Below are 57,671 nucleotides of genomic sequence, written 5' to 3' on the forward strand. Positions count from 1 at the left end.
CGATTCCAGTGCACCCTTCAAATCAAAGAAATCAACAGGCTGTGCAGAAACGTTCCATTGCTTCACTGTTAGGCTACCGCTAAGCAACAATCCCAGCACTGGCAGTTCACGCGGCTGACGAGTCAACTGCTCTTCATCTGTGAAGAAGACATTGCCGATCTCAAACAACGCTAGATCGCTTTGACGACGGTTGGTATTGTAGCTAGCAATATCCAAAAGTTGCGGCAGCAGGCTAGTACGCAGTACGCTGCGTTCTTCACTCATTGGCATAGCCAACTTAACCGCTTGTGAGCCTTCTGATAACTCAGGGAACATTTTGCTTTGTTCCGGCTGGATGAAAGAGTACCCCATCACTTCCTGGTAACCGCCATGCGACATCAGGCGACGCAGTTCACGACGAAGCGATTGCTTATGCGTTAATGCTCCTGGCGTTGTAATTCCTTCAATCAAAGTCGTTGGAATATTGTCATACCCGTACAGTCGAGCAATTTCTTCAATAAGGTCAACATCGTAGCTGATATCGCCGCGTCTAGTTGGCACCTGAACTTCAATCAGCCCTTGTGCGGTATCCCCGCATTTGAATTGTAGACGACCAAACAATGTCTTCACTTCCAGCAAGGACAGATCTGTTCCGAGATACCTGTTAAGCTTCTCCAAGGACAAAGTCAGGACCTTCTCTGGAACTGCGACGGTTCCTGCTTGCACAATTCCTTCATGTACAGATCCACCAGCATAACGAGCAATAAGTACTGCTGCGCGGTTCAATGCAGGGATAACTGCGTTAGGATCCACTTCTTTCTCGAAACGAAGGGATGCTTCCGAGCGAAGTCCCAGTTGACGTGAGGTTTTACGAACGGTTCCTCCATCAAACTTAGCGGATTCCAGAACGAGATTTACCGTCTCAGCAGTAACTTCCGTATCCAGGCCTCCCATCACTCCAGCCAGACCTACTGCTTTAGCTCCATCAGCGATAACGAGCATTTGCGGCTCTAGCTTCCGCTCTTGACCGTCAAGTGTAGTCAGGACTTCGCCTTCATGGGCAAGACGAACGCCGAGTTCTCCACCTTCAATTTTATCTGCATCAAAAGCATGCAGCGGCTGTCCATATTCGAGCATCACGTAGTTAGTGATATCCACGATGTTGTTAATTGGACGAATGCCAGCCGCCATCAGACGATTCTGAATCCACAGCGGTGATGCTGCAGGTTTAACGCCTGAAATATAACGAACTGCATAATGACTGCAGTGTTCTTCATTCTCAATCTTTACGGAAATGGATTGAGCAGCTGCGCCGCTTATCTCAATCAATTCGCTCGCTGGATCAGGCAATTTGATCTGGCGTCCAAGAATCGCGCTGACTTCATAAGCTGCACCAATCATGCTTAGACAATCTGAACGGTTCGGGGTCAGATCGAATTCCAGAATTTCATCATTTAGACCTAGCACCTTCGAAATATCTTGACCGATCTCCGTGCCTTCAGGAAGCACAAGAATTCCTTCTTGTTGCTCTTTAGGAAGCAATTTATCATTGAGTCCTAATTCTTTAGCCGAGCAAATCATCCCTTGTGATAATACCCCGCGTAGCTTCGCTTTTTTGATGTCCAGTCCTGGCAGCTTAGCGCCAACAAGAGCTACAGGAACAATCTGCCCCGCATCCACATTTTTTGCGCCACAGACGATTTGCAAATCCTCACCTTGGCCTGCATCCACGATACATACATTAAGCTTATCAGCATCAGGATGTTTTTCTTTCGATTTCACATAGCCAGTTACGATGCCGGAAATCCCTTTATTGCGGCGCTCTACTCCGTCAATCTCAATGCCGGCAGCGGTAATCTTCTCCGCTAGCTTCTCGGCGGTTACTCCTTCAATCGATGTATAATCAGCCAACCATCCGGTTGATACTTTCATGTCCGCTCACTTCCTTTATGTTTCAGATGTATTTATCTACTTGCCGTTCGATCAGCTTCCTGAGGGAGTAGTACAAATTAGGATTACTCGATCAAAGCTTCATACCCGTCCTATTTGGAGCAGTCACTACGAAAAATATTGGACTTCCGATCGCTGTTATCCTCAGATTTCCTGATTCAAACCGCTTCTCGCGGTAGAAATCCGAGGATAAAGGCGAACGCTGACGCTTCTACAGTTCCAAAAATTTTCTCCGTTCCTTCTATAAATAGTCTTTTATTAAGCAAGATCAGCAACCCAATTGCTACTTACTCCCTAACCCGTAAGCCAGCTCGCCCACCAAAAATCTAAACGCCCTTGAACTGCTTTACAAAACTCATATCGTTGTTATAGAAATGACGGATGTCATCGATGCCGTATTTAAGCATTGCAATCCGCTCAACACCCATTCCAAAAGCAAAACCGCTATATTCAGCTGGATCATAACCACCCATTTTCAGAACATTTGGATGCACCATGCCCGCGCCAAGGATTTCTAACCATCCGCTTTGCTTACACAGTCTGCAGCCATCGCCGCCACACTTGAAGCAGCTTACGTCAACTTCAACGCTTGGCTCCGTGAATGGGAAGAAGCTCGGACGAAGACGAATACCTGTATTCGCTCCAAACATCTCCTGCACGAATTGATTCAGCGTACCCTTCAGATCACTCATCCGAATGTTGCGTCCGATAACTAAGCCTTCGATTTGATGGAACTGGAAGGAATGCGTTGCATCGTCATCATCACGACGGAACACTTTACCCGGGCAGATGATTTTAACTGGAACTTCACCGTTCATAGCCTGCATAGTACGAATTTGTACCGGAGACGTTTGAGTACGCATGAGCAGATCATCCGTCAAATAGAAGGAATCCTGCATATCACGAGCCGGGTGATTTTTAGGCAGATTTAATGCTTCAAAGTTATAATAATCGGTCTCCACTTCCGGACCTTCAGCCACACGGTAACCCATACCAATGAAAATATCCTCGATTTCCTGAACCACTCTGCTAAGCGGGTGAATGCCCCCTTGCTGCATGCGGCGACCAGGTAGCGTTACGTCTACTTTTTCAGCCTGCAGACGTTGCTGGGTCTCCTGCTGTTGAAAAGCCTCTTGCTTCGCTCCAATAATCTCCTCAATAGCACTGCGAACCTGATTCGCTACTTGCCCGATAACCGGACGCTCCTCAGCACTAAGTCCTCCCATACCACGTAGAACTTCTGTAAGCTCGCCTTTTTTACCGAGATACTTCACTCTTAGGTCATTTAGAACCTGTGGATCCACAACCTCCTGCAACTTAGCCAGCGCCTCAACCTTCAATGCTTCCAACTTCTCTTTCATGGCCGTGTACAGCCCCCTTCAATCATGGTCTAGTTCAACAAAAAAAGGCCTTTCCTCCCGGTAAGGGACGAAAAGACCGTGGTACCACCCTTGTTAGACAAGCAATCTATTCCCTTAAGAGCTTCATTCCCTCTTTTGGCTAGACAGATACCTATCTCACTTTATACAGAAATAACGGTCTGCGACCGGTTTCCCCTACTCATCCTTACAAGGCAATCTTAAGGAATTCAAGGAACTGCTCCGGAGTGAACTTCGACAGCTCTGTTTCCTAGAAACGCTCTCAATCAACGGCGTCTCCTCCCTGTAAGTCAGGCACTGTGTACTCTTCTCCATCACTGCATTTCACAATTCAATCTAATTGTCAGGTATCTCTTTTATACAAGAGATATGTCTATTTATTATATGCAAAATCTGTCGTTTTGACAAGCTCAAGCATAATTAGGGCAATTTTTATCTGGCTTTAAGCTGGCTTTAAGGTTCAGAGCCGTTTTGGGGACTTTTTTTCAGCTAACGTTCAGCGGAGCTTGATAATTTCCATTATTAAGAAGGCATGGTTGTACATAATCTCAAACCACCTTCATAGAACAAGGACTTTCATACTGGGAGGGAATTACATGCATGCACGAAGAACAAAAGTTGCTGTGATCATGCTTAGCGCAGCCGTTCTGAGTCAAGCTACATCGTACGGAGCGTACGCAGCATCAACGAATACTACATCCACCAAAACAGCAACTACCACCACGGTGTCCACTCTGGATAAACTCGGCTCGATAGCTTTGAAGAGTAGCTTTAGCGTGAAGCTGAGCGATGTTGGCTTTTTGACTCAGGATGGCGGCAATATTCTTACATACACACTCAGCTACTACAATGGAAGCGGCAGCAGTATCAATCTTGTGGACTATCTCTCTAAGGTAACTACTGCCGGAGGAACAGTTATCCAAGGAAGCCCAGTTACGAGCAGTGCAACCATCAAATCCATCCCCTCCAAAAGCAGTCAGTCTGTAACCTATTACGTAAATGTCGGTAAATCCACTTCTCTTAAAGGCATTAAAATTTCATTATTCGGTTGGGATTTCAGCAGTAGCAACGATTATCAAAAGAAATTGGGGACCTTCACCCTTCCAGCAGCTTTTTCACAAGCGGTTGCTAGAGGCCAGAGTAAAAAGATCACCCTAAATAATCTCCCTGTAACAACCAAAGCGGAAAGTCTGCAAATTTACAAATATAACGGTAAGGTATATGCCAAAGTAGGCGTGAGCTTAACCAATCAAGGTACCAAAGTGCTCAGTGATACTGGACTTAAGGGATACCTAGCTTCCGCTGGCGGATCTGAATTTGAACTAACGCTTGATGATGCGAGCAGCAACTATAAAGTGCAGCCACAGGAAAAAAAGACGATCTACTACATGACAGAAATCCCCTCTTATATGAAGACAGACAATATGACCCTGCAATTTGCTGGAGAAGATACCTCATTAAAAATAGCACTACCCATCGCTACCTATAACCTTCCCGCCGCCGCCACTGCGGATCTTGTCGTAGCCAGCAATATCGTCAAGAAGCTTACGATCAATAGCAATACAGTTGAGACGCAGTTGAAAAGCGCTAACGTCCATGCAGACAACGGCATCGCAAAGTGGACGCTGCAGTTCCGAGTAAAGAATAGCGGCAACAAAGCGATAACTTTGCCTGCTTACGAATTTGCCGTTAAAGCCGCTGAAGGATATAGCTTTCCAGTGGACACGAAGGATTTTGCTAACCTTACACTAAAGCCGCTTGAGGAAAAAATAATCGAGCTCAGCGCAGACGTTCCACTAACGATTGCCCAAGGAACACTGCAACTACAAATGACTGAACCCGCTGTCGAAGGAAAGATCATTTTTCCTACCGCTTATTATCAGATTCCTTACACACTGCAAACGAACAATTGGCAGGACACAGAATATGCGGTGGAGAACAGTCACGGAACATTTGCTGTCAAGCTTGAGAACATCCAGCGGCTACCCTGGGCAGACAAGGATCAGCTTGTAGCTAAAATCAACATCCGCAACACCAAATCGACCTCTGTGCAGCTTCCTACTTTTACAAGTGTCATTAAAGCTGGCGAGAGTGATATTAGCAGCACTTCCCAAGTCGTCACAGAAAGCACGCAAACCATACTCGGTCCAAATGAATCGGCAGATGTTTATGTCGTGGCCAATATCCCTTATACGTATCAGTTCAATCAATTAAAAATAACGCTGCAAGAAACCTCCGGCGAAAGCAAAATTAATTTTCTATCGTTAAGTACAAACCAGTTGGACAGCCGTGTTCAAGAAGTTGCAGCGCTAAGTTCCTACCATATTGAGCTTGAAAGTAAAAAAGCAGAAGTGTTAGAACGCCGAACAACGGTCTACCAAGGTACGAGCTCCAATATCATGTACACAGAACTGGAAATGAACAGCGAGGAAACGCGCAAATCGGAGCAGACTCAACTCGTAGCTTATTACAAAACGCCAGACAATCAATATTACGAGGCCGAGGTCAACCAGTCCACAACCTCCACTAGCCCAAACGGAAAAAATCTGATTACCGTCTGGACTAAGCTTCCACTTGGTGTAGATCCTTCTCAGCTTGTGCTTAATGTCGGTGAAGGGGTATCCGAAGGAAAGCTTACTGCTCCTGGTGGGAAATCAACGGGGTATATCAATACGGTGTCACTGGGACTAAATAATGTTGCTGTGGAGTCGAAGGGTAATCTTTTGGATGTGGAATTATTCCCATATACCCTATCCGTTACAAACACAGTCGCCACCGTCACCGCTGGTAAAGATACGCTCAGTACGGTCCTAACCTACAATATGTCGAGCAGCGCTTTATATGAATCTGGCACATATGAGCACAAGCTAGTGCTAGAGGTGATTGACCCCTTCGGACAAACGATGGAGAAGACATTAACGCCTGGTATAGATCTACCATTAGGTAACTACAAGTCGTTCACCACAACATTCACAAGCAATCTTTACAAAACACTAGGTGGCGGCGCGATCCGATTGAATGTATACGACGAATTCCAAGGTCATCGAAATCTACTAGGAACTGGGACCTATGTTGTCACTTATCAGGCAGCGTCAACGACTTCAAACAGCAGTTCCGCTTCAAACACCGATTCAGGTGCTAACAATCCATCCGACAATCAGTAAAAGCGCTTGGGTGCCATATTAAGAAATTTGATGATCTATGGAGGAAAGAAATGAAGAAGAAAAAATGGTTGCTCTGGACGATCGGAGTAGTAGCTGTAGCAACAGCAGGATTGTTGGTGTATACGTTTCTACCTGATAAGAACAGTCAGGCTGCGGAAGTGCCCGTTACTACAGCCACGGTTACGAAGGGTGATATCGTAGTAAATGTATCCGGAGCAGGCTCCGTCACAGCCACAGAAACGGGGAAAGTGAAAACGAAGGACGCTGGAACTGTAGCTGCAGTGCTTGTCAAAGAGGGCGATCTCGTGAAGAAGGGGCAGACTTTAATTACCTTCGAAGGCGCTGACCTGAGTGACAATCTCAAGCAGGAACAAACCTCTCTTACCTCGCTCGAAGTGGAGCTTCAGGATAAGCAGGAACAGTATAAGAAGCTGGCTGTGGCAGGTGCCTCTGAAGACGAACTGGCCAGCGCCAAGCGTTCGATTGAAAAAGCTAAAACGGATATTACGAACCAGCAGGAAAAAATCGCTTCTGTACAAGAAGATATGGTTCCACCTGATCCTTTAACGGCTCCTATTGACGGAACTGTAATAACAGTTAACATAGCCAGCGGTGAAAAAGCGATGGATGGCTCCGAGCTCATCGATATCACCAATTATGCCAATTTAAGTGTAATTGTGCAGGTGGATGAGCTTGATATTCCTACAGTGAAGATAGGAATGCCTGCTACCATTTCATTGGATGCCCTGCCCGACACTGAATTTAAGGGAACGGTCACTAAGATCGCCAAGGAAGGTACGGTCTCTAACGGAGTATCTCTCTTCGATGTTACCGTTGGCTTAACCACCTCGGAAGGTGCCCTTGTTGGGATGTCAGCAGAAGTTTCAGTGACAACAGCTGAGAAAAAAGATGTGTTAACTGTACCTATTGAAGCTGTTCAAGAAAGAAACGGCAAATACACAGTAGCGCTTCCTTTAGCAGCTGGTTCAGCCGAAACCTCCAACAACGCATCTGGCGAAGGCCAGGCACCAATGCCTAGCGGGGCGCCTGATACTGACGGTGGTGCTATGCCTAGTGGTGCGCCTGATGCTCGCGGTGGTGCTATGGCTAGCGGGGCGCCTGATGCTCGCGGTGGTGCTATGTCTAGTGGGGCGGCTGGCACAAGAAACCGCGGAAATAGTAATCAGCGAATGGTCACAGTCGAAGTGGGCATTCATGATGAGAGCAGCATTGAAATTGTCAGCGGGCTTAGTGAAGGAGACAAGGTGATTATTCCTACAGTAATCTCTACAAAAACGGGCACAACCAGTACAGAGACGCAAATGCAAGGCGGCATGGGCGGTATGGGTGGCGCCGGTTTCGGTGGTGGTGGCTTTAGTGGCGGTGGCAGCTTCAGTGGTGGTGCCGGTGGAATGGGCAGAGCACCAAGTGGCGGCGGAGGTGGCAGTAGATGAGTGCTTCAGCGCCGCTGATCCAAGTTCAGAATATGACCCATGGCTACACTATGGCCGGAGAAACGATGACGGTCCTAAAAAGCCTTTCCTTTACAATTGATTTGGGAGAGTTCGTAGCGATTATAGGTCCCTCCGGTTCTGGTAAATCAACACTTATGAACATGCTTGGATGCCTGGATGTATCTGATGAGGGAAGCTATCTTCTGGACGGACAAGAGGTTCGCAAGTTATCCGACAACAAGCTGGCTAATATCCGAAATGAGAAGATCGGCTTTATCTTTCAAAATTTCAATCTTCTCCCCAAATTGACTGCTGTCGAGAATGTTGAGCTTCCGCTAATTTACCGTGGACTCTCACATCGAGAACGCAAAGAAACGGCGCAGCAAGCACTCCTTAAAGTAGGTTTGGAGGAGAGAATGCATCACCGTCCTTCTGAGCTTTCAGGTGGGCAGCAGCAGCGTGTAGCTATTGCGCGGGCCATGGCAGGGTCTCCCCCGATTCTACTTGCAGATGAACCTACTGGGGCGCTTGATACGCGAACTGGACAAGAGGTCATGCAGATGATACGAGAATTAAATGAGCAGGGTCATACAATCATCCTAATCACACATGACCTCGAAATTGCAAAGCAAGCGAAGCGGATTATTCGCATTCAGGATGGCAACCTCGTGGAAGATCGGAGGAATGCGAGGTGAAATTATTTCAAAGTATGCGCATGGCTCTAAAAAGCATCTACAGCAGTAAAGTAAGGGCTTTTTTAACGATGCTGGGTATCATTATTGGAGTATCATCAGTTATCATCCTCGTTTCTGTAGGTCAGGGAACTACTTCTCAGATTACGGAGCAGCTCAATGGACTCGGAACGAATCAGCTGACGGTAAACATCACTGGCCGTGGAGCCACCACCTCCCTCACCTATGAAGAAGCCTTGGCTTTAGGGGACATAGAGGGTATAGAAAATGTAGCTCCTGTGATAAGTGGCAACGTTACAGCTAAGCACAATACAGAGAATGTTAGCGTTACTGTTGAAGGCATTACACCTTCTTATGAGGACGTAAAGGATTTCCATGTACAATCAGGGCGCTTCCTGCTTGATATTGATACGGAGTACCGGCAGAAGGTAGCGCTGATAGGCACAGGTACGGCTGAGGATTTGTTCGGAACAGACGATCCTGTAGGCCAAAAGGTACAGCTAAATGGGATCAGCTATAAAATCGTCGGTCTATTGGAAGCAAAAGGCTCTAGTCTAAGTGGCTCCAATGATGATATCTTATTGATCCCTATAGCTACTGCAGAACGTCAGTTAAGAAGCAAAGGCGTCCGTTCCATCACGATTGCGACGACCTCAGCAGATACTGTAGCTACTGTAAAAGAAAAGCTAGAGAGTACGCTGGATGCTAAATTTAATTATGCAGATAATGCTTTTAGCGTATTTGATTCTCAAGAAATGCTGGAAACTGTAAATTCCACGACAGATACTCTTTCAATGGCACTTGCGGGCATAGCTGGTATTTCACTGTTTGTTGGTGGGATCGGCATTATGAACATCATGATCGTATCTGTCAATGAAAGAACAAGAGAAATTGGTATCCGCAAAGCAATCGGAGCCAAAAAATTCGATATTCTTACTCAATTCATGATCGAATCCATTGTGCTTAGCGGATTAGGCGGGGTGATTGGCGTTGGCATTGGAGTCGCAGGCAGTTGGTTGCTAGGAAAGTATACTTCACTTACAGTATCCATTGCTTGGGATATGGTAATGATATCTTTTGTTTTCTCCTTGCTCATCGGCGTGATTTTCGGAATGATGCCTGCGAACAAAGCCGCACGTCTTCGTCCCATTCATGCACTACGTAACGAATAGTTATTTCAACGACAGCTGTCCAAGGTCATTATTATGACTGGGGCAGCTTTTTTAACTTTGTGGGGCAATTTTAGGAGCTAGGAAGTGTATCATTTGCGAAGTAGTTGGGTAATAGGATTTATGGATTTGAATATAGATAAGGCAATAGGCCCATACAATAATCATTAGATTTTTTGCAGAATGATATTAATTTGAGGAAGCGATTGCTCTATAAGTAGGACGTCCTATATAATTGTTGTACGAGAAACTGCGATCTACTCACAATTTATTTTTCCCATGCCTTATTTCCCACTATGTTAGAACACCTCTTTTCTACACTTAATCACTCTCACCATCTTTGCCTAAAAATAAAACATACCTGCCACAGATAGAAGTTCCGCAGGTTATACGTTAGCAGCAATAAGATTTTTAACCATCTTATGCGGGGAGAAGATGACCGTGGCTGGATTTTTCGAGATCAAAGTAACACGCAAACTAATCTTTATATTTACTGCGATCTCCATTCTACTGGTTGGGATAAGTGTAGCCTCTTTACTCTATCTAAATCACACCATTAACAGAATGTCAGATTCTTTATATCATGATGTATTTGAGAACTCTGAGCTCATACTGAGCGCTGATCGTGATCTGCATCAAGCCGCCATCGCTCTCCACACCACTATGAGCTCGAACCTCACTGAGGCTGAACTTGATCAGTACATTCAGGAATATAAAAACAATAATCTACAAGCACAAGAACGGGTAAATCTAGCGAGCTCAGACATCAAATCTATTAACAAACCTTACAGTGATATGAAGCAAGCATCTACTATACTCACTGAATTAGAGAACGAACTCCAAGCCTTCGAAGCATCCCTAATCATTTGGAAGAGCACAGGGAATGCAATGATAGCTGAACGGATGCAGATCGGATGGGACCCTGCTTCATACTATGCTGTAAACCTGAACTCGCAGTTATATGAAGTTAGAAATCATCTGGATCACTCAGAAGAGTTGATAGACAACTACGCCTTGCAAGTAACGGATGGGTTCCAAGATAAAAAGAGCGCTCTCTTTGCGCTATACTCACTGGTCTTCTTTATACTGCTTCTGGTTATTATTTATCTCGGACGCAAAATCATTTGGCTCAAGAATGAAATGCTGGAGGAACAAACACTCTATCAGCTAATCGGTGAAACTATGTCTGACTTTATTATATTAACTGATCCTAACGGGTTGATTCTGTATTCCTCCCCTTCCCATTCAAGTATTCTCGGCTATGTCCCTAAAAAAGGTGATCCATTATCCAACTACATTCGTGAACCGGAGATTGCCTGGGCTAAACTCAAGAGTGTCGTACAGGGATCCCCTCGTATCTCAGAGCTACGAATGCGTGCAGCTGAAGGTCAATGGATATGGCTGGAAACGAAGGTGTCACCTGTTCGAGGGAGTAACAATTTCCCAGCGCAATTTATGCTGGTGTCTCGTGAAATTACACAACGGAAGCAATACGAAGAACGATTACATAAGCTGGCCTTCTATGATCATTTAACGGCGATTCCCAACCGGGCGCATTTCAAAATGTATATGGAGAATCTCATCAACCAACCCGAGGAGCGGAGAAAGAATATTGCACTCGCACTGTTGGATTGTGACAGATTCAAGCAGCTAAACGATACTTTAGGACATTTAGCTGGAGACGAATTTCTGCAACTGCTCTCTAGAGAGCTTCTGCAAACGGTCAAAGGTGTCGGTCAGGCGTTCCGAATTGGCGGGGATGAATTCGCAGTGGTCCTGCACCGATTCACAACTCCAGAAATGTTAGATGAAACGCTACAACGGTTGCTTAAGCTGTTCAACAAATCTTGGTCTATTGACAATGGATCTAGCTTCCACACCTCCGCGAGTATTGGTGTAGCTCTGTTTCCTGAACATGGAAGCAGTATTAATGAACTTCTGCGTGCCGCCGATCTAGCGATGTACCTTTCCAAAGACCATGGAGGGAACGAAGCTAATCTCTATTACGAGCTTTTGGATGTAGGTTTATCCAACCAGACCGTCGGAAAACCATAAGAACAATAAAAAGGCTGCTCCGGGATAAAATCAACCTGAAGCAGCTCTTTTTATGCTTTTAACTGGTTAACTGTAGGTGATCATCTGAGATCCCGTCATTCTCCTGTTCACGATCTAGAACCAGGACCTTAATAAGGTCTCCATCCTTGGAACAATCAATAAAACGATCGCCATTCCCATCTTTCTCTTCCCAGTCATTAAGTCGTAATATATACCCGATAGAAACAGTATCCGGCAGAACCTCAATTCGTGCAACTGCACGCCCGTCCTCCATATACCGAAAATCGCATTGTCCATCCTGAATTCCAGTATCCCAAACCCAAAGATTCCAGCCCTTATAATTTCCATCTGGTCGTTCATAGTGTACTTCGATGATTTTGGACCGCGGTGCTGGCTCACCGCATTCATCATAGAGCACCATCATCGACAAGCCTTCTACCTCTACCTCGTTATCTGCGATCTTTCGGAATGACTCTGTCCCCGCTCTGGTATGATCCACTACAACGTTCCAACCGTTAGTAGCTTCAGGAAGCGATAATCTTATTCGATCTTTATTAGCATTAAAGATGACCGTTATATTGTTCCAAAGGTCGCCACCTGCATGATTTCTAAGCAGATATGACACTATACCACCATCACAACGTAGAAATTCCAGCGAACGCTCAATTTCCTGACGACCATGTAGACGAAATGCCGGATGTGTTCGCCGCAGGTCGATCAGGCCTTTATAATATTGAAATACAGGCTTAAATATGCTCTTCAAATTCCAACGGATCGCGTTGATTGTATCACCGCTTCGATAGCTATTATGATCTCCAAATTTACTGCGCAGGAGCTCATCACCAGCGTGCAGGAATGGAATCCCTTGCGATGTCAGGATGATTCCGCTAGCAAGTAGGGATCGACGCACGGTTTCATTTCCGAGAATATTATCCAGATCTACATTCACGTAAGGATTAGCCCGTGAAACGGCATCCTGAAATCCCCCTTGAACGGTAAGCACTTTATCCCACAAATTCAAATTGTCATGGGCGGTTACATAGTTCACAGATTCCACAGGGGAGTCAGTAAATTCGTGTATGGCTCCTTTGATTCCGGCTGCAATAGCCCCTTCTTTGCCGTATTCTCCTGTAATGTAGCCCCTTCCTGAGCCATCACTATCTCCTTTGATCGCAATGCGAAAGTTATCATTAAATACAGCATATCCTTTCCCCCGCTGCACACCTTTTAGCGTCTTAGTTGCGAGTGGAGAGTCTCCTCCTGTCCAAGGTTCACCATATAAGAGCAAATTAGGATTCACCTCAAGTCGAAGCTCTTCCGTAATTTCTCGCATGGTAACACTATCCATCAGTCCCATAAGATCAAACCTGAAGCCATCAATATGATACTCCGAAGCCCAGTAGGACAACGAGTCCTTAATATATTTGCGTACCATAGGACGCTCAGTAGCTAGCTCATTACCGACTCCAGAGCCATTAGATAAACGCCCTAAATAGTCACGACGATAGAAATAATCAGGCACGAGCGGCTCGAAAGGCCCGTTCTCTACAGTATACGTATGATTGTATACCACATCCATAATCACGGAAATCCCACGGCTGTGCAAGGCTTGAACCATCTCTTTGAATTCGCGAATTCGCAGCTCTGGAACGTTAGGATCTGTGCTATAAGAGCCTTCTGGTACGTTATAATGCTGGGGATCATAGCCCCAATTGTAGTCGGTATGTTCAATTGACGAACCACGCTTAATTACACTTAGCTCATCTACTGTCTGGAAATCGAACACAGGCATCAAATGTACATGAGTGATACCTAGATCAACCAGATGATCAATACCTATTGTATTTCCTTCCGAATCCCTTAATCCATATTCGGTAAACGCTTTGAATTTACCCTTATAGTACATGCCAGAGCTCTCATGGGAAGAGAAGTCTCGTACATGCAGCTCGTAGATAACAGCGTCTGCAGGATGCTGCAATGGGGGAGCAACATCCTTATCCCAATGCTCAGGATGGGTACCCTGCAAATCAACAATTGCTGTTCTTAAACCATTTGCTGAGACTGCTGTAGCATAGGGATCTACTGCTTCAGCCACATTTCCATCAGCAAATACAGCTCGGTACATATAATACTTCCCTTTCAAATCACCTGATAGCTTAGTCTGCCAGACTCCGCCATTTTGTCGCTGCATATATATAATACGTCCACTATCAGTAGAGCTCGGATCTAATCCTATATTAAGTTGATTTCCACCTGTTTCGTACAGTACTAAAGACACAGCATAGGCCGTAGGTGCCCAGACTTTAAATACACTGTACTCCACAGAGTACGTCAAGCCTAGGTCATTACCTTCATAGACCTCCAACATTAATTCTGTATCTATATAATTTTTACTCATGAGTTAACACCATCCTATCGCTCCCTGCCTAACTTATAGGGATGCTTATAAGTCCAAATATTACCAATTCACTTCGTATTAATACTTGCACTGCTCTGCAAGTCGATATAGGAGTATAAACTTTCTATGGATTCATATTATTATATGTAAGACATATTCACAGGTTTGGGTTCCTTACCGACTTTATACACATCACTATTACTATCGGCATAGTCATCTGCGCAATAAAGCAAATATAAAGTGAATTTAACTATTCTAAATTGAGTTTAACGCTCATGCATGATGCAAACACAAAAAAACCGACCTCCAAACATCGGAAGTCGGTAATAGTAGTTGGAACTCCATATAACGCTTAAACGGAGTAATACATATGGAAATAATTAATTATTGATGCTGTGAACAAGTGCAGCTACTTCTTCTGCAGTGCCAAGTTGCAGTGCTTTTGCAGCCAGTTCCTTCATGTCGGCAGCCGACAATTTAGAAATTTGACTACGTGCTGGCAGAATTGACGTTGCACTCATACTGAATTCATCAAGACCAAGACCTAGCAAGAGTGGAATCGCTGTTGCGTCCCCTGCCATTTCACCGCACATCCCTGTCCATTTACCCTCTGCATGCGCTGCATCAATTACATTCTTGACCAAACGCAGGATAGCCGGATTATAAGGCTGATACAAATAAGAAACTCGTTCATTCATACGGTCAGCAGCCATTGTATATTGAATAAGATCATTCGTACCAATACTGAAGAAATCAACTTCCTTCGCAAACTGGTCAGCCAGTACCGCAGTGGATGGAATCTCAACCATTATACCGAGCTGGATGTTGTCAGATACTTCCTTGCCTTCTTCACGCAGCTTTGCTTTCTCTTCAAGCAGAAGATCGCGGGCTGCACGGAATTCACCAAGTGTTGCAATCATAGGAAACATAATGCGAAGATCCCCATGAACACTTGCTCTTAGTAAAGCACGCAGTTGAGTACGGAAAATATCCTGACGATCCAGACAAAGACGAATCGCACGGAAGCCTAGGAAAGGATTCATTTCCTTTGGAAGCTCCAGATATGAAAGTTCTTTATCTCCACCGATATCAAGCGTACGTACTACTACCGGTTTGCCCTTCATATTCTCAAGCACAGTACGATAGGCGTTATACTGAATTTCCTCAGATGGCAGCTTATCGCGGCCCATGTATAGAAACTCAGTCCGGTACAAGCCTACACCTTCACCACCATTCTCAATCACACCGTTGACATCATTAGGTGTACCGATATTGGCAACCAGCTCTACATGCTTACCATCTGCAGAAACTGTTGGTTCGTCCCGAAGCTTCTTCCATTCTGCGATTTGCAAGTTATAAGCGTCTTGCTTATGAATGTACTCTGCCACTTCTGCTTCACTAGGATTAATAAGAACGTCTCCGTTCAGACCATCGATAATCACTAGATCCCCAGAATTCACTTCTGACATCACATTCTTGGTTCCAACAACTGCCGGAATTTCCAAAGAGCGTGCCATAATTGCTGAGTGGGATGTACGTCCACCAATGTTCGTCGTGAAGCCTTTTACGAACTTGCGATTAAGCTGTGCTGTGTCAGATGGAGTCAAATCCTCAGCAATAACAATAACCTCTTCACTGATTTCTGCGGGACTAACATAATGAATACCCAGCAAGTGGTTCAGCATGCGTTTGGTTACGTCACGCATATCCGCAGCACGTTCCTGTAAGTAAGCACTCTTCATGTTTTCGAACATTTCAATGAATTGTGTAGCTACTTCGTTTAGTGCATAGTCCGCGTTAACCGATTCCTGACGAATTTTATCAATTACGGGGTTAATCAGCTCTGGATCCTCGAGAATCAGCAAGTGGGATTCAAAGATCTCTGCCTTTTTCTCTCCCAGCTCTGCCAAAGTGCGCTCTTTAATACTTTGCAATTCAGCACGTGATTTCGCGAGTGCATCATTCAACTTGGCGACTTCCGCTTCAGGATCACTGATACTAGTCTTCGTAATTGTATAATCCGGATGTTTCAGGATGAAGGCACGGGCTACTGCAATCCCTGCTGAAGCCGCGATTCCTGAAATTTTACTCATGGATTTCCCCTAGCCCTTCTTTAATCATTACTTCAGTTAGTGCGTTCAGAGCTTCAGCTTCTTCGCTACCTTCAGTAATCAGAGACAAAGTATCTCCAGCTTCAAGACCCAATGATAATACACCAAGAATGGATTTCAATGTTACTTTCTTACCTTTAGCTTCTGCATATGCTTCTGTACCTTTGAATTTCGTAGCTGTATTTACCAAGGCTGTTGCCGGACGTGCGTGAATTCCATCTTCATCGATAATTCTGAAAGTTGTTTGCATAATAATATCCAACTCGCTTTCTTTTAATAGAATATTTTTAATTTATAGTGAAGGCTTCGCTTCCTTTAATGAATAAAGGAAGCGTTAGCCCTTACTTTTACTGAATTGTAATAATATCCTTATCCCCAATGGATACCTTGCCTGGCTTCTTCAAGGTTACGGAAGAGCCTTCTGGCAAATTAGAGAAAATAACAGGAGACATTACAGATGGTGCATGTGCTTTTACATATTCCAAGTCCACTTCCATAATCGGCTGTCCAGCAGATACAAGGTCACCCTCTTCAACTAGAACCGTAAAACCTTGACCTTTAAGCTTAACCGTATTGACCCCGATATGAACGAGCACTTCCTTGCCTCCATCGGACATAATACCGATGGCATGCTTGCTCGGGAATACGTTAAATACTTTACCGTAGACCGGTGAAGCAATCTTCCCATCATCGGATAGGAAAGCAAAACCGTCACCCGTCATTTTTTGGGAGAATACCGCATCAGGAACCTCAGTGATATCCACTAGCTCACCATTTACCGGAGAAACGATATCTTCTTTAATAATTGCTTCACCAGCTTCACCAGCCTGTTTCTCTTCTTCAGGTTGTGGAGAAACTACTGGAGCCGTTGAAGCTGCAGGTGTCTTCCCGCTTATTACATCTTGAATCTGACTCTTGATTGTATCTGAACGTGTGCCGAAGATCGCTTGAACGTTATTACCTACTTCGAGCACGCCTGATGCACCTAGCTTCTTAAGACGATTCTTATCCACACCTGATTTATCTTTAACCTCAACACGAAGGCGTGTAATACAAGCATCCAGATGAGTGATGTTCTCTTTACCACCCAATGCGGATAAGATGTTTCGAGGTAGATCATCACCAGCTTTAGAAACTGATTCAGTGTTCGTATCATCTGCTTCGTCCGTATCGTCTTCACGACCCGGTGTCATCAGATTGAACTTCCGAATAACAAAACGGAATCCGAAATAGTAAATTAAAGCAAGGGCAAGACCTACTGGTATTACGAGCCACCAAGCCGTACGGTTCGGAATGATACCGAAGAGCACGTAATCGATAAAGCCTCCCGAGAAAGTCATACCAATCTTAACATTAAGGATATGCATGGTCATAAAGGACAAACCAGCAAACACAGCATGTACAGCGAACAGCAATGGAGCCACGAACAGGAATGAGAATTCAAGTGGTTCAGTGATCCCTGTTAGGAACGAGGTCAACGCTGCGGAAAGCATCAAACCACCGACAATCTTTTTATTGTGAGGTTTAGCTTCATGATAGATGGCCAAAGCAGCTGCTGGAAGACCGAACATCATGAAAGGATACTTACCTGTTGTAAATGTTCCTGCTGTGAATTCTACGCCATCACGAAGTTGCTGCATGAAGATCCGTTGGTCACCACGTACCAATTCTCCTGCTTTATCTACGTAGGTACCAAATTCATACCAGAACGGAGAATAGAAAATGTGATGCAGACCAAAAGGAATCAACGAGCGTTCGATCGTTCCGAAGATAAACGCAGCGAGCGTTTTATTCGTATCAATCATACTCTGTGATACATAGTTCAGACCGTGCTGAATTGGCGGCCAAACCAAGGTCAATACCAGACCGAGAATCAAAGCCGTCACCGCCGTCATGATCGGAACAAAACGTTTACCTGCAAAGAAACCTAGATAGGATGGAAGCTCAATTTTGAAGAATCGCTTGTACATGGCCGAAGCCAATATACCGACAAGTATACCTCCAAATACCCCTGTTTGCAGTGTTGGAATCCCTAATACACTAGCATAGGAGAAATCACCTTGGCTCAGGACATAATCATTGACGCCAATTACAGTACCCATCGTAACATTCATCACGAGGAAACCGATAATAGCGGCTAGACCTGCAACTCCTTCACCCCCGGCTAAACCGATCGCAACACCCACGGCAAATAGTAAGGATAGATTATCAAATACAATTTGCCCTGAGTTCATCAATACGTTAGCAATTGCCTGAACCGCATCGTTCTGCAGTGCTGGAACATATTGTAGAAAATCGGGGTTTACCAGCATGTTTCCTATTCCAAGGAGCAGACCGGCTGCTGGCAGTATGGCTACTGGGAGCATTAGTGCTTTACCAACTCTTTGTAAAACACCGAACAGCTTTTTGAACATCATGGTCACTTCCTTTCATTAATCAGATTTTTATCAGCTTTTTAGTTAAAACAGATGCCAAAAAAGGCATGAGCAATACAGTATGAAGGTTGTTTTCTAACACTAAGGTTAGATTACCCCAAGATGGGGTCTAACAACCAAAATTCTGTAAATCACTCATGCCTGATCGAATCAGTTACACGTTGGTATTCTGTTTTAATTAGGACACGGATATTGTAGCACCGTTTTTTAGAAGTGACAAGCTTTTTTTAAGATTTACCTACCATTCTCCATATCCAATTCATCCTCTTTCTTTTGGGCAAGACGTTGAAGGTGAACTGTCAAATAGCTTACTTCTGCTGGGTACACAGGAATTCGCACTCGGTTTTCGATAACCTTAGTTAATTGCCATGCCAATGAATACATTTCGGGATACTCTCGCTTCATTAGACCATCCAGTGTAGAAGTCTCCCTTACGGATTCACCACGACGCAGCCTTTCAAGAACGAAACGCAGATGGGTCACCAAACGGGAATAATCAAGTGAATCACGCGGGATTCGATATTCTAGATTATTCTCTACGATTCCGACCAAATCCCCAATCAAAAGGGAATGCTGTCTGACCTCGGAAAGCTGTCTATGACTAAGCGCGCTAACAATATGCAGAGCTACAAATCCTACTTCATCCACGGGCAATTCCACACCCATGCCTTCATTGATCCGCTCAATCGCATACTCTGCCATCTTGTACTCTTCGGGATAAATCTCTTTAGTCTCGTATAGAAATGGGTTATGAATAGGGATATCTTGTTCATAACGCCGTATAGCAAATGAGATATGATCAGTAAGGGCAATGTGAACATGCTCATTAAGTGGCTGACGACTGCTATGCATAATATATAACAGAATTTCATGTACGATCTCAATCAACTTCTCGTCCACTTGGGGAAGAAGTTGTTTATATTGTTCTTGCTCTTCTTGGCTGCGAAGAATAAACATTTTCTCCACGGAGGATAGATTAATCTGATCATGCAATTTTCGATTAAACCCTATCCCTTTACCAATAACTACAACCTCGGAATATTGGGGATGGTCCGCAATGATAACGTTGTTATTTAACACCTTTGCTACAGTTATGCTACTCATATTTGCCACCTCTTTTATCTCTAAACACCTGACTTCCAAGCAGCAAACGCAACATGAAACGGTACGATTAAAAAACTCTTCGCTACCATCATATCATCAACATTCCGATATTAGAAGAACACTCTGCGTTCTATTTTACCCGAAAGGTTCTGCTTGAGAACTTGTACACCAATGTCACGGCGATAACCATATAAGCAATAGTCCCTGCAAGAACAACTAACGTAAAAATTGACGATGCGCTTGGGAATCCGATACAAGCCACACTAAGCCCCAATACAATGCTGTTTACGATAAAAAAGAATGGATTCTTCACATTAAGCTCCGTGCTGTAAGGTTGAAAAATATAATACATAAACAAGTGATGCACTGAAAAGAACAAGGAAAGACAAAGGATCGTTACCCAAAAGATCACCGCATCCAGCAAACCCCAATCTTCACCCGAGAGTAGAAACAGAAGAGTACATGCGATACATATGGCAACAGCAGGAATAAGATTTAGCCCACTCAATTTAATAAGGCGTATTTTAAAATTGTCTAGAATTGCAGCTCGTTCACGATAGAAGCCATAGCGCAATAAGCTTAAATCACAATTGTAAAACATCGCTTTGCACACTCGCTCACCTATAGAGGTGTAATTCATTATAAATACAAAAAAGGGTAGTCCACTAAGCAGATATGTTGTAAACTTGGACGAATTCTCCGGTGATATGAACATAATTAGGACTGCCACAATAAAGAGCACGCCAATGATGGTTAACCGTCTCTTGATGGGTTGAATCAACAAGCGTTTATGTCTGGAGAAAAAAATAGCATTCAGGTAGGCGTAACCAGTCTTTCCTTGAAATGCTTTCCCCTTAAGTTCTTCCGACGAAAAGTCCTTCTCTTTGGTCTGGACTTCTGCCACCCTCGCCTCTTTCATCATCCGGTTCATGTCCAGCAGTGGATCATCGATCTTGGTAACAACATCTACAGCGCTGCGATAGTTAGGATATTTTCCAATATACACAGCTGCAATTCCGCCAAGTACTACAATCACAAGGCTTACTGGGACACTAAATCCTGTCGAATCATTTACAAAAGCATACCCCAGATAAAGAGGCACATAGGCAAGTAGGCCACCTAGTCCAATCACCGACCATACCCAGCTCATCTTTTTAACTAACACAATTCCTTTTTTGTCAAAAAACCAAAGATTCAGCGCCTCGGTGACTATTCTCCAGGCCGTTAACAGTAGTGTAAGCCATACGCCATGCCACAGGGGTGCTTCGAAAATTCCCGCAAAGACGGTTAATGCCGGTACATAGTAAATAAAGAAGGTTAGGCCCTTTAGCAAAAGCGTTGCATGCATATACTGCTTAGCCGGAATCCTCATCAGCTTCACGCATATATATTTATCCCGTTTGGGCTCCAAAATAAATACATTAGAAACCGCAGCCACTATAAAGCTCAGAATTATAAAGATATGTAAGAACAATGCATACTGTTCAGCGAGCGGCAATTCTTTATTTGTAAGAACGATCGGCAAATATATCACAATTCCCAAATAGGCGAACTTATTTAAAAATCCCCACAATACCTTCAGTACGAGTACAATCCCAGCGAAGATTTGTTTTAGTGCAACATTGGAGTAGATATCACCTTTTAAAAGTTTGCCAAGCACAGGTAGCTTTTTGAAATAGTAAATCAGCCGATTGGCTCCGGACGAACCTCGAATCCTCTGGATGCTGCGAAGTGTCCTAATCATTGTTGCCATCCTGAAGTAAAGCTATAATCTGCTCCTCAAATTCTGGACTTTGCAGGGTCTCACGTGGAATTTCTTGAAGGGTTCCATGATTAAGAATAACCAGCTCGTCACATAAATCAGCGGCTAATTGCAAAATATGCGTAGAAAAAATAATGATGTGATCCTGCTTCATCTCACGCAGCAACTTCTTGATCTCAAGAGCCACAACAACATCAAAAGAAGTTAAAGGCTCATCTAGTAAAATCAATGGCGGGCGAGTAATGATAAAGCAAAGCATTTGAATTTTATTCTTCATCCCGTGAGAATAGCCCTTAATCAATCGGTGCCGATCTTCTTCCTCAAACTTAATAATGGAAAAATAATCTTCAATGCTTTTATTCGGATCGATCTTCTCATGATTAATGTCCATATAAAACTTTACGAACTCATAACCTGTCAGAAATTCAGGCAAGATGGGTAGAGAAAATACATATCCTATGTCCTCGTCACGAAGCGGAAGGATACTATCCTTCTCACCAATAAAGGCAGCGCCGCTATCCATTTGGGTCTCACCACTCAGACAATTAAAAAGTGTGGTTTTACCTGCTCCATTCCGTCCGAGCAGACCGTAAATCTTCCCTTTTTCAAAGGTATAGTCTGCACCTTTAATTACTTGTTTACCATCAAAGCTCTTGTGGATATGATCTAAAATCAGCTGCAATATCGCGCACCTCTCCTATTCTATAGCTCATATATAAAACTTAGGGTATGCCCAGCAGCATCACCGGACATACCTTAAGTTAAATGATTCTATAGTTATTGCTTTAACTATTCCTCAGGTTGCTCAGACACAGTATTTGAAGCTTTGCTCACTCCCCCTGTGGCTGCTGGTGATTGTAGGGAAACTGCGGGAGCGACTGGAACCGCCTTGCTTCCAGATGACCCTGTGGATCTGCTGGTCAGCCCTTTGATCAAGGCCTCTACATCAATACCAGAGACGCTCTTCAGCATCTCAGGAGCGGTGGACATCAGCTGAGTCACATAATTACTGACCCGAGCTGCACCTTCACCATTACCAGTATCTACAACGGTAAGCTTATCAATGGATGCCAGCGGCTTCGCGATTTGGCCAGCCAAATCAGGCAGCATTTTGACAATAATATCGAGCACCGCTGCTTCGCCGAATTTCTGGAACGCTTCCGCCAGTTTCTCTTTGGCCTCTGCTTCCGCTAGACCGCGCAACCGGATAACTTCGGCATCCGCTGTACCTTTTGCCAGCTCCGCATCCGCCATCGCCTGACCTTCAAGGCGCTTCTGCTCCGCAGTAGCTTTTGCCTGCGTCTCGATGCTATACTGCAATGCGTCCGCCTCGCGCATTCTCTTCGCCTTATCCGCTTCCGCCGCTTGCTCTACCGCGTAACGATCCGCTTCCGCTTTTTTCTTCACTTCTGCATCATACTGCTTCTCACGAACCTGAATTTCTTTGGCTTGCAGATCGATTTCACGTTCCTTACGCACCAGCTCAACCTTCATCTGCTCTTCAACAACGGTCTGCTTCGCACGTGCTTCTTGAATATGGTAAGCCTGATCGGCTTCCGCTTTCGCCGTGTCCTGGTCCCGTTTAAAGGCAGCTACCTTAAGCTGATTTTCCTTGGAGGCTTCGGCGATATTCGTATCCCGCAGCAGCTCTGCTTTTTGCCCTTGCTCCTCAGCGTTCGCCTTTTGAATTCTCGCATCCCGCACAGCTTCTGCTTCAGCGATTTCTGCGTCCCGCTTCACTGCAGCAATCCGCGGCTTGCCTAACGCTTCCAGGTATCCATGTTTGTCACGTACATCCTTGATGGTAAAGGAAACAATCTGCAGACCCATTTTCTTAAGATCACGTGCCGCCACACCTTGAACCTCTTGTGCAAAACGGTCACGGTTACGGTATACTTCCTCAACGGTCATGGAACCTAGTATTGCACGTAAGTGCCCCTCAAGCACCTCTTGAGCTTCACTCTTCAGCGCCTCAATCGGCTTCCCCATGAACTGCTCAGCGGCTGTTGCCACGTCTTCAGTGGAACTGCCCACCTTAATAATCGCAACCCCGTCAGCAATTACCGGTACACCTTGCTCGGTGTATACTTCTGGAGTTGTCACATCGAGTTTATGAGAAAGGAGTGACATAAATTCAGCCTTCTGAAATACTGGGAGGATAAACGCACCGCCACCACGCACAATTTTTATTTTACGTCCAGATCCATCGTCGGAAATATGATTGCTCCCTAAAAACGAACCGGTTACGATCATCCCTTCATCTGGTCCTACCGTTTTGTAACGTGCCCAGAAAGCAATCCCTAGCACAAACAGAACAGCGACAACAACAGCTGGAATTAACAAATAATCAGGAATTCCGAACATTAAAGATCCACTCCTCTTCTCTTCTCAAATTCTGAAACCCAGGCAACGCCTTCTCTAACATCCACTACAACAACTTTAACACCTGCTGGGAGAGGCTCATCCTCAAAGCTTGCTGCTGTATGCAAGCTATTGGCTGCGCCAAATTTGACCATAATCTCACCATATCCCTTAGCAGGAACAGGAACTGTAACTTCCCCGATTTTGCCGGGCAGTTCGCTCATAGAGAAACCATTCGACATTTCGCTCTTATGCATGGGCTTAACCACCCCAAGATACATAAGCACACCCAAAAAGGCAGCAGCTAACAAAGATAAAGCAGCGATGGGCCCAGCTTCCAAATCACTGTAACGGGTAAGAAGAATGCCCGCTCCGCCGAACACGGTTATTCCTCCTGCTAGAACGGTGGGATTCACAAAATCAACGGATACGAAATCAAAGACCCCATGCAGGGCGTTCCCGATCACATCTCCCACTAGGACGCTGACTATGGCAAAAATGACGCCAAGCGCCAAACAGCCTAAATACAGCGTTTGCATTTTTATTTCCTCCTGTCTTCCTTCAGGACTGTCATAATACTTTAAACGAACAAAGTAGGTCATTGGTTTCACAAACTTTGGATATTTAGCCAGAAAAGTTCCATTCAGAGGATAAGCTTGCTCACATAAGCACTTTTTTATTACATACGAGGGGTTGTCTTAAAAGCCGACCCATAGTTGCTGAAGCACTGATTGTTGTTGGGACGTTACTTGATTTAAACTCAAACCTTTGTTGAATTACGATCGTTAAAGGTGAGGATTGAGGAGCCAGTGAGATTTCCTTACAAACCTTGGTTTGAAGAACATTCTCGCGTACGAAGATGATGCTTACGACTCGGCCTATCGGACTCAGCGGACCTTATTCGCTGCTTTATCCGGCATTTGGAATGCTATCGGACCACATAGCCTCTATTGGCATGAAAAACAGCTAATATGAGGCAATTTCGAAGCAATAGTGTCTCTGGTGTCCGAAAACTTGCTCAAAAGGCTGAAAATCCGCTAATAACGTCAACTGGGTCCGTAAGACGTATATAGGAAGAGGAATCAGTAGTGAGGGGATCTTACAACTCTTAGTTTGATTAGGTAACATTCTCACGCACGAAGATGATGCTTACGACTCGGCCTATCGGACTCAGCGGGTCTTATTCGCTGCTTTATCCCACATTTGGAGTTCTATCGGACCGCATAGCCTCTATTGGCATGAAAAACAGCAAATATGAGGCACTTTTGATGGAATAGTGTCTCTGGTGTCCGAAAACTTGCTCAAAAGGCTAAAAATTTGCAAATAACGTCAACTGGGTCCGTAAGACTCAGGGGGGCTGAAGGGTTAAGGGCGGTGCCTGAGAATTTGAGGGTGTGGCTGTGGCTGTGGCTGTGGATCTGGATCTGGCTGTGGCTGGGTGTGGGTGTAGTTGAGGAGTAGGTGTGGATGTGGTTGAGGAGTGGTTGAGTTTGAGGAGTGGTTGAGTAAGACGAGCCACACTAGACCCATAAACGCAAAGAAGCGATTCACCCATAACGGGAGAATCGCTTCCCTGAACGTTCTATTTCGACGTCTAGAATAAAGACGGATTGTTTCTTTCGTAGATGATTCTACTTAAAGAGCCATTTTATAAATCTCAACTACATCCTCACGCTCAAGCTTGCGGAAATTACCAAATGGTCCGAAACGAACGGCCTTATCAGCCATACTTCCGATCTCGCTGTCATCAATATCATAATCACCGAGTGTCTTCGGTGCACCAATAGAATCCCAGAACCTACGCAGAGCTTCAATACCTTCCAACCCTATTTCTTCATCAGTCTTGCCCGCTGGATCAATATCAAACACATTTACAGCAAGCTTGCGGAAACGTGCAGGATTCGTATCAAGATTATATTTCATCCATTGTGGGAACAGAATCGCCAGGCCTCCACCGTGTGGAATGTCGTATACGGCCGATACTGCGTGCTCGATATTATGAGTCGCCCAATCTCCAGCAAACCCCATACTAACCATACCGTTAAGTGCCATTGTGCCGCAGTACATGATCGTCTCACGTAGCTCGTAATTATTCAAATCTTCAATAAGCTTCGGTGCTGTTTCGATTACAGTACGCAGCAAAGTCTCGCAGAAGCCGTCTTGTACCGCTGTGTTACCGTCGGTATGGAAATAATGCTCCAGAACATGTGACATGATGTCCACCATTCCGTAGACCGTCTGATCCCGTGGCAGAGTAAAGGTGTTCTCTGGATCAAGAATCGAGAATGCCGGGAATGCATGTACACTGCCCCAGCCCATTTTCTCCTTAGTCACTTCGTTCGTGATTACTGAGCCACTATTCATTTCTGATCCGGTAGCTGCCATCGTCAGCACTGTTCCGAGTGGGAGAGCGCCCTGAGGGGCTGCCTTACGCTCTACAAAGTCCCACATGTCGCCTTCATACTTCGCCCCAACAGCGACTGCTTTAGCGCAATCTAACACGCTACCGCCGCCTACCGCGAGAATGAGATCAATATTATGTTCGTGACATAGCTCTACGCCCTTATGTACGGTGGAAAGACGTGGATTAGGCTCTACTCCAGAGAGTTCAGTCACCGCTGCACCTATAGAACTCAGCTCAGCCATTACTTTATCGTACAGACCGCTACGCTTGATACTACCGCCACCATACATCAACAGTACGTTCTTACCGTACTTAGGAACCTCAGTCTTCAAAGCTTCCAGAGTATCCTTTCCAAATATCAGCTTGGTCGGATTATAAAATTCAAATTTACGCATATGTGTAAACCTCCAATGGTTATTTCAGAAATGTCTTGCTCCCTCGTATTATAAACCTCTGAATAGCTGCATTCAAATGGAGTAGCTTCTAGCCCTTCAAATATCCCCACAAAGTGGTACTTTGCTTCGATGCATACTCAGGTACTTTGCGGGGACCCCAAATTATACTTTCTGATACCTAAAAAAAGGGACGCCTCAAGCCCATAGGCTTGAGGACATCCCTAATCCAACCTTACAACGCGCCGAAGCTCTTCACGAAACGACGGAAAGCAGCTTGCCCTTCCGGATTCCGTTTGTAGACACCCGCGTGTTCAAGAATATGTGTAAACTTGATGCCGACTTCGTTCTGTACAATCTTGACGGCCTCATCATGCTGTAATGCCATTCCGAAACGCTCCACAAGCTCCTGAACCCAAGCTGCATGCTGCGCAAGTGGATGACTAGGATCATTCTTCACTGCTTCTAACCGTGCTTGATCTCCTGCAAGGATACTCGCAATCGCATCGAGTTCTTCCTTCAGGCGACCCGGCAAGATCGCGAGTCCCATAACCTCAATCAAGCCGATGTTTTCTTTCTTGATATGGTGCATCTCCCGATGGGGATGAAAAATCCCTTCAGGATATTGCTCGCTAGTCCGGTTATTACGCAGTACAAGATCCATCTCGAAGCTGCCATCTTCCGCACGGCGAACGATAGGAGTAACGGTATTATGACGCTGTACTTCACCATCAACCTCGCTGAAAGCTAGCACTTCAGCATCGGAATCACTGTAAGCCTTCCAAGCTTCGTAAAGCGCATTACCACACTCTAACAGTACCGTAGGATCTTCCCCATTCAATCGCAATACGGACATAGGCCATTTTACGATATTAATGCTTACACCCGGATAAGATGCATGCGTGAAGGTATCTTCCTTAGGCGCTTTCTGAATAGGGAAGGTGTGACGTCCACCTTGGAAATGGTCATGCGTCAGAATTGATCCGCCAACAATCGGCAGGTCTGCGTTTGAGCCAATAAAATAGTGCGGGAAAGATTCCACAAAGCTAAGCAGCCGCTTCAAGGTATCCTTGGTAAGCTTCATTGGCACATGATCATGATGGAATACAATACAGTGCTCATTGTAGTAAACATATGGCGAGTATTGAAAGAGCCATTTCTCATTATTCAGCTGTAGTGGAATGACACGCAGGTTCTGACGCGGCGGATGATTAACCCGTCCCGCATACCCAACATTCTCACGGCATAGCAGACATTTTGGATAGACCGGCGGCGGAAGCAACCGAGCCATTGCGATTTCCTTCGGACTTTTCTCAGGCTTGGACAAATTGATTGTCATCTCGATGTCACCGTAAGGCGAATCTTGCAGCCAGTATACATTCTTGGAAATCCGGTCCATCCGGATATAGTTGGAATCTATGCTTAATTTATAAAAGCGGTCAGTAGCAGCGGATATGCCTTTTTCAGCAGTTAAACGATTGAACTCAGCATTCACGTCTGATGGACGGGCCATTAGGAGTCCCATAATCTTAGCATCTAGCAAGTCACGGTAAGTGTCGCTATTTTCCGGAATCAATCCGATTTCAAAACCATAGTCAATCAGTGCATCCAACGGAACCTGTGGACCTTCCAGTGGACTTTGATCGATCTCGCCAACGTACGGCTCACTAAATCCGAATTGTTCTAGCAGCACATTACGGCTATAATCTTCATCTGTTGGAGCTATGAGCTGCTGGCGCAGTGCGAACAGAACAAGCTGCTCAATCGCATGCAAGGCTTTGTGCCCAGCAGGAGTACCATTATTCTCGTTGTGCATTTTAATTCTCCTTAAGTAGGGTCTCAAGCTCAAGTAAGCGAGTACCCCTTATTCTCCGTACCCCTGCGGATTGGCCGAATGCCAGTTCCAGGCGCTTTGAATGATATTTTCCAAGTCAGCATGCTGAGGGTTCCATCCTAAGATAGAACGCGCTTTGTCGGAGGAAGCTACCAATACAGCCGGATCTCCAGCACGGCGTTCCTGAATGACAACTGGAATTTCAAGTCCAGTAACCTTCTTCGAGGTTTCGATAACCTGTTTCACCGAGAAGCCAAGTCCATTTCCTAAGTTGAAAATATTGCTGCTGCTTCCGCTACGCAGGTAAGTTACTGCACGAACATGGGCATCAGCCAGATCGCTAACATGGATGTAGTCGCGTACACATGTACCATCTTCAGTAGGATAGTCGTCTCCGAAAACTGCGATGCTCTCCCGTTGCTTCAAAGCGGTTTGCAATACCAGCGGAATCAAGTGACTTTCTGGACGATGGTCTTCACCAATTTTGCCACTAGCATGGGCACCTGCAGCATTAAAGTAACGTAGTGCCACGTATTTGATACCCAGTACTTTGTCAAACCAAGCCATCATGCGTTCCATGGTCAGCTTAGTTTCGCCGTATACGTTTGCTGGCTCGGTACGGTCTGTTTCTTCAATCGGCACCTTTTCCGGTTCGCCGTAGGTTGCAGCTGTCGACGAGAATACGATTTTATTCACGCCAGCTTTTTGCATAGCTTCCAAAAGGCATTGTGTGCCGTATACGTTGTTGTCATAATACTTTACTGGGTCCTTCATGCTCTCACCAACCAAAGAGCTCGCCGCGAAATGAATGACTGCCTCAATCTCGTTCTCAGCAAACAGCTTACCAAGCAGCTCCTTATCACGCAGATCTCCTTCATATAGCTTGCCGCCCAGTAGCGCCTCACGATGCCCTGTTATCAGGTTGTCGATGACTACTACTTCTTCGCCGCGATCCAGCAGCTCTGCCACAGTATGAGAACCAATATACCCTGCTCCACCTGTTACTAAAATCGCCATCTGATTACACTCCCTTCAATTCTTGGACACCATTACCGATGCCGCAAACATAGAACTCGCCAACCAAACCAGATCTTGTGGTATATGCTTCGCCAACTTCACGAATAAAACGTTCTACATCATCTTCATGTACCAAGGATACAGTACAGCCACCAAAACCTGCGCCAGTCATACGGGAACCGAGTGTACCCGGGATACGCTGTGCTTCTTCAACCATAATATCCAGCTCTTCACAGCTAACTTCATACAAATCGCGCAAGGAAGCATGTGAGTCATTCATGAATTGTCCAAACTGCTTCAGATCATTGTTCTTTAATACCTCAACGGAATCTAGTACGCGTTGATTCTCTTCCACAACATGGCGGGCACGGCGTCTAACAACTTCGTCTGTGATTTTATCTTGGTGAGCTTCGAACTGTTCACGATTGAGCTGTGCCAGATAAGTTAGTGAAGGAACTTCTTTTTGCAAAATAGCCAAGGCCTCATCACACTGCTGACGACGCTCATTGTACTTGGAATCTACAAGTCCTCTGCGTTTGTTCGTGTTGCCGATGACCAACTTGTAAGCACCCGTGATAAAAGGTACCAGATTATATTCAAGCGTATCACACATTAGCAGGATCGCATGGTCACGTTTGCCATTAGCAACTGCGAACTGATCCATAATTCCGGAGTTCACACCTACATATTGATTCTCAGCACGTTGGGACAAGAGTGCAATCTCAACGGTATCTGTGTCCCCGCCTTCAAGTGTGAGGAAAGCATAAGCAGTAACGACTTCGAGAGAGGCCGATGAAGACAAGCCTGCGCCATTCGGAATATCGCCATGGAATAGCAGGTCGTAACCTTTGGACACTGGTGTATTTTTCTTATCCAGTTCAACCATTACTCCAACCGGATAGTCAATCCATTCTCCAGTTTTAGACTTGCCAATTTCACTATAATCAATAGAAGCTTCATAAGGAAAATTTGTGGATGCAAAATTCACTTTGCTGTCACTACGTGGACGTACAATCAAAGTTGTACCGAATTCCAAAGCTGCTGGCAACACGTATCCACCGTTATAATCCAAGTGCTCTCCAATGAGATTGACACGCCCTGGTGCATAAAACACCTTAGCTTCTTGCTCGCTTACCCCGTACTTTTCGATGAATTTCTTATTAAGTTCTTGTATGCTCATTAATGCCACTCCATCCTTTCGCTGCTTCAGCCAGTGGGAATTAGTAAAAGCGTTCTTTATGTATTCATTATAATAGAATCAGTTATCCTCTGATAATGCAATCATGTGTGTAATGTATGGATAAATGTGACTTCCCATAATATAATAATTACACAAATATTTAATATACCCTAAACTATAAGCCATTAAATGACAATAACACAAGAAAGGCTGTCCCAAATGGAGCATACTTATTCCGTAGGATCCAATCCCGTGTATTACGATAATCAAAATCTTCATGTACTGTTTGCAGGTCAGAGTCAGACGATTCCTAACCATCAGGCTGGTCCTAAGATCTACGATTATTATTTACTTCACTTTATAGAGTCCGGCTCAGGTGTTTTCCGTACAGAACATCATAAATATGTGTTGGGCAAAGGTGACTGTTTCCTTATTCATCCAGGACAATTGGTCAGTTATATCTCGGATAAGGATCAACCCTGGTGCTATCGCTGGGCGGCTTTTACTGGGAGTGAGGCTGACGCTCTTGTGTTGCAGACAGGCTTCACACCAGAAAAACCTGTTGTGACTACAACGGATGAGAGCGGCATCCCAGGCGCCCTATCCAGTATCATGCAAGCCTTCAAAGCAAACAAAGAAAGTGCCCACCTGACTTCTCTAGGGTATCTTTACCTCATTGTAGGCGAAGCCGCTGACTTGCTTTCTTCCTTCTCCCGTCTTCCCGGAGCAGAATCACAGGTTAAACGTACTGTGAAGCAAATGATCCATTACATGGCCTCTCAATACGCCCATCCGGTCTCCATTGAACAAATGTGTGATACCCTTGGCTATAACCGGGCCTATCTATCCCGTGTATTTAAGCAAGAGACTGGGTTATCTCCGGTAACGTACTTGCTGAAGCTGCGTATTGAGAAATCTAGACAACTGCTGCGTGAACGACCGGAGCTGTCTGTCGAGCAAGTAGCTGCATCCGTTGGACTAACTGACGCCTTGTATTTCTCGCGCCAATTCAAACGTTTTTGTGCTCAGTCACCCACCGCTTATCGGCTCACAACGACAAGACATGTAAAGAAACAAGATCAATAAGAGAAAGCAGCGCAAAAGGGATTCATATATTAGACAAGTCCAATATATGAATCCCTTTGTTAAGCAACCCTTCAGTTAGCTTAGGTTATCTTGCATATAGACTCAGATATTCGGGGTAAGCACGAAGATGTATCTCTTTCGCCCTTTTCTGAGCCATTTCTTTCAGTTCTGGCACATGCTCGGCATCAACATAGTCAGCGAGGACATCAATCACATCATCAAGGAGTTTCGCTCTAAAATAAATCTCCATCCGTTCCAATATTGCATGGCCTGCTAAATCAATAACCAGGTCTCTACAATAATCCCAATCCTTTGATTTATAGATCGGCCATACAAGTACGGAATAATCCATTGCAGCGTCTCCAAATACCGTTAAGTCATCCCAATCAATGATCCAACAATCATTACTATCATCGACTAAGACATTCTGCCAATTTATATCATTGTGTACGATGTCGGTCGCCTTTTTCTGAAAAGAAGGGTGCTGACTAACCATTATTCGCAATGCTTCCACTTCCGTATCGAACCAATCTAAAGTTTCCTCCGTTACGAAGTCCAGCAAATGCTTTTCCGCTCTAATGATTTGTAAATCTTCTTCAAATCGAGTGATATATTCGTCAGTAAATGCGGCGGCATAGTTGTAGTCCTTATCCTCACTTGCAACTGCCATCCTAATCTCTGTATCCGCATGTAATTGATGAAGTGACTTCAGAACCTTCTCAATCACTGGCATTGGATCGGAAATGGAGCTTAATGGTTTACCTTCGATAAAATCAAATACTAAACCATAAGAATAACCAGGTGTTATTTCTTGAGCAATCTCCCTAATCAACCGTGGAGCCTTGTAATTATTAGTCAAATGCTCGCTGATCTTTACCCACTGTTTAAGTCCTGTTGCTTTTTGTTCTTGCGAGAGTTTTAAATGGCGAATGGTTTGACCGTCCGTTATGCGATAAGACTGGTTTACAAACCCTCCAGGGTTCCAAATATACTTAGCCTCAATCTTCGATCTATTTAACCCTAAAGATTGCGAGTTGGCTTCGGTCCACTCTTTCACCTTGTTCTCATCTTGATGCAACTCCATTGATACATCTCCTCCCTTCATGGTTGCTATAAAAAACCGCGGTAGCTCAGGACAATTTTTTCTTGCCCAAGGCTTCCGCGGTTATGGATAGCTTGTTTGAGTAGACGTTGATTTCCCGGAAAAACTCGCTACTAATAAATCACGTCGTAATCAATCACGTTCCGTTCTCCGTTTTAAGAATGATCTCCACCCGATCCAATTCTTCCTGCGAGAACTCCAAGTGTTTAAGTGCTGCTATATTTTCTTCAATCTGATTAACTTTGCTAGCCCCTATAAGCGCTGAAGTAACCTTGCCGTCACGGAGTGTCCATGCTAGTGCAAGCTGCGCCAAGCTTTGACCCCTTGAAACAGCAAGCTGATTTAGCGCGCGGATCTTACGCTGTACATCCGGTGTAATCCGGCTCTCATTTAATGAGGCAGAGGATTTGGCCGCTCTTGATCCCTCAGGAATCCCATTTAAGTATTTATTGGTTAACAGCCCTTGGGCCAGAGGTGTAAACGCGATACTGCCAACTCCGCTCTGTTCCAGAACATCCTGTAAACCGCCCTCAATCCAGCGATCGAGCATAGAATAACTCGGCTGATGAATGAGGAGTGGCGTCCCTAGACTTTTCAAGATTTTAACAGCTTCGAGCGTTTGCTCTGCATTATAATTAGATAATCCAACATACAGTGCTTTACCGGAACGCACAGCATGGTCCAGCGCCTGCATGGTTTCTTCAAGTGGTGTTTCCGGGTCCGGCCGATGAGAATAATAAATATCTACATAATCTAAGCCAAGCCGCTTCAGACTCTGGTCCAAACTGGCCAGCATATATTTACGCGAACCCCATTCGCCATAAGGGCCGGGCCACATGTTATACCCTGCTTTTGTCGAAATCACCATTTCATCTCGATATGGAGCCATATCACTAGCAAGCACTTTACCAAAGAGGTCTTCTGCTGAACCTGCTGGTGGTCCATAGTTGTTGGCTAGATCAAAATGGGTAATTCCAAGATCAAACGCACGAGTGATCATTTCTTTGCCATTCTCATAAGTATCCACTCCACCAAAATTCTGCCATAATCCTAATGAGATTGCCGGAAGTTTAAGACCAGAGTTCCCGCAACGGTTATAACGCATTTCTTCATACCGCTTATTGCTTGCTACATATACCATTGCTTATCCCTGCCTCTCATTACGCGCTACTTCAGCATCTACCATATCTTTAAACTACTGAGCGCAATAATAATCTGGCAACCGACAAACCATTATCCCTTCTAAACAAGTAGATCCTTAACACTTCCGAGTACTTTCCCAATACGATCTGTAATCAGAAGATCCGCTCGATCATCAAAGGGTGTCGGGTCGCCATTTAGCAGCACAGTATGTCTGCCTCGGAAATAAGTGACCAGACTAGCCGCAGGCTGGACCGTTAGAGAAGTGCCGCCAATCATGAGCATATCTGCAGCTGCTATCGCTTCGACAGCGCTTATTAGCACGGAATGATCTAATTCTTCTTCATATAAGACAACGTCCGGCTTGATTATACCGCCACATTCGGGGCAGCGAGGAACGCTCTCAATGATCTGTAGCAGCTGCTCCAGTCCGTAATAACGTGAGCAGTCCATACAATGGTTGCGATGAATCGAACCATGCAGTTCAAGTACATTTTTGCTGCCGGCCAGCTGGTGCAGGCCATCAATATTTTGCGTAATAACCGCCTTAAGCTTGCCCTGCTGTTCTAATTCCGCAAGTAGCTGATGCGCACCATTCGGACGAGCCTCCGGATGAATCATTTTACTACGATAAAAATCAAAAAAAATGTCCGGCGAGGACATAAAAAAAGTGTGGCTCAGCATCACTTCAGGTGGATAAGGCGAATTGTGCTGCGTCTGGTATAAGCCCGCTGCTGAGCGGAAATCTTTAATTCCGCTTTCTGTGCTTACTCCTGCGCCACCGAAGAAAACTATGTTATCACTGTCTTTGATCCAAGAAGCTAGTGTCTGCAATTGATCCATGCTAAATAGCACATCCTTCCTTTTATAGGCTGATCAGTAGGTGATACGTAGCTCATTATAGCTAGAAATAATTACATCTGCGTCAATCAAGTGCTTATTATCTCCCAAGTTTGAGATTCCAACGGCGAGACGTAGGCCCGCACCTTTACCCAATTGCATATCTGCATTACTGTCACCAATAATAATCGTCACTTCAGGCGAAAGTCCCAGCTCCCGGCAGGCTAATTCAGCCATTTCAGGTGCGGGTTTTCCGTTTAATACTCTGTCTCTTGTAACTACCGAATCGAAATAATGTGCAACACCAAGCCAATCCAGATGTTCCTGAGTGGTCTTTTCACCATCTGAAGTAACAACGCCTAGCTTGAGCGATGCAGCAGCGCACTGTTCCAGAAAGGGATGAAGCCCTTCTAGAGGTTGGGCCATGCGGCGTTTGCGCAATTCATACATCGCATCCTTAGCTATACTTTTTACACGGGTCAATGCTTCATTCCAAGGCACACCCGCAGTGTACAGCTGCCATGCGAGTACACCATAACTTTCTTCCTCTGTAGCCATAGTGAGCGGACCAGCAGGATCATAGCCAATCAATTTACCCGCAGCATCATGCTGTGTACCAAGCACTTTACTCCGATCCACAATAAAATCGGTTCCCATAATCGCAAGCTGATCTTCCATTCCACGCAGTACAAGCTCGGCCCAATTCCCCCATGTGGCTAATAAATCCAATAACGTGCCATCTTTGTCGAACAATATGCCTGAACAAGGAATACACTCGTCGTTAATATGTAATAATGGCATAAATCTCCCTCCCTTTGTTGGAAAGACCAAAGGCTACCTAAGATTCCCTAGCCAATCCAACATGGCTTGCACTGTATCATTTTGCTGCTCTTCTTCGGAAATGGTTGCTTTCCCATCTCCTTTTTGTGGTCCATAGCTTCCAAACTGAGCGTGATTTCCACCGACGATTGAACTATAAACCGTATTATCTGGCAGATAGGAGCGACCTTTACTGTAGCTATCTCTGTCAACCACCTGATCTTCAGTGCCCAGCACTGATAATACAGATAAAGTAGTGTTTCTTAGACTGCCTTGTTCATCGGGATAGGAGGCTAGAAAAAACACACCTTCCAGCTGGTCCGAATGCTCCGCCGCATACCTCGATGCCATGACACCCCCTAGGGAATGCCCACCTATTACAAAAGAAAGCTTAGGATGCACACGAATAATCTCATCAGCGGCATCACCCTTTGTTACCGCTAAGTTAAGCGGCATTTTGGCTATATAGAAAGGATGCCCCGCAGCAGCAACACTTTTCGCCAATGGGGAATAAGCCTCTGCTTCCACCAGCCCCCCCGGATAAAAAATAACCGCTGCACCTTTTGTAATCGAAGGCTCGAAGGCGATCCAATTGGCATTCTGTTCGACTGTAACCCCACCACCTGAAATTAGCGCTGTTTCGGCTTTTTCAGCCGGAGCATAAGGGGTTAAATATTTCCATAACAGCAAGCCGGCTACAACAAGAATGATTAGTACAATTAAACCGATACGTCGTTTTGTTATTTTTTTCTTCAACATGCTCCACTCCCGGATGTTACTGCATATAAGAAAATTATAGTAGAAACCCTCTGTTCTAACAACCGTCAACACATCGCCACAATTAACAGTGATGATAACGCTTACATTAGTGAGTTAATTCACAATTAAATTGAAGAAAATCTCGTATTTTAAAATTAAAGCATTAAGCGTCCTTGGAGGGAAGTCATGGCAGGGGAAATCTCGCTAGACACGCGTGGGAAGACTTTTTTTCTGAATTTACGGTTTTTGCTTATTGTCACTGTATTCATTGGAAATGCTATAGAACCTCTGATTGGATCGATGAACAGCTTGCATAGCTTATATATGTGGATCTTCAGCTTTCATATGCCGCTCTTCGTGCTCGTCACCGGTTTTTTTGCCAATAAACACCTCACAGGTACGCCAGGCCGCCGCATAGTCATGCAAATTGGATTGCAGTACATTATTTTTCAAAGCCTATACTCTGTGCTAGACGCGACCATATTTCAGGTACAGAGTATCCATCATTCCTTTTTCGCCCCCTATCTGCTCTTATGGTTTCTGGCAAGTCATGCTTTCTGGCGTTTGCTTATGACCGGGATCCGTAAATGGACGCCTACCGCACAATTCATTTTTGCTGTCGCCTCTGGGATTGCCGTTGGGTACCTACAGCTCGATGGCGTATGGTTCAGCATTAGCCGTACTTTTGTATACCTGCCTTTCTTCGTATTAGGTTATCATTTTTCGTTTCAGTCCTTTTCCCGCTTCTTTCAAAAATGGATTAAAATCACCGCTGCCGCAGTCTCCATGCTTCTATTTATCCTGTTTGGAGCTTGGGGATCTGAGTTGCCGATAGGCTGGCTTTACGGAAGCATGACCTACATGCAGCTTGGGCTTCAAGAATGGTACGCAGGAATATATCGTCTTGCCGTTTACGGTCTGCAAATTACTGCTGCATTAGCGTTTATGGGGTGGATTCCTTACTCGCTCAGCCGGATGACTGACTGGGGTTCCCGTACGTTGTATGTTTTTCTACTTCATGGATTTATCGTTCGTTCTGCCGCTGTTTCTGGCCTGTACTCCTATATTAACCATCCCTTAGGTGCCTTCTTATTGGTACTTTCTGCAATCTTACTAACCATTCTCTTAGCCCAACCAAGTGTAAAAAGACTAATGCATCCTATTGTTGAACCCTCAGTCGGTTGGATGATTACCCTGCAGCGTGTTGCCTTACGACGCTCATTATAAGTGGCCTATCCCCTAGCGGATAGGTTTTTTTATACTCTATTAAGGTCGACCACCTCAAGAGAAACTTCACACTGTTCGGTAGAAAAAACGAGCTCTTTGTGATAGACTCACTAATAACAATGACTTCTCCGTTCTTTATAGGCGGAAACCGTTTATACCAAAACAGCGGCATTTTTTATAGAAACGGCTTCGCCCTTCTTCTCTAGGAAGCTCGTCCCCGTTCATTCTATAAACCGTATATACGCAGGTCTTTGGAGTTCATTGCGTTAATGCGACACTATATTTATTGCAATTTATTTAGGGGGGAAATATCATTATGGCAGCCAAGAAAATGCGTTCAGACATGATTAAAAAAGGCTTTGACCGTGCTCCACACCGTAGTCTCCTGCGTGCAGCCGGAGTAAAAGAAGAAGATTTCGGAAAGCCGTTTATTGCGGTCTGCAATTCCTATATTGATATTGTTCCAGGTCATGTGCATCTTCAAGAGTTCGGTAAGATCGTTAAGGAAGCGATTCGTGAAGCTGGCGGCGTTCCTTTTGAATTCAATACGATTGGCGTAGATGACGGTATCGCTATGGGACATATCGGCATGCGTTATTCACTACCAAGCCGTGAGATCATCGCTGACGCCTTGGAAACTGTAGTTTCCGCGCATTGGTTCGATGGCATGGTCTGCATCCCTAACTGCGATAAAATCACACCGGGTATGATGATGGGCGCACTGCGTGTCAACATCCCAACCATGTTCGTAAGCGGTGGCCCAATGAAAGCCGGAGTAGACAGTAAAGGTAACAAGCTCTCCCTTACCTCGGTATTTGAGGGTGTAGGTGCTCACCAAGTCGGCAAAATCAACGATGCTGAGTTGCTTGAATTAGAACAATTCGGTTGTCCTACCTGCGGATCTTGTTCGGGAATGTTCACCGCGAACTCCATGAACTGTCTGGCAGAGGCACTTGGACTGGCATTGCCAGGTAATGGTACCATCCTAGCTGTAGCTGATGAGCGCAGAGAATTTGTACGCAGATCCGCTACTCAACTGATGGAATTGATTAAGCTAGACCTTAAACCAAGAGATATCGTAACTAAAGAATCCCTCGATAACGCTTTTGCGCTGGATATGGCAATGGGTGGCTCCACCAACACGGTGCTACACACCCTTGCGTTGGCTCAAGAAGCTGGTATCGATTATCCGCTTGAACGCATTAACGAAGTTGCTAACCGTGTTCCTTACTTGGCGAAACTGGCTCCGGCATCCGATATTTTCATTGAAGATGTGGACCGCGCAGGCGGCGTTAGTGCCGTATTGAATGAACTGCTGAAGAAACCGGGCGCTCTGTACGGAGAATGTATGACGGTTACCGGCAAAACATTAGCCGAGAACGTAACCGGACATGAAATCCAAGATACTTCCGTAATTCATACGATCGATAACCCTTACTCCGAAAGAGGCGGTCTCGCCGTACTTTACGGCAACCTGGCTCCAGAGGGTTCCATCATTAAAGTAGGTGCAGTTGATGCTTCTGTAGGTGGATATCACAAAGGTCCTGCGATCTGCTTTGATTCCCAAGAGTCTGCACTCGAAGGTATCGCAAACGGTAAGGTTAAAGAAGGCCATGTAGTCGTTATCCGTTATGAAGGTCCAAAGGGTGGACCGGGAATGCCGGAAATGCTAGCCCCTACTTCGCAAATCGTGGGAATGGGTCTGGGTGCTAAGGTTGGTCTGATTACAGACGGACGTTTCTCGGGGGCTTCCCGTGGAATCAGCATCGGTCACATTTCTCCAGAGGCTGCTGAAGGCGGCCCAATCGCTTTTGTTGAAGATGGCGATATCATTGAACTAGATCTCAACAACCGTAAGATTGAACTGCTGGTTGACGAAGAAGTATTGGCGGTTCGCCGTACAGGCTGGAAAGAGTTTGAGCCTAAAGTTAAGACTGGTTACCTGGCTCGCTATTCCAAAATGGTTACCAACGCAAGTAACGGTGCAGTACTGAAGATTTAATTAGCAAACCGAGTAAATAATTTTTCCTAGCATACAAGAGCAGTCCACCTTAGATAATCTTTGGTCGGACTGCTCTTTTTTATTGGAAACCAAAAAGATGCCCCACACACCATCTCTGGCTTGTGGGACATCTACATTACCGATCTAATATAAGATAAATAAATAATGTCATGAATCAATTGGTTACTGTTGCTCCTGGTAATTCCACTTCTGTAAGTGAATCATTAAGTGACAACGCTTCCTCTTGTTGCGGTTTACGTTTCCTTACTGACCTTTCATCATGAGGCAGTTGCTGGTTCATCTTCTTGAGCAATTCTGAGACAGGCATCAGGATTAGCTTCGGTACAAGGACCTCACTTCGCTCCTTGAGCCTAGCACCACCATCTGGATGAATCACACTTAACAGGATCTTTAAGTAAAACTTAGTGGAGCGTGCGAATATACCATCCGGCAAATCATGTACACTAAAGCCGAATTTCTCTGGCCCACGGTTAATCATGCTAACTCCATAAAGCGCTTTGGCTTGCGCGAGGTTTATATCTTTGGCAATGACTTCTGCCAGCATTGGCAACCCTTTCTCCATTCTGCGAATCATTCGAATCGCAAGTTGAGCAGAAGAACGAGAATGAATGCCTAATTCGAATAATTGTCTGTTATCAATATGCAGCTCAATGACTTTATCGCCTTTACTCAGCAGGGTTCCATCACCGAGTTCAACAGGCTCTCCCTGATATTTACGCATTCGATAATGCATAAATGGATCGGCTGGGTTAATCGTCTTGAGCTGGAAAATCACTTGAAATACCTGCTCCCAAGCCAACCAGAGTCCTACTATTACTCGTTTACCAAAGGATAAGCGCCGAATAGGTGACTTCTCCGCCATCTTGATCATGTCATCAACTCGAATGGTGCGTAATCCCCTTCTATGCGCCTCCTGCAACGTAAGTTCAAGGGCTACCAGCATATTCTCGGGTGCATCCGGATCGGCTCCCAGCGTTGTGCCACTATCATGCAGCAGCATCACTTCACCGGGATTTAATCGAGCCAGCATTTTCTCAGTGAGCCGCTGCGCTCCAAGCTTCTCGCGCCAATCTCCAAACATTACCGACCAAAGAACAATTTCAACTTGGCGACGTTTTGAAATATCAAACAAGTTAACAATACCCCATGGTGGACGGTAATACGTACTCCGCTCGCCTATAATATTGTAGATAATATCATTTGTACGCTGAATCTGGCGACGGACGGTTGCGGGCCGCATGAGCCAGTTCGTCTTATGAACATAATTATGAATTCCAATCAGATGTCCTTCTTCATGTATCCGCTGAATAAGCTCCGGATAACGTTCGGCGTTAGATCCTACAACAAAAAAGGTTGCTTTTGCATCATACTTCTTCAATAAATCCAGGAGTAATGGTGTAAATCGAGGGTCAGGTCCATCATCAAAGGTCAACGCGAACTCATTTCGCCCAGTTCCTTTACGAAAGACACGGTAACCAAAAATACGGCTAATCATACCCGGGATAAAAGCATAAAAAGATGAGATATAAAATAACCAGAGCAGCAAAGTCTGCATATGAATTCCTCGCTTTTCCAGAGTTGACTTTGGCTCGCCTTACGTCTGCAAGCAGAACCCGTGATACGGCCAAGTGAAGTTAGATAAAAAATACGTTACCCCCTATTTTAACACATGTATCAAAGAAATAGACGATTTTTAAGTAAAATCATGTACAATGTATTCAACCTGACATATCAACAATTTAAAAAGGGAGTTGTTTATATCTATGCTGCCGTTATACAAAAAATATTGGCGCACGTTCTTCGACATTGGATTAATTGTCCTCACGGTCTATCTGGTGATGTTCGCCTTCAGTAAATTGTATCAGTTAGCTGCACCTGTATTCCTATCTTTTTTTGTATTTTTGCTTATTGAACCGCTTGCCCGTTTCTTGAACCGTCGGGGGCTTGCCAAACCATTCGCTTCTGCGATCTCAGTGCTTCTGTTTCTCATCGTTCTTCTGGGTACGTTATTTGGCGCTGGACTATTGGTCACCATCCAAGCTCTTCACTTTCAAGATAATCTCCCTAAGTATACAAATGTGGTACAACAACATTTCGTGGAATCCACAAACTATCTTCAGCAAAAAATCGATAGCTTGCCGCCCGACGTTACCGACAAAGTGAATGGATATTTTAAAGATGCCACTAACGTCCTTACAGGATGGCTTGTAACTTTTCTAAAGTATATGGTCGGAGTTCTCGGATCCTTCTCCTCCTTCATGGCCAATTTTGGGATCGCCATTATTTTGGCTTTTTTTCTTAGCATGGAGATTAAAGATTGGCGCAAGATTGCCCATGACAAAATGCCAAAAACATTTAAAACCGCCTATGCCTTTTTACAAGGAAACGTCTTTAAGGCCATCGGCTCTTATTTGAAAGCTCAGCTTATTCTGATCAGCATAACCTTTGTTATCGTACTGATCGGCCTATTCATTCTAAGGACCGGCAACGTGATCACTATGGCGCTTATCTGTGCTGTATTTGACGTCTTGCCGCTCCTTGGTGTTACAACGATTTTAGTCCCTTGGATCATCTATCTGTTCATTGTTGGCAATACCTCTTTAGCAATCGGTCTAATCGTACTTCTCGCGATAGTACTAATTGTAAGACAACTGCTCGAGCCGAAGATTACCGGGAATTCGATTGGCGTATCGTCTGCTTTTCTGATGCTGTCCTTCGTCCTTATCTCAACATCCGCTTTCGGTGTAGCTGGTCTGATCTTATCTCCGATTCTGCTTATTCTGATTAAAGAACTGATTCAACAAGGATATCTTCAGAGCTGGATCTATCTGCCTCAGGAGGAGTTTATCGTGTCTCCCTTTGCTGCAAACGGCCCTTCAACTAAGGGGAAGGCTACTCCTACTCCTCCAGAGCCTCAAGCTTCTGAAGAAACCGATAACAAATCAAATACTTGACCAAACAGCTTAATGGCAAGATGCGGACTATCTGGAGCAACATTCTCTACAGCGACTGATACCGCATATCTTGGGTGATCCACCGGACCATAGCCGATAAACCATTGATTGTTACGAGCCACACCCTTAACTAGCGTCTGTGCTGTACCTGACTTACCTGCAACGGGCCAGTGTGTGCTTTGTAGGCGGGTTCCGGTTCCTTCCGTCACTACTTTGCGCATCATGGACAGTAACTGGCGGGCTGTTGACTCAGAGATTGTCCCTGCCGATGAAGGGGATAAATGTCCAGGCAGCTCCTCCAGCTTCTGCCCGTTCGCGAATGTTACTCGCTGCAAAATTCTCGGCGCCCTTACTTCACCCCCATGCAGAAGCGTTACAATAAGATTAGCTGCTTGTAAAGGCGTAACTTGTACATCTCGTTGTCCAATTGCAGTCTGCACCCTGGCTCCCTTATCATCTGGAAGCAATGTAGTAAATATGGTTCCCTTTTGCTCTCCAGATAGTGGTTTTAGGAGTGGAAACCCAAGCGTCTTTTCTGCTTGCCAGCTAATATCTCTTCCGAGTCCTAGCGCGAGTGCAGTCGATTGAAGCTGAACTCCGCTCAAGCGCTCAGCCAAAGCAGCAAATACAGTATTACAGGACACGGCGAATCCTTGCTCTAGCGTAAGGGGGCCGTGTCCTTTTCCTTTCAGACACGAGAGTCCATATTTCTCATATTGCCCTGAACAATAAAAGAGCTCGTCAGCAGAGGTCACTCCAGCTTCTAACGCTGCGGCGGCTGTAACGATTTTAAAAATCGATCCAGGAACGGCTGCCTGAAGCGCCCGATTATTCCACTCGCCCCCTTGAGGAGATATCTTCTCTGGGTTGTAGAAGGGTAAAGATACCATCGCTTCAATATCTCCCGTTCCGGTGTCTAACACCACGACGGCTCCTTCTTTCATTCCGGATTTGAGCGCTAGCTCCTCGATTCCTTCCTGAAGCTTTTTATCAATCGTTGTATATAAAGACAGAGGATAATAGGGATTGCCTGGAGCCCTAACTTGAATGGGGCTGCCTGGAAAGCGATTCCCGCGCGCATCCACTTGAGCATAAGCCTCAGTATGACCTACACCTTGAAGCAATGGCTCTAGCGTCTTTTCTAATCCGTCCGTGCCTGTCATCGGAATTCTAAGACCCGTAGGTGAAGCTTTATCTCCAGCATGCACGACGGCTTCTGATAAATATCCTAGCCATTGCCGACCTGAAGAATTCCCATCATATCTGCGTGCAAAAGGGAGTACGCCTACTCCATCGATACCCAGCGCACTTACTTCTTCTGCTTGCGCCGGTGTAAGTTCGAGTGGCCCTTTTCCCACCGATGATGGCCAGAGCAAAGGTTCTTTAAGGGAAGAACGCTTATTCAACAGTTGTTCATAGCTGACACCCAGAATGGCGGCCAGTCGGTGCATGGGTTTATCTTCTTCGTAAACAACCTTCGTCACAGATTTCTTAGTCTTCTCCTCTTGTGGAAAAAACGCCGCAGTCCAAATGGTTTCCCCAGCAAGCGGCTCACTCTTACGGTCATACAGCCGACCCCGCCCGCTGTCGAGCACAGTCTCCCGTTCACTCTGAATTTCAGCCATCTTAGAGAGTGTATATTTCGTTCCAGGAACAGTCTGTTCCTTCATAATTAGTTGAACCCACGCCAGCCTAAGGATCAACACGGCTACAGCCGCCGATAAAATAAGAAGACCGCTGAATACACGACGGTGTTTGTTATTACGCAATGTCTTCCCTCCTGATCAAACTCCACACCTATTATGTCCTACCTACATTCATTAGAATCTCCATAAATTTGCCTTCACAACATCGGAAGTAAAAATATATTTTATACTGGCTACATACTTATACTTTCTTATATATACAAAAAACCGCTTCTCCTAAAGGAAAAAGCGGTTCTTCTTACAGTATTCTGTTATCTACCCTACACGCTGAACTTCGACAATTTCTCCCTTAACTGTAAGGATGCATCCTCCAGCTTCACAGAAAGCTCCACCAATTGATCGCTTACACTTTGTTGCTCCCCACTAAGAGATGCAACCTCTTGAGAAGCAGCTGACGATTCCTCAGCTATAGAGCTTACGTTACACATCGAATCTGATAGAACCTTTTGCGATTGGCTCAAGCTGTCCATCGACGAAGTTACAGAATTCAGACGGGCAATGAACTGCTGCATCTGATCCTGCACAGATACGAAGATTTCACTAGTGCTCTGCACTGAAGTCATTTGCTGATTAAAGAGCGGCGCAACTTCCGAAAGGACCACAACCGTTTCGTTCATATCTCTCATAACGGTATCTGTTATTTCTGCCACAACAGCGATAGACTCTTTCGATTGATCCGCGAGCTGGCGAATTTCATCGGCCACCACCATGAATCCTCGACCAGCCTCGCCTGCTCTTGCTGCTTCAATGGTTGCATTCAGAGACAAAATATTCGTCTGCTGTGTAATGTTTTGCAGGACATTAAGAACCTTCATAACAGAAGATGCTGTTTCAGTCAGCTCATTAACCTTCCTAACAAGCTGATTGGTCTTCACTCCAGTCATGTTCGTCTCATTTAGTAGTTCTTTCAACCTGTTAAAGCCTTCCGCACTGAGCTCACCGATGCTGTGTACGGTGTGATCCATCTCGTGCGTAGCCGAATTGACCACATCCATCTGCACTGAAATTTGCCCCGTCAGCTCATTACCACGATCGGCTTCCAAAGCCAGACTACCTGCACCAGCCGCTATTTCTTCCGTTGCCGAGGCAATATCCATTGCCGCAGCAGCTGTCTTACGCGAAACACCGCTGAGCTCATCGGCAGTTTCCATTACCTTCCGAGCAGTTTCATTCGTATGGTTAACCAGCTCTGTTATCCGTTCCATCATCATGTTAAAGGAACTGGACAACTGACCGATCTCATCACGTGAGGTGATATTCGTCCGCACCCCCAGATTCCCTTCGGCTCCCTCAGACATCAGATTCTTAAGTCTGTTCAATGGTCGCGAAACCATTCTGACCATCCAGTAGCCCATCAGAATGGCGATAACAGCGGCAAAGGCAACAATAATATAAGTAGTCTTGAGAATCCGGAGCGCGTCTTTCGTCAAATTCTCAGCCGGAACAACACCAAGTAATCTCCATCCCGAGTTTTCTAGTGTTCCATATACAGCTAATATGGATTTCCCCTTCTCATCCTTAGTTGGCAATGACCCTGCCGTATTCTGCAAACCGTTGAGAAGCGTTCCTCCTAGATTTAAATATGTATCCGTCCCCACTTGCTGGGAGGAGGCGATCAATTCATCCTTAGTTGTCAGCAATTGCATGTAGGAGCTTGGTCCAAGATCAACTTTACGAAGATGATTTTCTAAATCGCTAATTCTGATATCGTTAATGACTATGTATCCCGAACCTTTAGATTCACCAGCAATCGATTTCGCCAAATGAACAACTCCTGATGTATTTCCTTCCTGCCCCTGTAATGTACGTGGAATCCATAAACTCTGTGGCTTCTCCTCTAGCTGCTTAAACCATGAGGATTCTCTGAAACTCTCAATAAAAGCGCTGTCTTTTTTGCCCGCAGAAGACATTGGAGTCCCCTCATTCATAGGAATGAGATATACGGCCTCTACACCGTTTGAAGCAGTGAGCCAATCATTTAGCTCCGTACTAATCTGGCTAGACAGTACCTTACGTTCTTCATTGCTTGTGGTGGGATTATTCCCTTGATTGAGTGCATGCTGAATGTCATTGTTGTAAAGGATTCTTTCTAAACCATCCTCATAACGTAGCAATTCCACATCAAACTTCTCTGCGGTTTGGACGACTGTCTGTTGATTGGCTGACAGCGCATTAGTCTCGATCGTATGCTTAGCTACGGAATAGGAAGTGTAGCCGAGCGAGAGTACGAGCACCATTGTCGAAACAAAGAAGATGAGAAAAAGCCGCACCCCAATGGATTTGGATGGATGCAGCTGGAATGGCCTTTTTTCTTTTTTCACTTGTACCTTCATCTAATCATTCACCACCGTGTCGTCTGTTATGCCTACTGGCTTCTTATCTACAAGGTCATGAACATCTGTAACGCCCGATCTGCAAGATACGGTAAATACTCATGACCGTACTCATAATAAACCATAAGCTCTTTGGGCGCTAGTACTTTGTTGTATGCCGCAAACTGCGTTGAAGGGGGACAAATCGTATCGGATAACCCTGTTACCCACAACACTTTGGCCTGAATTCGCTCCGCGAGATTCTGAATATCGATGTAACCAAGTCTATTAAAAATCTCGTCCTCACGCAAATGATGGGGATCAAAGAAGCGGAAATAATAGTTAATTTCTTCATAAGCTGACGTAGTGATATCCAGCTCCCAAGTCCGTCTATAATCTGATAGAAAAGGATACACAGGAACGGCCATGCTCACACGCGGCTCTAATGCTGCACATGCTACAGTAAGTGCCCCACCTTGAGATAAACCAAAAGCACCTATACGTGCTGGATCAACCTCTTTCATAGACATCAATATTCGAGCGGTCTGAGCTGTATCCAAAAACACATTACGATAATAAAGGTTGTCTGGATTAGGATCGTCAATGCCGCGAATGATGTGTCCACGAATGGTTGTCCCTTTTACGGTAAGGTTATCCTCGGAAAGTCCGCCCTGTCCCCGGCAATCCATTGCTAGAACGCTAATCCCATGGGCCGCATAAGTCACCTTCTCCATCCAATCCCCGCTGTCACAGGAATATCCGTGGAACATTACTACACCAGGGCCTTTTTCTTGCACCTTCTTCTTTGGTCTTACATATTTACAATGAATTCTTGCTCCACCTACACCGGTAAAATACAGATGAAAACATTCCGCCAGTTCGCTGACAAACTCCGCAGGCTCTAGTTCATAATCTAGTGATTGTGCGTCCAAATCACGCAGAGCCCGTTCCCAAAATGAATCGAAATCATCCGGCTTTGGACTGCTTCCGTTATACTGCTTTAATTGTGACAATGTCATGTCGCTTCCCAAAATATGATCCTCCTTAAGGTTGTTCACCTAAAAATAATGGAAACGGAAAACCCGAAGTACCGGATTTTCCGTTAGTTTCTACTAATATCAAGAGCTGGATAGTTGCACTTTCTGCAACTATCCAGCTTCAGCCTAGATCTATTGGCGTCTCATGAATGAGTTTATAGTACTCACTCTCTGCTCTTTGGCTGCACTTTGTGCAATAGATTCCTTTTTCCGGACGATATTGAGTCGTTCTGTTGCATATTCTGCAATAAACAGGGGTTCGCACCTAAAGGTTGTTCCCCCTAAGTTCACCCCATTAAATTTTGCCTAAACCCGCATCGTCGCCAACCTCTTCATGAGTTTCGATAACATAGTTAACGATCTCCTCAACTGTTGTATAAGCAACGCCTACATACGTATCAGCAGCGCCATAATAGATGGCAATATGACCGGTTTCTGCATCATGCAGTGTGGCACAAGGGAAAAGAACGTTATTTACAAAACCTCTTTCCTCGTACCATTCTTCCGGTGTTAATACGAAGTTCTTTGAGCGATATTTCACTTTCGATGGCTCATTAATATCTAGAATAACTGCGCCTATGCTATAAACTAGCCCATTACAGGTTCCGGTTACGCCATGGTAGAACATCAACCAGCCTTCAGAAGTTTCGATCGGTGCAGGTCCGCCGCCGATTTTGACACTTTGCCACCAGCCTTGGCCACCTTTGCTCATCACATGACGGTGTTTACCCCAAAATACGAAGTCAGGGCTCTCACTAAGGAATACATCACCGAATGGCGTATGACCGCTGTCACTAGGACGGGATAGCATTACAAAGTTATTATTGATTTTTCTTGGAAACAGCACGCCATTACGGTTAAATGGTAGGAACGGATTTTCCAAGCTTACAAATGTTTTGAAATCTTGCGTTTTAGCTACACCTATTGCTGCTCCGTAGAAATCAGTACACCAAATAATATAAAATGTATCTTCGACCTTAACCAGACGAGGATCGTAAGCATAACGCGGCTGATAAGGATTACCTTCTTCATCTATAAATTGGATCGGCTCATCATCAATCTTCCAATCCAGACCGTCAACACTATGTCCCATACGTAGATGTGGACGAGTTGTGTTATCTTCTACACGAAATACTCCGATAAAACTACCTTCATAAGCAGCAACCGCACTATTAAAAATACGAGCCACACCTTTTGCAGGATTTCTCTTGATAACCGGATTATCATCATGTCTCCAAACCGGATTCTCGTAGCCAGCAGGCTTATCCTGCCAAGGCATATTCGGGATGTTATTTGCACTCGCTCCAACCAATTTCACTTTACTCATTAGTATTCCCTCCAAATGTATGCAACTTTTCAGGTTGCAATTTTATCTAGTAATGTTATTAAATCTAGTAATCTACTTCACTGAACCTTGCGAAAATCCATTGTAGATATACTTTTGCAACGCGGTAAACACAACCAATGTCGGAATAATTGCGATCATAATGGCCGCACATATTACTTCCCACTGAGATCCATATGGCCCCTTAAACTTAAACAATGCTGTAGAGATCGTTTGTAGATCTGCTTTCGGCATATAAAGGAATGGAGTATAAAAATCGTTATAAATATTAACGCCCTTCACGATAACTACAGTTACAATTGCCGGTTTCAGCAGTGGCAAAATAATTCTCCAATAAATCGTCCAATAAGAAGCCCCGTCTAGCATCGCGGATTCATCTAGTGATTCCGAAATCGAATCGAGGAACTGCATAAAAATATAAACAGCGATAATATCCGTACCCAGATACATGACGATTGGTGCCCATCTGGTATTAAACAAGCCCAGGTGATTAATGATTTGGAAAGTGGCCACTTGAGTAGTTACGGCCGGAATCAGAGTAGCAACCAGAAACAGACTGATTAGAATCGTACTGCCTTTAAATTTAAAACGGGATAAAATATAAGCCATCATCGAACCGGTCAGCGTTGCGCCCACAATGGAAATCACAACGATAATAACAGTGTTCTTAAAGCCCAGAAGCATTTTCCCGTCTACAAAAGCCTTAGTATAGTTGGAGAAGTTCAGCCAATTTTCAGGCAGAGTTAGGGGTCCTGTAGAAGCATATTCTGATCCAGTTTTTAATGAAGCGAAAAACACAACTGCGATAGGTATCAATGCTGCAAGTGCTCCCAAAATCAAGGTGAGATATTTGAATATACTAGCAGTGGTATATTTTACAGAATGCATAGTTTATTTCTCCTCCTTGATCAGAACGCGCTGCAGAATGGTAACTAATAATACAATTCCAAGCAATACTACGGCCATCGCTGACGCTAATCCAACCTTGCTGTATTTGAAAGCCACATCTACCGTCTGAATAACAAATGTGCTACTTCCGTTAGAGCCGCCTGTCATGACGTACGGAATTTCAAATACACCAATTGCACCACTAATAGCGAGGATCAGATTCAGTTGCAGAATTCGTTTGATACTTGGCATAATAATATGAATAAATTGATGCCATCTATTTGCACCGTCAATATCAGAAGCCTCATAAACATCCTTACCGATAGAGGAAATAGCTCCAAGAAAGATCAGGAAGTTCATTCCCATATATCTCCAAAGTGATGCGCCGGCAAGCGAAAAGTTTATCAAATTCGGATTGAGAAGCCATTTCTGCTGTAAACCACTGAGTCCGAGTAGGTTAAGAATCGTATCCAGTGTTCCATCCGGTTTGAAAAAGAAAAGGAAAATAAAGCCGATCGCCACACCGTTTAGCAAGGTTGGAAAGAACAAAATCCCTTTGAATGTATTTTTCATACGAACACTAAAACTTAGAATCGTTGCGAAATATAAGGCAAGCCCCATCTGAATAAAAGTGGTAAAGAAATAATACAAACTGACTTTAAAGACAGAAAAATATTCAGGATTCGTAAAAATGGTCTTGTAGTTCTCAAACCCGATATACTCCATATTTTTGCTTAGTCCATTCCAACTTGTGAAGCTATACCGAAACATATTAATAACTGGATAATAAGCAAAAGTGAGCAGTAATACGATCGGTACTAATGAGAACAAGAATATAATCGCGATTCGTTGATTTTTATAACTCAAATTTGAAAACTTGAACACCCGATACACCTCCAGAAGAAAGCTTCCTCATTTATTAAAACTTGTTTAAATGTGAAGAGGGAAATGCTCAGGTAGCATATTCCCCTCCCACATTCGCTACAGCCTATAGCATTAAGAAATACTTATAGTTTTTACTGTGCTGTGACTTTAGCGCGGGCAGCTTTCCACTTATCGTTTAGATCCTTCATGATATCGTCATAGGATTCTTTTCTGTTACCGATCGCCGCTTCAATAATGCGTTTCTTGAAGTCTGGCTGCCAAGCACCAATTTCAGCTTGTTTGTCAATTTCATCAGACCAGCCTTCTTCGCCAGCTTTAGCAGCTGCAAGTGTATCAAATGTTACTTCAGTGCCTTCATATTGTTTCAGAATTTCTGGAAGCTCCGCACCGATAACCGGGCTCATACCGCCACCCTCGGTAGTAGGATAGCCAGATTCATTGATGAACCAATCCACCCATGCTCTTGCAGCTTCTTTGTTCTTACTGTGAATGCTAACACCCAGATTGTAGTCACCAGCAAGAGGTACAAGTACTTTCTCTGCATTGGTTGGGAATGGCATAAATCCAACGTCATCAGGATTAGCGGCTAGACCTTTAATTTGACCAATCGCCCAAGATCCAAGAACCATAGTACCGATTTTTCCATTCGCAAGATCAGCTTTGGAAGATTCCCAATCTGAAGTCGTTGGATCCTCTTCGATCAAACCTTTTTGAGCAGCATCATACAGAACTTTGTACAATTCGTAATGTGGTTGTCCTGGAACATAGTTATCGTCACTTGCAACTTGTCCAATGTTGACATAGTCACGGTTGCCGGCAACTGTAGCCAGATCCGCTTCCCATTGAGTCAATGTCCAGCCAGCTGCATAGTTTGTGTACAAAGGAACTGCTTTTGTTTTATCTTTAATGGATTGCAGAGCAGTCGAGAATTGTTCAGGGGTTCTTGGCACCTCAGTAATTCCAGCGTCTTTGAAGACCTGTTTATTATAAATTACACCGTTAAAGTTGATAGTCATTGGAATACCGTAAGCCATTCCGTTTACTGCACGTTCTTCCACACCTGTGTACTGCTTGCTCAAATCTTCGAGCTTACCGAGCGGTTCGAAGAAATCAGGAATATCTTTAATAGCTATGCTTGTAGGCAACAAGAGAACGTCGCCGTAGTCACTAGTGCTCATCCGAATTTTAATTTGATCTTCGTAAGTAGCAAGCGCTTCAAAGCTTACTTTCACATCGGGATATTTCTCATTGAACTTAGCTGCATACTCTTTGAATACGGTATCAACAATATCCGTTCTTTGGGTAATAACAGTAATATTCCCTTTAATATCTTTGGCTGCTGTATCATCAGCCGGAGTTGCAGTCGCCTCTGTGGTACCGCCATTTCCTGTGTTTTTGCTAGCCTCATTGTTGGTGTTGTTGTTTGAGGAACAACCGCTAAACAATCCTGCAACAAGTGTCAATGCCATTAAGCTCACTATTGTTTTGCCTTTTTTCATGCTTTTACGACCCCTCTCTTCGTTTCGAATCTAATTTTTTATAAATAACAAAATAATAACTTTTATCATCACCAATACTTTATACGAGTATTTATTAATACCACAATTAATGAATAACTCGTGAAAACGAGTGATGATATCGCTTACAAACCCATTATAAATCTATCATCAACGTAAAACGATGGTTTCAATTGCTTTTTCTGGTCTTGTGTTTGTTATTTTTGTTTTTATTATAATAATTTTGTTATCTGAATTTTCAAAGAAGGCCACAAAAAAAGAGAGCTTATCGCTCTCCTAAAATAATAGCTTCCTATATAAGTCTAAAACTCACGTTCAATTTTCGAGAATTTACAGCCGCTTTTATAATCTTTAGGTGTCATACCACATATTTTCTTGAACAATTTATTAAAATAGACAGGATCGCTATAGCCTACCTTCTCGGAAATCTCATAATTTTTCAAGTCAGGATGCTCCATCAGCAGTTCCTTTGCTTTAGAAATACGAATTCTAATCAGATAATCCGTAATCGTCTGTCCCGTCTTCACTTTAAACAAACGGCTGAGATAGCTCGCGTTCATGCCCACTTTCTCCGCTAGGCGCTCAAGCTCGAAGTTCTGATCATACTCCCTCTCCAGTATGCTTTTAGTCTGCTCAACGACGTAATGTTCTCCACCCTCTACAGCTTGTGAGAACATTTCCTCCTGCTCTATCGCGTTCTTTTTCTTTCCATCCTCTACTCTTTTAAGCAGCTCAAATAGCTGAGTTTTATCAATAGGTTTAAGCAAATAATCCATCACCCCATGACGGATCGCTTGGCGAGCATATTCAAATTCACTAAAACCGCTAAGGACTGCAATAGGTATATCCTCCATATGTCCCCTAACTAGTTCAATCAGCTTAAAACCATCCATTCTAGGCATTTTGATATCTGTAATAAGCAAATCAATGTCATCTCGGGATAACTTTTCAAAATGCTCCCAGGCTTCCAGCCCGTTTCCGTAGGACCCAATTACATGTACGTCTAGCTCCATTCTGGATGTAATTTTTTCGAGCCCCCTGCGAATGACTTCCTCGTCGTCCGCAATCATAACATTTATCATCTGAGTAATTCCCTCCAGTTGTATCCGCCAGTTATTATAATTGCGCTATCATCATGAATAATATTCTCCCACGAATTACGTCAATGTACGATTACGCTCATTTATAGTCTTGTATTTACTATAACGAAAGTTATTCAAATTTCCCAGCCGCTTCTATAAAATGTCCTTGAAATCATCTTCGAAAAGGTATATAACTAGATTAAGTTGTTATTAAAAACTAACAATATAATAATAACTTTCTAACAAAAGTGAATGATTCTGATTTTTCTCTTTTCTATATTTTCAATGTAAAGTGGGGATTCTCGATGCGATTTAACAACGAATACATTGCAGGTGTAACCTGGGGTTTCTCGGGTATGCGTGGTTCATGGAAAACGGAAGAAGCTGAACAATCAATGGAATTAATGTCTTCAGTCACCGGAGCGAAATGGACGGCCATTGCTCTTAGTGCGCTTCAAGCTACCCCTCATTCTACGGAAATTCCCTATTGGGAAGAACCTACTGTTAGCGATGAAGAAGTTAAATGGGCTATCGACAAAGCCAAGTCACTACAGCTAAAAGTATGCTTAAAGCCAATAGTAAATTGTGCTGACGGGACTTGGCGCGCACATATTAACTTTTTTGACAAGGATGTTCCCTGCGAGCCTAAATGGTCTGATTGGTTCAGCTCTTACACTACATTCATTCTGCATTATGCGGCTATCGCCGAAGAGACGGGCTGCGAAATGTTCTGTATCGGCTGTGAGCTTGTACAAACGGATAGACGTGAAGCCGAATGGCGTACGCTTATTGCCGAGGTCCGGAAGGTTTACTCAGGTATTCTTACTTATAATTGCGATAAGTATCAGGAAGATAACGTAACCTGGTGGGATGCGCTCGATGTTATATCTTCAAGCGGATATTATCCGGATAGCGACTGGGAAGCTCAGCTTGACCGGATTGAGCGTGTGGTGAAGTCACAGAATAAGCCGTTCTTTTTCATGGAAGCGGGATGCCCAAGCCGGAGTGGCAGTGCAGCAATTCCTAATGATTGGACCTTACAAGGAGAACCAGATCAAGAGGAACAAAGCAAATTCTATCGCGCAATGTTTCAGAGCTGTGAGAACAGAGATTGGGTTCAGGGCTTTATGCTCTGGGATTGGCCTACGCATCTTTATTCTATTCAAGAGGCAGCACAGAATGATGATTATTGTATGTATGGCAAGCAAGCCGCTGGGATCATCAACGAATATTTCACCCTGAAATCAAAAAGTAATAAGAGGAGTGACTAATTACCAATGATTAATTCACCAGAATTATGGCTGACTCAGCTTGAGGATGAGCTACACGGTAACATTCTCAGTTTTTGGATGAAACAGACGAAGGACGAAGTAAACGGTGGCTTTGTTGGTGAAATCGACAATCAGCTGAACACTCGTCCTGAGGCGGAGAAAAGCCTTGTGCTTAATGCCCGCATTCTCTGGTCGTTTGCGAGCGCCTACCGCCTCTACGGTAAGTCAGAGTATTTAGCTATGGCTGAACGTGCCTATACCTACCTTATGGATCATTTCATCGATAAGGAACACGGCGGATTATACTGGATGGTTGATGCTAAGGGCAATCCTTCTCAGGAAAAAAAACAGATCTATGGGCAATCTTTTGCAATCTACGCACTGGCCGAATTCTATCATGCAACTGAACGCCCAGAGGCATTGGATGAAGCGATAAAATTATTCCAGCTTGTTGAGAAATATGGCTATGATCCTATTTATAAAGGTTATATCGAAGCTTTATCTCAGGAATGGCAAATCACAGATAATCTCAGCCTTAGCAGTAAAGATATGAACGAGAAAAAATCTATGAACACTCATCTACATGTGTTGGAAGCGTATACGGGACTGTATCGAGTATGGAAGTCAGAAGAGCTGGAAAGTAAGCTGGCTGAGCTAATCGAAACGATGCTGGATCATATCATTGATAAGGAAGGCAAGCATTTTCATCTTTTCTTAGATGAAGCATGGAATGTGAAATCAGATATTATCTCCTACGGACATGATATCGAAGGCAGCTGGCTGTTAGTGGAAGCCGCAGAAACACTTGGACATGAAGAACTACTCCATCGTGTACGTGCAGTAGCTATCTCCATGGCAGAGGCTGTCCTTGCGGAAGGCATAGATACCGACGGTGGAATTTGGAATGAAGCTGGCCCGAACGGCTTGCTGAGCAAAGAAAAAGATTGGTGGCCGCAAGCTGAGGCGGTTGTTGGATTCTATAATGCTTATCAGCTGACCGGTGACAGTAAATTTAATGAGGCCGCTCAAGCGTCCTGGACTTTTATTGATAAATATATGGTGGATCATAAGTTAGGCGAGTGGTACTGGAGTGTAGATGAGAATTATCAGCCTTTAGCTCATGCTCCAAAGGTTAGCGCCTGGAAGTGTCCTTATCATAATAGTAGAGCCTGTTTTGAAATGATCGAACGACTGAAATCATCTATAAAGGAGACTGGATAATGACATCATTATTTCAAGAACGCAAACAACAACTAACAGAACGATATGAGACTTTGGTTACTCGTAAAAATAATAAACTTCCATACAGTAACGGTATTTATGAGCGCTATGCTAATCCACTGCTTACCGCAGAGCACGCGCCTCTAGTCTGGCGTTACGATTTTAACCCTGACACCAACCCATACTTTGCTGAAAGAATCGGTGTTAACGGTGTATTCAACCCAGGTGCCATTGAGCTGAACGGCAAATTCTATCTCGTTGCACGTGTTGAAGGTAACGACCGCAAATCTTTCTTCGCAGTGGCTGAAAGCGACAATGGTGTGGACGGCTTCCGCTTCTGGGATCATCCAGTCGTGCTGCCTGAGACAGAAGTGCCTGATATTAATGTCTACGATATGCGCCTTGTAAGCCATGAAGATGGCTGGATCTATGGTCTCTTTTGTACAGAACGCAAGGATCCAGATGCTCCTCACGGTGACCTTTCTAGCGCAGTAGCACAATGTGGTATTGTTCGTACAAAGGATCTGAAGTCTTGGGAACGTCTGGCCGATCTCAAAACTGGTTCAGCTCAGCAGCGTAATGTCGTGCTCCACCCTGAATTTGTAGACGGAAAGTATGCTTTCTACACTCGTCCACAGGATGGCTTTATTGATGCAGGCTCCGGTGGCGGGATTGGTTGGGGACTTTCGGATACAATTGAGAATGCTGTGATTACTAGTGAGACAATCATGGATGAACGCCACTACCACACCATCAAGGAAGTAAAGAATGGTCAAGGTCCAGCTCCAATCAAAACCTCAAAAGGCTGGCTGCATATTGCTCATGGCGTACGGAACACAGCTGCAGGACTCAGATACGTTCTCTATGCTTTCTTATCAGATCTTGAAGAGCCAAACAAAGTCACGCATTCACCAGGTGGTCATTTCATCGCACCCGACGGTGAAGAACGTGTCGGCGATGTTTCAAACGTCGTGTTCTGTAATGGTGTGATTGCACGCGATAACGGTGAGATCTATATTTACTACGCTTCCTCGGATACTCGTATCCATGTAGCTACAACTACCGTTGACCAAATGCTAGATTATGTTCTGAACACACCAGAAGATCCCCTTCGCTCTTATGCTTGTGTGCAGCAACGTATCGCCCTCATTGATCGTAATTTAGCGCTTTAGGGTTTGGCTTTTAAACTTATACATGAAAAAGGCGTCCTCAGTTAAAGCTTCTACTGGGAACGCCTTTTTTTACTTCACGTTAATCGTTGATTGCTGTACCTTGAAGGAAAAACATCTCACTTCGTTGCATAAATAGCCCGGTATTCATCCTCCAGCATAGACATCAAAATCAAGTTATGAAATTCTCCATCAGCATAAAGAGCATCTCGCTCCACACCATCGCGCTTGAAACCGAGCTTCTCATAGACATGTACAGCTCTTGGATTAAAAGGATATACACCTAGATGGATCCGATGCAGCTTCAAGGTTTCAAAGCCATATCGCAGCATTTGAGTCATAGCTTCAGTACCGTAGCCTCTACCTCTATGTTCATGACTACGAATCCCAATTCGAATGTTTGCACTACGGTTGTCCGGATCTATTTCATTCAATACCACTTCTCCAA

Annotated in this window: 42 protein-coding genes and 1 other annotated feature (2 of these 43 cut by a window edge); of the genes, 12 read left to right on the forward strand and 30 right to left on the reverse strand. The window is 44.5% G+C overall.

What is annotated here, in order from left to right:
• Together pheT and pheS are read right to left on the reverse strand one after the other, a co-directional pair.
• Nucleotides 1–1,911 carry the 5' portion of a phenylalanine--tRNA ligase subunit beta gene (pheT, locus tag NSS67_RS25550; RefSeq protein ID WP_339316533.1) on the reverse strand. The gene continues 534 nt to the left of window position 1, outside the view, so 1,911 of the gene's 2,445 nt are visible here — the first part of the coding sequence; it begins with the start codon at nucleotides 1,909–1,911; its stop codon lies off the left edge, out of view.
• A gap of 344 nt (nucleotides 1,912–2,255) precedes the next feature.
• Nucleotides 2,256–3,290 carry a phenylalanine--tRNA ligase subunit alpha gene (gene pheS, locus NSS67_RS25555; RefSeq protein ID WP_339316534.1) on the reverse strand — a complete coding sequence of 345 codons (1,035 nt, stop codon included), beginning with the start codon at nucleotides 3,288–3,290 and terminating at the stop codon, nucleotides 2,256–2,258.
• Between the two features lie 60 nt (nucleotides 3,291–3,350).
• Nucleotides 3,351–3,635, reverse strand: a binding site (T-box leader).
• Nucleotides 3,636–3,904: 269 nt separating this feature from the next.
• Here pheS and NSS67_RS25560 point away from each other — a divergent pair.
• The 5 genes from NSS67_RS25560 to NSS67_RS25580 all read left to right on the forward strand — a co-directional run bounded on the left by NSS67_RS25560 (nucleotide 3,905) and on the right by NSS67_RS25580 (nucleotide 11,842).
• Nucleotides 3,905–6,472: a hypothetical protein gene (locus NSS67_RS25560; protein ID WP_339316535.1), complete on the forward strand. Its 2,568-nt coding sequence runs from the start codon at nucleotides 3,905–3,907 to the stop codon at nucleotides 6,470–6,472.
• Between the two features lie 50 nt (nucleotides 6,473–6,522).
• Nucleotides 6,523–7,926 (forward strand): efflux RND transporter periplasmic adaptor subunit, encoded by a 1,404-nt coding sequence (locus NSS67_RS25565; protein ID WP_339316536.1) that lies wholly within the window; start codon nucleotides 6,523–6,525, stop codon nucleotides 7,924–7,926.
• Nucleotides 7,923–8,621 (forward strand): ABC transporter ATP-binding protein, encoded by a 699-nt coding sequence (locus NSS67_RS25570; RefSeq protein WP_339316537.1) that lies wholly within the window; start codon nucleotides 7,923–7,925, stop codon nucleotides 8,619–8,621. The genes NSS67_RS25565 and NSS67_RS25570 overlap by 4 nt, the downstream gene beginning before the upstream one ends.
• The gene (locus NSS67_RS25575) at nucleotides 8,618–9,790 is read left to right on the forward strand and encodes an ABC transporter permease (protein WP_339316538.1); all 1,173 of its coding nucleotides are present in this window, start codon (nucleotides 8,618–8,620) and stop codon (nucleotides 9,788–9,790) included. Before NSS67_RS25570 ends, NSS67_RS25575 begins: the two co-directional genes overlap by 4 nt.
• 438 nt (nucleotides 9,791–10,228) lie before the next feature.
• On the forward strand, nucleotides 10,229–11,842 hold the full coding sequence (locus tag NSS67_RS25580) for a diguanylate cyclase (protein WP_339316539.1): 1,614 nt from the start codon (nucleotides 10,229–10,231) through the stop codon (nucleotides 11,840–11,842).
• A gap of 58 nt (nucleotides 11,843–11,900) precedes the next feature.
• Here the strand turns inward: NSS67_RS25580 and pulA are convergent, their stop codons facing one another.
• The 13 genes from pulA to NSS67_RS25645 form a co-directional block, all read right to left on the reverse strand.
• Nucleotides 11,901–14,240, reverse strand: a complete 2,340-nt coding sequence (gene pulA, locus NSS67_RS25585; RefSeq protein WP_339316540.1) for a type I pullulanase — start codon at nucleotides 14,238–14,240, stop codon at nucleotides 11,901–11,903.
• Nucleotides 14,241–14,620: 380 nt separating this feature from the next.
• Nucleotides 14,621–16,333: a phosphoenolpyruvate--protein phosphotransferase gene (ptsP, locus tag NSS67_RS25590; protein WP_339316541.1), complete on the reverse strand. Its 1,713-nt coding sequence runs from the start codon at nucleotides 16,331–16,333 to the stop codon at nucleotides 14,621–14,623.
• The gene (locus NSS67_RS25595; RefSeq protein WP_339316542.1) at nucleotides 16,326–16,601 is read right to left on the reverse strand and encodes an HPr family phosphocarrier protein; all 276 of its coding nucleotides are present in this window, start codon (nucleotides 16,599–16,601) and stop codon (nucleotides 16,326–16,328) included. Before NSS67_RS25595 ends, ptsP begins: the two co-directional genes overlap by 8 nt.
• A 97-nt stretch (nucleotides 16,602–16,698) precedes the next feature.
• On the reverse strand, nucleotides 16,699–18,765 hold the full coding sequence (gene ptsG, locus NSS67_RS25600) for a glucose-specific PTS transporter subunit IIBC (protein ID WP_339320704.1): 2,067 nt from the start codon (nucleotides 18,763–18,765) through the stop codon (nucleotides 16,699–16,701).
• A 255-nt stretch (nucleotides 18,766–19,020) separates the two neighbouring features.
• A complete protein-coding gene (locus NSS67_RS25605; RefSeq protein WP_339316543.1) occupies nucleotides 19,021–19,890 on the reverse strand; it encodes a PRD domain-containing protein in 870 nt (289 codons plus the stop codon).
• Between the two features lie 130 nt (nucleotides 19,891–20,020).
• Complete coding sequence (locus tag NSS67_RS25610) at nucleotides 20,021–21,634, reverse strand: hypothetical protein (RefSeq protein ID WP_339316544.1); 1,614 nt, start codon at nucleotides 21,632–21,634, stop codon at nucleotides 20,021–20,023.
• A complete protein-coding gene (locus tag NSS67_RS25615) occupies nucleotides 21,627–22,334 on the reverse strand; it encodes an ABC transporter ATP-binding protein (RefSeq protein ID WP_339316545.1) in 708 nt (235 codons plus the stop codon). Before NSS67_RS25615 ends, NSS67_RS25610 begins: the two co-directional genes overlap by 8 nt.
• A gap of 107 nt (nucleotides 22,335–22,441) precedes the next feature.
• The gene (locus tag NSS67_RS25620) at nucleotides 22,442–24,016 is read right to left on the reverse strand and encodes a flotillin family protein (protein ID WP_339316546.1); all 1,575 of its coding nucleotides are present in this window, start codon (nucleotides 24,014–24,016) and stop codon (nucleotides 22,442–22,444) included.
• A complete protein-coding gene (locus NSS67_RS25625; protein WP_339316547.1) occupies nucleotides 24,016–24,552 on the reverse strand; it encodes a protease in 537 nt (178 codons plus the stop codon). The genes NSS67_RS25620 and NSS67_RS25625 overlap by 1 nt, the downstream gene beginning before the upstream one ends.
• A gap of 1,096 nt (nucleotides 24,553–25,648) precedes the next feature.
• Nucleotides 25,649–26,812 carry an iron-containing alcohol dehydrogenase gene (locus NSS67_RS25630; RefSeq protein WP_339316548.1) on the reverse strand — a complete coding sequence of 388 codons (1,164 nt, stop codon included), beginning with the start codon at nucleotides 26,810–26,812 and terminating at the stop codon, nucleotides 25,649–25,651.
• A gap of 232 nt (nucleotides 26,813–27,044) precedes the next feature.
• The gene (locus tag NSS67_RS25635; protein ID WP_339316549.1) at nucleotides 27,045–28,625 is read right to left on the reverse strand and encodes a UDP-glucose--hexose-1-phosphate uridylyltransferase; all 1,581 of its coding nucleotides are present in this window, start codon (nucleotides 28,623–28,625) and stop codon (nucleotides 27,045–27,047) included.
• A gap of 48 nt (nucleotides 28,626–28,673) precedes the next feature.
• Entirely contained in the window at nucleotides 28,674–29,660 is a 987-nt protein-coding gene (gene galE / locus NSS67_RS25640; protein ID WP_339316550.1) for a UDP-glucose 4-epimerase GalE, read from the reverse strand.
• A gap of 4 nt (nucleotides 29,661–29,664) precedes the next feature.
• Nucleotides 29,665–30,840 (reverse strand): galactokinase, encoded by a 1,176-nt coding sequence (locus NSS67_RS25645; protein ID WP_339316551.1) that lies wholly within the window; start codon nucleotides 30,838–30,840, stop codon nucleotides 29,665–29,667.
• A gap of 219 nt (nucleotides 30,841–31,059) precedes the next feature.
• Here NSS67_RS25645 and NSS67_RS25650 point away from each other — a divergent pair, with 219 nt between their 5' ends.
• Nucleotides 31,060–31,926 carry an AraC family transcriptional regulator gene (locus NSS67_RS25650; protein WP_339316552.1) on the forward strand — a complete coding sequence of 289 codons (867 nt, stop codon included), beginning with the start codon at nucleotides 31,060–31,062 and terminating at the stop codon, nucleotides 31,924–31,926.
• A gap of 85 nt (nucleotides 31,927–32,011) precedes the next feature.
• On the opposite strand, the gene NSS67_RS25655 is transcribed toward NSS67_RS25650, so the two are convergent.
• The 5 genes from NSS67_RS25655 to NSS67_RS25675 all read right to left on the reverse strand — a co-directional run bounded on the left by NSS67_RS25655 (nucleotide 32,012) and on the right by NSS67_RS25675 (nucleotide 36,586).
• The gene (locus tag NSS67_RS25655; protein WP_339316553.1) at nucleotides 32,012–33,010 is read right to left on the reverse strand and encodes an aminoglycoside phosphotransferase family protein; all 999 of its coding nucleotides are present in this window, start codon (nucleotides 33,008–33,010) and stop codon (nucleotides 32,012–32,014) included.
• 154 nt (nucleotides 33,011–33,164) lie between these two features.
• On the reverse strand, nucleotides 33,165–34,169 hold the full coding sequence (gene mgrA / locus NSS67_RS25660; RefSeq protein WP_339316554.1) for an L-glyceraldehyde 3-phosphate reductase: 1,005 nt from the start codon (nucleotides 34,167–34,169) through the stop codon (nucleotides 33,165–33,167).
• Nucleotides 34,170–34,270: 101 nt separating this feature from the next.
• Nucleotides 34,271–35,011, reverse strand: a complete 741-nt coding sequence (locus NSS67_RS25665; protein WP_339316555.1) for an NAD-dependent protein deacylase — start codon at nucleotides 35,009–35,011, stop codon at nucleotides 34,271–34,273.
• 33 nt (nucleotides 35,012–35,044) lie between these two features.
• Complete coding sequence (locus NSS67_RS25670) at nucleotides 35,045–35,809, reverse strand: HAD family hydrolase (protein WP_339316556.1); 765 nt, start codon at nucleotides 35,807–35,809, stop codon at nucleotides 35,045–35,047.
• 33 nt (nucleotides 35,810–35,842) lie between these two features.
• A complete protein-coding gene (locus tag NSS67_RS25675; RefSeq protein WP_339316557.1) occupies nucleotides 35,843–36,586 on the reverse strand; it encodes an alpha/beta hydrolase in 744 nt (247 codons plus the stop codon).
• Nucleotides 36,587–36,772: 186 nt separating this feature from the next.
• Between NSS67_RS25675 and NSS67_RS25680 the strand changes: the two genes are divergently transcribed.
• On the forward strand, nucleotides 36,773–37,813 hold the full coding sequence (locus tag NSS67_RS25680) for a fucose 4-O-acetylase (protein WP_339316558.1): 1,041 nt from the start codon (nucleotides 36,773–36,775) through the stop codon (nucleotides 37,811–37,813).
• Between the two features lie 316 nt (nucleotides 37,814–38,129).
• A complete protein-coding gene (ilvD, locus tag NSS67_RS25685; RefSeq protein ID WP_339316559.1) occupies nucleotides 38,130–39,815 on the forward strand; it encodes a dihydroxy-acid dehydratase in 1,686 nt (561 codons plus the stop codon).
• A 175-nt stretch (nucleotides 39,816–39,990) separates the two neighbouring features.
• Here the strand turns inward: ilvD and NSS67_RS25690 are convergent, their stop codons facing one another.
• Complete coding sequence (locus NSS67_RS25690) at nucleotides 39,991–41,391, reverse strand: polysaccharide deacetylase family protein (protein ID WP_339316560.1); 1,401 nt, start codon at nucleotides 41,389–41,391, stop codon at nucleotides 39,991–39,993.
• A 208-nt stretch (nucleotides 41,392–41,599) separates the two neighbouring features.
• On the opposite strand from NSS67_RS25690, the gene NSS67_RS25695 reads away from it, so the two are divergent.
• Nucleotides 41,600–42,790, forward strand: coding sequence for an AI-2E family transporter (locus NSS67_RS25695; RefSeq protein WP_339316561.1), 1,191 nt, complete (start codon nucleotides 41,600–41,602; stop codon nucleotides 42,788–42,790).
• Here NSS67_RS25695 and NSS67_RS25700 read toward each other — a convergent pair.
• From NSS67_RS25700 to NSS67_RS25735, 8 genes are all read right to left on the reverse strand, one after another.
• Nucleotides 42,751–44,559 (reverse strand): penicillin-binding protein 2, encoded by a 1,809-nt coding sequence (locus NSS67_RS25700; RefSeq protein ID WP_339316562.1) that lies wholly within the window; start codon nucleotides 44,557–44,559, stop codon nucleotides 42,751–42,753. The genes NSS67_RS25695 and NSS67_RS25700 overlap by 40 nt on opposite strands.
• Nucleotides 44,560–44,756: 197 nt before the next feature.
• Nucleotides 44,757–46,829, reverse strand: coding sequence for a methyl-accepting chemotaxis protein (locus NSS67_RS25705; protein ID WP_339316563.1), 2,073 nt, complete (start codon nucleotides 46,827–46,829; stop codon nucleotides 44,757–44,759).
• 47 nt (nucleotides 46,830–46,876) lie between these two features.
• Nucleotides 46,877–47,839, reverse strand: a complete 963-nt coding sequence (locus NSS67_RS25710; protein ID WP_339316564.1) for an alpha/beta fold hydrolase — start codon at nucleotides 47,837–47,839, stop codon at nucleotides 46,877–46,879.
• 301 nt (nucleotides 47,840–48,140) lie between these two features.
• Nucleotides 48,141–49,172, reverse strand: a complete 1,032-nt coding sequence (locus NSS67_RS25715) for a glycoside hydrolase family 130 protein (RefSeq protein ID WP_339316565.1) — start codon at nucleotides 49,170–49,172, stop codon at nucleotides 48,141–48,143.
• 72 nt (nucleotides 49,173–49,244) lie between these two features.
• Nucleotides 49,245–50,078, reverse strand: coding sequence for a carbohydrate ABC transporter permease (locus NSS67_RS25720; RefSeq protein ID WP_339316566.1), 834 nt, complete (start codon nucleotides 50,076–50,078; stop codon nucleotides 49,245–49,247).
• A 3-nt stretch (nucleotides 50,079–50,081) separates the two neighbouring features.
• The gene (locus NSS67_RS25725; protein ID WP_339316567.1) at nucleotides 50,082–50,963 is read right to left on the reverse strand and encodes a sugar ABC transporter permease; all 882 of its coding nucleotides are present in this window, start codon (nucleotides 50,961–50,963) and stop codon (nucleotides 50,082–50,084) included.
• Nucleotides 50,964–51,094: 131 nt separating this feature from the next.
• The gene (locus tag NSS67_RS25730; RefSeq protein ID WP_339316569.1) at nucleotides 51,095–52,462 is read right to left on the reverse strand and encodes an extracellular solute-binding protein; all 1,368 of its coding nucleotides are present in this window, start codon (nucleotides 52,460–52,462) and stop codon (nucleotides 51,095–51,097) included.
• 320 nt (nucleotides 52,463–52,782) lie between these two features.
• A complete protein-coding gene (locus NSS67_RS25735) occupies nucleotides 52,783–53,562 on the reverse strand; it encodes a response regulator (RefSeq protein ID WP_339316570.1) in 780 nt (259 codons plus the stop codon).
• 305 nt (nucleotides 53,563–53,867) lie between these two features.
• Here NSS67_RS25735 and NSS67_RS25740 point away from each other — a divergent pair, with 305 nt between their 5' ends.
• Genes NSS67_RS25740 through NSS67_RS25750 form a run of 3 tightly spaced genes read left to right on the forward strand, consistent with a single transcriptional unit; the run spans nucleotide 53,868 to nucleotide 57,226 of the window.
• On the forward strand, nucleotides 53,868–54,833 hold the full coding sequence (locus NSS67_RS25740; RefSeq protein WP_339316572.1) for a 1,4-beta-xylanase: 966 nt from the start codon (nucleotides 53,868–53,870) through the stop codon (nucleotides 54,831–54,833).
• Nucleotides 54,834–54,839: 6 nt separating this feature from the next.
• Nucleotides 54,840–56,054, forward strand: coding sequence for an AGE family epimerase/isomerase (locus tag NSS67_RS25745; RefSeq protein ID WP_339316574.1), 1,215 nt, complete (start codon nucleotides 54,840–54,842; stop codon nucleotides 56,052–56,054).
• Nucleotides 56,054–57,226, forward strand: coding sequence for a glycosidase (locus NSS67_RS25750; RefSeq protein WP_339316575.1), 1,173 nt, complete (start codon nucleotides 56,054–56,056; stop codon nucleotides 57,224–57,226). Before NSS67_RS25745 ends, NSS67_RS25750 begins: the two co-directional genes overlap by 1 nt.
• A 116-nt stretch (nucleotides 57,227–57,342) precedes the next feature.
• On the opposite strand, the gene NSS67_RS25755 is transcribed toward NSS67_RS25750, so the two are convergent.
• A protein-coding gene (locus tag NSS67_RS25755; RefSeq protein ID WP_339316576.1) for a GNAT family protein crosses the window boundary here: on the reverse strand, nucleotides 57,343–57,671 show its 3' portion. 238 nt of this gene lie beyond the right edge of the window; 329 of the gene's 567 nt are visible here — the last part of the coding sequence; the start codon falls outside the window, past its right edge; its stop codon occupies nucleotides 57,343–57,345.

This window comes from Paenibacillus sp. FSL R10-2734 (assembly GCF_037963865.1).
Classification (GTDB): Bacteria; Bacillota; Bacilli; order Paenibacillales; family Paenibacillaceae; genus Paenibacillus_AQ.

Coding starts and splice junctions, on each gene's coding strand:
- NSS67_RS25740 (WP_339316572.1), top strand. CDS start 53,868: ATGCGATTTAACAACGAATACATTGCAGGTGTAACCTGGGGTTTCTCG.
- NSS67_RS25680 (WP_339316558.1), top strand. CDS start 36,773: ATGGCAGGGGAAATCTCGCTAGACACGCGTGGGAAGACTTTTTTTCTG.
- NSS67_RS25565 (WP_339316536.1), top strand. CDS start 6,523: ATGAAGAAGAAAAAATGGTTGCTCTGGACGATCGGAGTAGTAGCTGTA.
- NSS67_RS25635 (WP_339316549.1), bottom strand. CDS start 28,625: ATGCACAACGAGAATAATGGTACTCCTGCTGGGCACAAAGCCTTGCAT.
- NSS67_RS25750 (WP_339316575.1), top strand. CDS start 56,054: ATGACATCATTATTTCAAGAACGCAAACAACAACTAACAGAACGATAT.
- NSS67_RS25620 (WP_339316546.1), bottom strand. CDS start 24,016: ATGTTCGGAATTCCTGATTATTTGTTAATTCCAGCTGTTGTTGTCGCT.
- NSS67_RS25690 (WP_339316560.1), bottom strand. CDS start 41,391: ATGCAGACTTTGCTGCTCTGGTTATTTTATATCTCATCTTTTTATGCT.
- NSS67_RS25705 (WP_339316563.1), bottom strand. CDS start 46,829: ATGAAGGTACAAGTGAAAAAAGAAAAAAGGCCATTCCAGCTGCATCCA.
- mgrA (WP_339316554.1), bottom strand. CDS start 34,169: ATGGTATATGTAGCAAGCAATAAGCGGTATGAAGAAATGCGTTATAAC.
- NSS67_RS25670 (WP_339316556.1), bottom strand. CDS start 35,809: ATGCCATTATTACATATTAACGACGAGTGTATTCCTTGTTCAGGCATA.
- ilvD (WP_339316559.1), top strand. CDS start 38,130: ATGGCAGCCAAGAAAATGCGTTCAGACATGATTAAAAAAGGCTTTGAC.
- ptsG (WP_339320704.1), bottom strand. CDS start 18,765: ATGTTCAAAAAGCTGTTCGGTGTTTTACAAAGAGTTGGTAAAGCACTA.
- NSS67_RS25645 (WP_339316551.1), bottom strand. CDS start 30,840: ATGAGCATACAAGAACTTAATAAGAAATTCATCGAAAAGTACGGGGTA.
- pheS (WP_339316534.1), bottom strand. CDS start 3,290: ATGAAAGAGAAGTTGGAAGCATTGAAGGTTGAGGCGCTGGCTAAGTTG.
- NSS67_RS25595 (WP_339316542.1), bottom strand. CDS start 16,601: ATGCAAACAACTTTCAGAATTATCGATGAAGATGGAATTCACGCACGT.
- NSS67_RS25720 (WP_339316566.1), bottom strand. CDS start 50,078: ATGCATTCTGTAAAATATACCACTGCTAGTATATTCAAATATCTCACC.
- NSS67_RS25610 (WP_339316544.1), bottom strand. CDS start 21,634: ATGATTAGGACACTTCGCAGCATCCAGAGGATTCGAGGTTCGTCCGGA.
- NSS67_RS25650 (WP_339316552.1), top strand. CDS start 31,060: ATGGAGCATACTTATTCCGTAGGATCCAATCCCGTGTATTACGATAAT.
- ptsP (WP_339316541.1), bottom strand. CDS start 16,333: ATGAGTAAAATTTCAGGAATCGCGGCTTCAGCAGGGATTGCAGTAGCC.
- NSS67_RS25625 (WP_339316547.1), bottom strand. CDS start 24,552: ATGCAAACGCTGTATTTAGGCTGTTTGGCGCTTGGCGTCATTTTTGCC.
- NSS67_RS25695 (WP_339316561.1), top strand. CDS start 41,600: ATGCTGCCGTTATACAAAAAATATTGGCGCACGTTCTTCGACATTGGA.
- NSS67_RS25715 (WP_339316565.1), bottom strand. CDS start 49,172: ATGAGTAAAGTGAAATTGGTTGGAGCGAGTGCAAATAACATCCCGAAT.
- NSS67_RS25570 (WP_339316537.1), top strand. CDS start 7,923: ATGAGTGCTTCAGCGCCGCTGATCCAAGTTCAGAATATGACCCATGGC.
- NSS67_RS25560 (WP_339316535.1), top strand. CDS start 3,905: ATGCATGCACGAAGAACAAAAGTTGCTGTGATCATGCTTAGCGCAGCC.
- NSS67_RS25665 (WP_339316555.1), bottom strand. CDS start 35,011: ATGGATCAATTGCAGACACTAGCTTCTTGGATCAAAGACAGTGATAAC.
- NSS67_RS25730 (WP_339316569.1), bottom strand. CDS start 52,462: ATGAAAAAAGGCAAAACAATAGTGAGCTTAATGGCATTGACACTTGTT.
- NSS67_RS25675 (WP_339316557.1), bottom strand. CDS start 36,586: ATGTTGAAGAAAAAAATAACAAAACGACGTATCGGTTTAATTGTACTA.
- NSS67_RS25655 (WP_339316553.1), bottom strand. CDS start 33,010: ATGGAGTTGCATCAAGATGAGAACAAGGTGAAAGAGTGGACCGAAGCC.
- NSS67_RS25735 (WP_339316570.1), bottom strand. CDS start 53,562: ATGATAAATGTTATGATTGCGGACGACGAGGAAGTCATTCGCAGGGGG.
- NSS67_RS25745 (WP_339316574.1), top strand. CDS start 54,840: ATGATTAATTCACCAGAATTATGGCTGACTCAGCTTGAGGATGAGCTA.
- NSS67_RS25630 (WP_339316548.1), bottom strand. CDS start 26,812: ATGCGTAAATTTGAATTTTATAATCCGACCAAGCTGATATTTGGAAAG.
- NSS67_RS25605 (WP_339316543.1), bottom strand. CDS start 19,890: ATGAGTAGCATAACTGTAGCAAAGGTGTTAAATAACAACGTTATCATT.
- galE (WP_339316550.1), bottom strand. CDS start 29,660: ATGGCGATTTTAGTAACAGGTGGAGCAGGGTATATTGGTTCTCATACT.
- pulA (WP_339316540.1), bottom strand. CDS start 14,240: ATGAGTAAAAATTATATAGATACAGAATTAATGTTGGAGGTCTATGAA.